Consider the following 57,671-nt stretch of genomic DNA (forward strand, 5'->3'; position numbering starts at 1 on the left):
GATCACCCGGTGTTCTGCACGCCCTGCGAAACACCGTTCACGCAGGCCACCAGCGCGCGCAACAGGTCCTCGTCTTCGCGCCCGCTGGCACGCCAGCGCTGCAGCAGGTCCACCTGCAGCACGCTGATCGGGTCCACGTAAGGGTTGCGCAGGCGGATCGACAGCGCCAGCCGTGCGTCATGGTCCAGCAGCGTCTGCTGGCCCATCAGCGCCAGCAGCCAATGCCGGGTCAGTTCCAGCTCGCGCTGCACCTGCGGGAAGAAGCGCGCGTGCAGGTCGCCGGACAGTTTCGAGAACTGCTCGGCAATGGTGATATCGCCCTTGGACAGCACCATCGCAATGTCGTCCAGGAAGGTGCGGAAGAACGGCCAGTCCCGCGCCATATCGCGCAGGGTCTGTTCGTGGCCGGCATCCACCGCCGCCTGCAGGCCACTGCCCACGCCGTACCAGCCGGGAATGACCGCGCGCGCCTGGCTCCAGGCAAATACCCAGGGAATCGCGCGCAGGTTGCCCAGCGCCGCATCCTGGCCCAGCCGTCGCGACGGTCGCGAGCCCAGCGTCATCCGTTCGATCACATCGATCGGCGTGGCGGTGCGGAAGTAGTCCATGAACTGCGGTTGGCCCACGAACGCACGATAGACTTCACTGCTCGCCGCTGCCACCTTGTCCATCACCGGCCGCCAGTCATCCTCGCGCGGCTCGGCCGCACGCGGGCGCAGGCTGGCGCGCAGCACCGCGCCGGCGGCCTGTTCCAGTGAACGCAGCGCCAGCGCACGGATGCCGTACTTGCGGTGGATCACCTCGCCCTGCTCGGTCACCCGCAGGCGTCCATCGATGCTGCCGCGCGGCGACGCATCGACCGCATGCGTGGTCTTGCCGCCGCCACGGCTGATCGAACCGCCACGGCCATGGAAGAACGTCAACCCGATGCCGGCCTCGGCCGCCACCTCCAGCAGTTCCACCTGCGCGCGTTGCAGGCCCCAACGTGATGCCGCAATGCCACCGTCCTTGCTGCTGTCCGAATAGCCGAGCATCACCATCTGCACATCGCCACGCGCACGCAGATGGGCGCGATACACCGGGTCGGCCAACAGGTCACGCAGGGTGGCGGTGCCGCGCTTGAGGTCGTCCACTGTTTCAAACAGCGGGGCAATGTCCAGCGGCACCGAACCGCCGTTTTCCACCAGGCCGCCGCGGCGTGCCAGCGCCAGCACCGCCAGCACATCGCTGCGGTCGTGCGCCATCGAAATGATGTAGCTGCCGAGTGCATCGCCACCATGTCGTGCGCGCGCATCGGCCAGTGCGGCGAACACCGCATCCAGGCGCACGTTGCCTTCATCGTTGCCGGCCGGCAGCGGTGCCTCACCGCTGGCATGCGGGCCCAGCAGCCGCGCACGGCCCAGCGCGTCCAGCGCCTGCCACGCCTCCTCGCCGCCCAGCACCGAGGCCAGTGCACGTGCATGCACGCTCGATTCCTGCCGCACATCCAGGCGTGCCAGATGGAAGCCGAAGGTCTTCACCCGCCACAGCAGGCGCTGCACGGCAAAGCCACCGGCATGCTCACCGCGGTGGGCGCGCAGGCTGTCCAGGATCAACTGCAGATCCTCGATCAGTTCATCAGGGCCTGCGTAGCCGCCTTCGCCGTCATCCAGCGTGGCCTGCAGGCGCGCCCGCATGCGGTCGTTGAGCAGGCGATACGGCATGTCGGCATGGCGCGGCCGCGACTGCACCTGCGGCAACAGCTGCTGGTAATGCGCCACGCGCGCCTGCAGCGCATCACTGACACCCACCCGCTCGGTGGACTGGCTGAGCAGGCTGGCCAGCTGCAGCAGTTCCTTCTGGTAGCGCCCCAGCACTGCCTGCCGCTGTGCATCCAGCGTGTTGCGGATGGTGTGGGCATCCACGTTCGGATTGCCGTCCATGTCACCGCCCACCCAGGTGCCAAAACGCAGCAGGCGCGGCAACGGCAGTTCTTCGCCATAGGTATCGCGCAGCGCCTGCTGCAGCGATTCGTACAGCACCGGAATCACCCGGTACAGCACCTGCACCAGGTAGAAACCCACGTGTTCGCGTTCGTCATCTACCGTGGGCCGCACCGGCGAGGAATCGGTGGTCTGCCACGAGGCGGTCAGCGCCATGCGGAAGCGCGCAGCATCGGCGGCAGCCTCGCCCGGCGTACGCTGGCCGTCGAGGTTGTCGACCAGACTGGCCACCATCAGCTGCTCTTTTTCCAGCAGCGCGCGGCGCACCGCTTCGGTCGGATGCGCGGTGAACACCGGTTCGATGTCGATGCGCGGCAACCACTGCGCCAGTTCATCCAGGCTCACGCCCTGCGCCTTGAGGTGCTGCAGGGCATCCTGCAGGCCATCGGGCTGCGGCGCGGCGGTGCCGGCGCGCTGGTAATCGCGGCGGCGCCGGATGCGGTGCACGCGCTCGGCGATGTTGACCACCTGGAAGTAGGTGCTGAACGCACGCACCATGGTTTCGGCCTGCTGCGGCGTGCGCCCGGCCAGGCCCTCGGCCAGCTCCGACAGCGGTGCCTGGTTCTCGCGGCGGGCGATGGCACGGGTACGTACCTCTTCCACATCGTCGAGGAAAGCGGCCGATACCTGTTCCACCAACAGGTCGCCGACCAGTGCGCCGAGCCGGCGCACATCATCGCGAAGCGGAAGATCGGGGGAAGCGAATTCGATGCTGCTGCGGTACTCGTTCATCGGCGACGCACGGGCCTCGGTCAACGGATCCTGAGCCCAAGCCTATCCCAGAACGGGCGTCGTGCTGCGATGCAAAAATGGTTTCATCTGCACGTATCACGGCGGACGCCGCCGAGCATGGGCTCGGCTCTACAAGTGTGTCATGGCGCGGGACACCGTGTAGCGCCCGAGCCCATGCTCGGGCGGCGGCGCAGCCGCACAGGCGGCTCCCGTTGCGGGGGCCGCCGTCATGCACGTCAGCGCTTCTTCTTCGCCTTGCCCTGCTCGGCCGGGCCGATGGTCTGCTCCAGCCAGCGCTCGCTTTCGGCCAGCATGGTCATGATCGATTCGCGTGCGCGGTAGGCATGCGATTCGTTGGGCAGCATCACCAGCCGCGCGGTGCCGCCCAGGCCCTTCACCGCAGCGAACATGCGCTCGCTCTGGATCGGGAACGTGCCGGAGTTGTTGTCGTCCACGCCATGGATGAACAGGATCGGGTCCTTGATCTTGTCGGCGTAGTTGAACGGCGCCATCTTCTGGTACACGTCCTGCGCCTGCCAGTAATTGCGTTCCTCAGCCTGGAAGCCGAACGGGGTAAGCGTGCGGTTGTAGGCGCCGCTGCGCGCGATGCCGGCCTTGAACAGGCGGGTGTGCGCCAGCAGGTTGGCGGTCATGAACGCACCGTAGGAATGGCCACCGATGGCGATGTGCTCGCGATCGGTCACGCCACGCCGCACCACTTCATCCACCGCCGCCTGTGCATTGGCCACCAGCTGTTCGATGTAGGTGTCGTTGGGCTCCTTGTCGCCCTCGCCGATGATCGGCATCGACGGACTGGCCAGCACCACGTAGCCCTTGGCCAGGAACGCCTGCGGCCCCCAGTAGCTGACCGCGTTGAAGCGGTACGGCGAATCGGTCACCTGGCTGGCCGCCGCCGCGCTCTTGAACTCGCCCGGGTAGGCCCACATCAGCAGCGGACGCGGACCATCGCGCTTCGGGTCGTAGCCCGGCGGCAGCAGCAGGGTTGCGGTCAGATCGACGCCGTCCTTGCGCTTGTAGCGGATCTGCTCCTTCTGCACGCCCTTCAGCTGCGGCAGCGGGTGGGCGAAGTGGGTCAGCGCGCGCGGTGCGGCGCTGGCATCGGCCAGCGACTGCACGTAGAAGTTGGCCGGCTCATCCGGGCTCTCGCGGCTCAGCAGCAGCGAACTGCCCTGCGCGTCCAGCAGCGCCACTGGCGCGGCGTAGCTGGGCGCCTGCGAGTGGAACAGGCGGGTGGCCTTGCCCGTGGCGATGTCGAAGCGGTCCACGAACGGACGATCACCTTCCGGCGAAGCACCGGCACCGGCCAGGTACAGGCTGCCGCCATCGGCGCTGGTCTGCAGCAGCGAGCGGCCACGCTCATCGCTGGCCAGCAGCGGGCGGCCCGGGTCTGCATAGCGGTCCTGCGCATCCCGGTCCCACAGCAGGCGCGGTTCGGCGCTGGCGTTGTCCGGGGCGATCAGCCAGGTCTTGGTCCTGCGCGTTTTCCACCACGATTCACCCAGCAGGGCCAGGTCACCCCGGCCCCAGCTGATGCCGGCGAAACGGCTGCCGAGCTGTGCCAGGGTCACCGGCGGCGTGTCGAACGGCGCGGCCTGCATCAGCACTGCATCGCGCACCTTGGCTTCGCGGTTCGGATCACCGCCATCCTGTGCTTCGGCCCAGACCAGGGTGGCATCGGCATCGCCGCGCCAGCTGATGTCACGCACGCCGGTCACCTCGGCGTCATTGCCGGTCGGCAGGCCTTCCACCAGCGGCCGCACCGCCACGGTGTGCACCAGTTTGCCGCTGGTACGGTCGATCACTTCGATGCGGCGCGGGAAACTGCTCACCGGCACCACGTAGGAGTACGGGCGCTGCACCGGCTGGCGCAGCACGAAGCGGCCATCGGGCGACACCGCAAAGCCCATGAAGATGCCCGGCGCGCCGATCGCGCGGGTGCTGCCATCCAGGCCGACTTCCATCGGCTGGGTGGTGGCGTAGTAATCGAACTGGCGCGCGTCGGCCTCGTTCTTCAGCAGGTCCTGGTAGGTGCGGATCGACACCACGCCGCCGCCCTGGCTGGTCTGCTGCACCGCAGGTCCGGTCGGGATGCCATCGGTGGCCGGTGCGGCCCCGAGGTTGGCCGGGCGGGTGAACACCACCAGCCCACGGCTGTCCGGCAGCCACTGGTAACCGCTGCCGATCACTGTGTTCAGGCCCGCCACCAGGCGCCGGGCGCTGCCGCCGGCCACATCCACCAGCCACAGTTCATTGGCGCCGCTGGCCGCGTCGACCTGGTTGAAGGCCAGCCACTTCTGGTCCGGCGACCACATCAGGCTGGCGATCGACAGCGTGGCCGGCAGGCCGCTGATCTGCCGCTCCTTGCCATCGGCCACGTTCATCAGCCACAGCTTCTCGCCGAAGCTGAAGCGGCTGTCGGAGAACGTGCGCGGGTTGATGCGCAGGCCGGCCAGCTTCAGCTCCGGCTGCGCCACCACCTGGATCGACGGCAGCGACGGCATCTGCATCAGCGCGGCCACGTCGCGGCGCGGCGACAGGAACAGCGAGGGCGCGCGCGGGGCGTCGACCACCGCCTGCAGCGCGGCCGAAGGCAGCTCGTAGCCGTTGACGCCCTGCGCCTGCGTCGTGGCGGCCTGCGGTGCCGCCGCCCAGGCCAGCGGGGCCACCGCCAGCAGTCCCATCGACAGGACCAGGCCGGTCCAGCGCCGCGTACGGCGCGCGTGCGTGCTCATCGTTCCACCTGTGTGATGCGTGAAAACCCCGACCTTAACAGGCCGTGCACGCCGGCCCACCTGCCGATGGTTGGGTCATCCCGATCTCATGCCGGGGCCGCGATATAATGGGGGTTCTCCCCTGCCGAGGGGCGCTGCGACCGGATCCCACGAGGCCCGGCCAGGCTCGGTAAGGTGGCTTTGTAACAACGGCGCCCGGCTAGATGCGAGCACCCGCTCGCCCACAACCGGAGCTACTGCATGAACGCTGTTGCCAAGACCTTCTCCACCGAAGGCGACTACAAGATCCGCGACATCACCCTGGCCGACTGGGGCCGCAAGGAACTGGACATCGCCGAGCATGAAATGCCGGGCCTGATGTCGATCCGCCGCAAGTACCAGGCCGAGCTGCCGCTGAAGGGCGTGCGCGTGACCGGCTCGCTGCACATGACCATCCAGACCGCGGTGCTGATCGAGACCCTGAAGGACATCGGCGCCGACGTGCGCTGGGCCTCGTGCAACATCTTCTCCACCCAGGACCACGCCGCTGCGGCCATCGCCGCCACCGGCACCCCGGTGTTCGCCTGGAAGGGCGAGACCCTGGAAGAGTACTGGGACTGCACCCTGGACGCGCTGACCTTCACCCTGGCCGACGGTACCCTGACCGGCCCGGAGCTGGTGGTCGACGACGGCGGTGACGTGACCCTGCTGATCCACAAGGGCTACGAGCTGGAAAACGGCAGCGACTGGGTCAACACCGCCTCGTCCTCGCACGAAGAACAGGTCATCAAGAACCTGCTCAAGCGCGTGGCCAAGGAGCGCCCGGGTTACTGGGGCCGCGTGGTCAAGGACTGGAAGGGCGTCTCCGAAGAGACCACCACCGGCGTGCACCGCCTGTACCAGCTGGCCCAGGCCGGCACCCTGCTGATCCCGGCGATCAACGTCAACGACTCGGTCACCAAGAGCAAGTTCGACAACCTGTACGGCTGCCGCGAGTCGCTGGCCGATGGCCTGAAGCGCGCGATGGACGTGATGCTGGCCGGCAAGGTGGCCGTGGTCTGCGGTTACGGCGACGTCGGCAAGGGCTGCGCCGCCTCGCTGCGTGCCTACGGTGCACGCGTGATCGTCACCGAGATCGACCCGATCTGCGCCCTGCAGGCGGCGATGGAAGGCTATGAAGTCAACACCATCGAATCGACCCTGGGCCGTGCCGACCTGTACGTCACCACCACCGGCAACAAGGACATCATCCGCATCGAACACCTGAGCGCGATGAAGGACCAGGCCATCGTCTGCAACATCGGCCACTTCGACAACGAGATCCAGGTCGATGCACTGGTGTCGTTCGCCGGCATCAAGCACGTCAACATCAAGCCGCAGGTGGACAAGTACGTCTTCCCGAACGGCAACGCGATCTTCCTGCTGGCCGAAGGCCGCCTGGTGAACCTGGGCTGCGCCACCGGCCACCCGAGCTTCGTCATGTCCAACTCGTTCGCCAACCAGACCCTGGCCCAGATCGACCTGTGGGCGAACAAGGACAGCTACGAGAAGAAGGTCTACCTGCTGCCGAAGAAGCTGGACGAAGAAGTGGCACGCCTGCACCTGGAGAAGATCGGCGTGAAGCTGACCACCCTGAGCCAGGAACAGGCCGACTACATCGGCGTGCCGGTGGAAGGCCCGTTCAAGCCGGACCACTACCGCTACTGATGCCGTGCGCGGTGCCGGCCAGCGGCCGGCACTACCCGCATGACCGGGGTCGGATCCCTTTCCGCAGGAAAGGGCTCTGACCCAGCAACGGTTCGGACAGAACGGGCGCCTTCGGGCGCCCGTTCTGCGTTTACGTGTGGCCATACATCACGCATCCACGCATGGCGTGGATGCTCCACCCGCAATAGCCTCGGTCAAGGCAACACATTCCGCACGCGCTACGATGCTCCCATGACCCCGGCCATCAGCCTGCTCAAGCGCGAGAGCATCGCCCACACCGTGCGCAGCTACGTGCACGACGCCCATGCCGAATCCTATGGCGGCGAAGCCGTCGACAAGCTCGGCCTGGACCCGGCCCAGGTGTTCAAGACCCTGCTGGCCAGCACTGAAACCCACGAGCTGCTGGTGGCGATCGTGCCGGTTGCCGGTCAACTCGACCTGAAGGCGCTGGCCGCGGCCGCCGGCTGCAGGAAGTGCGAGATGGCCGCCGCCGATGCCGCGCAGCGCGCGACCGGCTACCTGGTCGGTGGCATCAGCCCGCTCGGGCAGAAGAAGCGCCTGCGCACGTTCCTGGATGCCAGCGCACAGGCACTGTCCAGCCTGCACGTCAGCGCCGGACGCCGTGGCCTGGAAGTGGAACTCGCCCCGGCCGACCTGCTGCGGCTGACCGCCGGCCACTACGCCGCCATCGGCAAGGCGCGCTGATGCGCTGGCCGTGGTCTGCAGTGCCGCCGCCACGGCTTGAGGATGCACAGGCCGATGTGTTGCTGCAGGATCTGCTGTCGCGCGATGGCCGGCGCGTCACGGATGCCGCGCGCACGGTCGCACGGCTGTTCACCACGTCCTCGCTGGATGCATTGGCCGCGCATGCAGACCTGATCGAACAGCGCTGCCAGGGCATCGCGCTCGGCGGTATGCTGATCAGCAACCAGGCCCACCTCCAGGCGGCACTGCGACGACTGCGCTATTGGCAGGCGCGCGAGGGTTGCCTGTGCGCGCTCAACCCCACCTACCCGTTCTTCGATCCGCGTCGTCTGATCGAACAAGGGCAGATGCAGCTGCTCTCGTTGCAGGAGGCCGAGGATGGCTGGGGCGATTGCCACACGGTCGTCTGTGCACACTGCGGCCAGCACTGGCAGGCAATCGACCGCGAATACCATTATCCGTGGTGGGAATGGAAAACCGCCTGACCGGATGCATCCACGCATGGCGTGGCTCTACTGCAACCCGGCACATCCACGCCATGCGTGGATGCCGATCATTCCACAAACTCATACCGCATCGGCACGCGCACGATGGTCAGCGCCGGCGCCCGGCTTCCGGTATCGACACGCACGAATCGCCAACCGCGCAGCTCTTCCACCGCCGCCTCGTCCAGCACCGCATGGCCACTGGAGGTCTCCACGACCACCGCAGCCACGTCGCCGTGCCCGTCGATCAGCGCCTTGAGCAGGCTGCGCCCGGAAAGCCCCTGCTCCATGGCTTCGCGCGGATAGCGCGGCAGCTTGCCACGCGGCTGCATCCAGGGCACACCTTCGCCACCGAACAGGTCCTGGCTGCTGCGCGCGGCACATCGCTTCGGTGTGCGCAGCAGCAGTGATGGCCGCAGGCTGTCTACCGTCACCTCCGCAGGTGCGGCGCAAGCATGCTGCACCAGCACCTCCAGCATCTGTCGCTGCCGAAGCAACCCCTTGCCGTCGCTCGCCGTCACCTCGACCACGCAGCGACCGTCCCGGGGCTGCATCGACAGCGCAGTCACGTTCGCATCGCGAAGTCCGGGAACCGTGGCCAGCGGCGCACACGCGGTGTCAGCAGCGGGCTTCGCCGCCAACACCGTGGCCGCGGGCAACAGGCCTGCCAGCACCACCGGAATCATCCTCATCCAGATATCCATGCCCCATCCCTGGTCGGTTTGCGTGGCCCCGATCATAGCGGGCGCATGGGGTCGGATGATCGGGTCGGAGCCCTGCAGTGCGGGGGTCCGACCCGGGCCGCCTACGGCCGCCAGTTGGCGTTGTTCTCCCAGAACGCCACTGCACGCTGGTAGGCCTCGCGGTCCAGCGGAACACCGGAACCGCCCTCCTCCACACCCAGCGCATTGCGCATCATGGTGATCGGCGCCATCGGCACCTCTTCCGGTTCGGCGGTATAGATGCAGCCGACGATGCCCCAGTCGGCCTCGATCGGTGAGCCTTCCCTGGCCAGCTGCTCAGCGCTGTACAGGATCACCACCAGGTAGTTCGCACGCGGCGATTCCACGCCTTCGAACCAGCGCACCAGTACCGGCAACTCTTCACGATTGCGCGCCTCGTAACCGCTGCGCAGCAGGTGGCGGTTGGCCTCGGTGATCGGCACGGTCAGGCAGCGCGTGCTGGTCCAGTTCTCATAGACGAACAGCTTGCAGAACGGCGCGTAGCCATCGAGCACCTTCAGCGGCGCATGCGCATTGAGGTGGGCCTCGAACTGCTCGGCAGTGCAGTCCTGGATGGCGTTGCCGCGCGGCACGCGCGGGAACAGGCGGGGGCGGGCGAAATCGGTGAGGACGATGGACATGGCATGGCGCAATCAGGAATTCCGTTGCACAGGGTACCTGCCCACGCGGCATGGCGGGCGGAATGCCGATGGTCACTGGCATCGGCACCCGTGTTGCCGCACCCTGCGGGCGACCCCATGCAAGGATCGCCGGCTCATGGATGCAGCACGCGCGTTACCCCGCTCCGCCCGCCGTCGCCGCTGGCCGCGCGTGCTGGCCGTGCTTCTGCTGGCACCGCCTCTGCTGTTCACCGCCGCCCTGCTCTGGCCACTGTCGGCACCACCGCTGCCCGACCCCGGCAACAGCCATGTGATCGTCAACGCACGCGTGCTGGACATCGCCCGCGGCCAGGCCAGCGAACCCACCACGGTGACCGTCCGCAACGGCACCATCACCGCCATCGGTGAAGACCCGCGCGAGACCACGTTGCCGGTTCTCGATGCCGGTGGCCGCTGGCTGCTGCCCGGCTTCTGGGACATGCACACCCACGCACTGCAGCTGTCACCGCAGTTGCAGTTCCCACTGATGCTGGCCAACGGCATCACCGGCACCCGCGACATGATGGACTGCCCGCAGGCCACCGATCCGCTGATCGCCTGCGTGGCCGACAAGCGTCGCTGGACCGCACAGGCCATCGCCGGGCAACAGGTCGCACCGCGCTTCGTGCAGATCGCCAGCTTCTATTTCGAGGACCCGGCGCTGACGCCGGATGCAGCGGCGGCACGTGCACACGCGTACCGCGCACGCGGCGTCGATGCGTTCAAGGTCTACAACCGCCTTCGTGCCGAGACCTACCAGCGGCTGGCCAGCGAAGCGCGGCAGCTGCATCGGCCCCTGGTTGGCCACCTGCCCAGGGCGGTACCCCTGGAAGCCGCATTGCACGCCGGCCAGCGCAGCTTCGAGCACGCCCATCTGTTCGTGCGCCATTGCGTGGACAACGCTGCCGCCTGGCGCGAAGGCTCGCTCGACGGCGAGATCCCGACCACGCTCGCCGAAGCCATGGTGAGTGGATACCGGCCGGCGCTCTGCAACGAAGCGTTCGGCCTGATGCAGGCCAGCGGCGCGGCGTTCGTACCGACCCATGTCACCCGCGAAGAGGATGCACGCGCACGCGATCCCTCGTTCATCGACGACCCGCGTCTGGCCTATCTGGATCCGCTCTCACGCTGGGCGTGGCGCGACGATCTGAACGCCACCGTGGCGCGCTATCCGGGCCTGCGCGGCGAACAGGCGCTGAAGGCGTACTTCACCCATGGCCTGGCGCTCACCGGCGCCGCGCATCGGGCCGGCGTGACCGTCCTGGTCGGCACCGATACCGGGCTGGGTGGACTGCGCTACCACGACGAACTGCAGTGGTTGCGGCAGGCCGGGCTGAGCCAGGCCGACGTGCTGCAAGCGGCCACGCTGCAGGCCGCGCGTCATCTGCAACTGCAGGCATCACATGGCAGCGTCGAGGTCGGCCGGGCCGCCGACCTGGTGCTGCTCGATGGCGATCCGCTGCTGGACACCGGCAACACCCGCCGCATCCACGCCGTGCTGCTGGCCGGCCACCTGTACGACCGCCCGCGCCTGGACGCACTGCGTGCGTATGCCCGTGCGCAGGCACGCTCGCCGGCGGTGATGGCGCGCCTGCTCTGGGGCTTCATCACCAGCCCGGTCAGCGCCGAGCTGTAGCCGCCTTTCCCGCGCGGACGCCGGCCAGCGGCCGCGCCCTCACATCCTCGTTGCACATCCATCTTGATGAAGCGATATACTGATGCACATCCGCCGCCGCCGCCCGCGCCATGACCGCCATCAGCTTCGAGTTCTATCCGCCCAAGACCGATGAACAGCGCAGCCAGCTCGACCGTGCCGCGACCCGGCTGAAGGACTACGCCCCCGACTACGTGTCGTGCACCTTCGGCGCCGGTGGTTCGACCCTGAGCTACACCTCCGAGACCGTGCGCCACCTCAACCAGCACCACGGTTTCGATGCCGCACCGCACCTGTCCTGCGTCGGCGGCACCCGCCAGGAAATCCGCGAACTGCTCAAGCTGTACCGCGCCATCGGCTGCCGGCGCCTGGTCGCGCTGCGCGGTGACCTGCCCTCGGGCATGGGCTTTCCCGGTGACATGCGCTATGCCGCCGAGCTGATCGCCTTCATCCGCGCCGAGCACGGCGACGCCTTCCACATCGAAGTGGGCGCGTATCCGGAGACCCACCCACAGGCGAGCGATGCGCTGGCCGACCTGAAGCACTTCAAGGCCAAGATCGATGCCGGCGCCGACGCGGCGATCACCCAGTATTTCTTCAACCCGGATGCCTACTTCCATTTCGTCGATGAAGTGCGCCGGCTCGGCGTGCAGGTACCGATCACACCGGGCATCATGCCGATCGCCAACTTCAGCCAGCTGCGCCGCTTCTCCGAGCAGTGCGGGGCGGAAATTCCGCGCTGGATCAGCCGCAAGATGCAGGCTTACGGCGATGACGCCGAATCGGTGCGCGCCTTCGGCACCGAGGTGGTGGCCCGTCTGTGCCAGCGCCTGATCGAGGGCGGCGCGCCTGGCCTGCACTTCTACACCCTGAACCTGGCCAAGCCGACCACCTCAGTGCTGAAACTGCTGCAGGGCTGAAAGCACGCCGCGCAGCCACGATCGGCGCTACCCTGCGTCGATGATCCGGATGTCCTTCCCGCTGGTGCTGGTGCTGCTGTCATCGATGGCCCCTGTTGCCCATGCGCAGTCCTCGCGCCTGAACCGCTGCACAGATGCGCAGGGGCAGAGCGTCTACACCGACCGGCCCTGTGACAGCGTGGGTGCACGGTCACGGCTGCCGCCGCCGGCATCCAGCGGCAACACCGCCGCACCCGACACCCTGGGTGCGCGCTGCCCACGGCGCCTGAGCGAACTGGTGTACGCACTGCGCACCGGTATCGTCAGCAACGATGTGAACCGGCTGTCCTCGCTGTACCTGTGGAGCGCGGTGTCCGACGCCGGCGCGCAGCGCATCCTGGGCCAGCTGGAATCGCTGGCGCGGCGGCCGCTGGTGGACGTGGTGCCGGTGTATCCGCAGCAGGACGTGGACCAGCCGGTGGTCGAGGGTCAGAGCCCTGCTGCGCCGGGATCCGACCCTGGGACGTCGGTGCCACGGCATCCGATCGGCCTGCGCCTGGAACAGACCCTGCCGGGCAGCGCGGCGCGCGCGGCCACGGTGCTGGGGCTGCGGCGGCAGTACGGGTGTTTCTGGATCACGTTGTAAGGCCTCATCCACGCATGGCGTGGATCTACTGCGAGCCGCCGTCCGGTAGCGCCGGGCCATGCCCGGCGGAAGGCATGGCTCAGGTCGGCCACAGGCCGCGGATCGCGGCGATGCCCTGGCCGCCGTGGCGACGGGCCTGGCTGACGTGACCGGCATCGAGCCCGCCCAGCGCATAGATCGGCAATGACACCTGCGCCCGCAACGCGGCGAACGCTTCCCAGCCCAGTGGCGTGGCATCAGGATGGCTGGCCGTGGCCTGCACTGGGCCGAGCACCGCAAAGTCACAGCCCAGCCGCTGCGCCGCCCGCAGCTGCGCCAGGTCATGGCAGGAGGCGGCCACCCACTGCCCGGCCGGCAGCGGGCGCTCCTGCAGCGCCAGCACCTGCTCGCTGCCCAGGTGCACGCCGACGCCCAGCGCACGGGCCAGGTCGATATCGCGGTTGAGCAGCCACTGCATGCCCTGCCGATGGGCCTGCAGCGCCTGTTCGATCATCACCTGCCGCTGCGGATGGGTGGCCGGCAGGCGCAGCTGGATGCGCTGCTGGCCCGTCGCCACCGCCTGCTGCAGCTGCTCCTGCCAGCGCCGCACAGCGGCCTCGCCCTCTTCCGGCACCGGGGTGATCAGGTAGCGGTCGGGCTGGCGCAGGGCAGCCACCACCGGCAGGTCAGCCGGGGGCATCGAATAGCGGCCCAGTTTGTCCGGCGCCACCCAGGTGATGGCCTGGCCCTCGCGCCCGCGCGGGGCGCCATTCCAGCTGCGGATATGCCGCACTTCCAGGGTCAGGTGCTTGTCCGGGTAGTGCTGCGGCACGTCCATGATCCACTCGCCGATCTCGACCTCGATGCCAAGCTCCTCGCGTAGTTCACGCACCAGGGCCTGCTCGGAACTCTCCCCGGCCTCGCGCTTGCCGCCGGGGAATTCCCACAGGCCGGCCATGTCGCGGTTCTCGGTGCGGCGGTTGAGCAGGATGCGGCCACGGGCGTCGGTGATGACACCAGCCACGACATGAATTGTTCGTTTCGGGGAAGGCATGGGGGCAGGATGACTAATCGAACGCCCTCAAATCAACTCCCGTCTCCGACATTTGCTAGCAAAGCGCTCGACCCAACGAACATGTCGGTCGAAGCTATCGGGAAACCACCCTCAGGAGCCAGAGATGTTCCACCGACCCACCCTGTCTGAAGTAGTCGAGGCCTTGGACAAGCTGCGAGATATTGATCGCCCGTATGGGGACAACGAGGGCGATTCGATGAACGGCCCCACGATCTACCCTTTCCTGAGCAAAGCCCAGCAAGAACAAGTAGACACGGCCGAGGAGCTTTGCCTCGACTACACCCGCCGCCACAGCGACGAAATCGATCGCCGGGCGATCAATAACCTCATCAGAAAGGGGTTCGATGTTCAGCTTGGTCCTGCCCAGTACGAGGCCAACCGGCTGGTAGGAAGCATCGACTTCGGCGACATGACCCTCGATATCTCCGATTCCGGGCCCTTGGTGGAAGAATACTAGAAGTCCGGAATGCGGACCTCCTCGCCGTTAGGCAACCTTATGAACAGGCTGGGCGGGAATCCAGCCTGTTCATCCTTGAACCACTGCCTGCAAAGCCCTTCCAACGTCCGCTCCGTGATGCCCTTGGGTTCTCCTTCGGACAGGCATAACTCCCTCCAGATGTTCTCCACCGCGTCCTTTGGACTCGCCCACAAAGGGAGTGGCGATGCACTTCCTCGCAGTGAGAAGTAGAGATCGTGCGCGCGTGCTTGAGCCTGTCGCTTCTTCTCTCGACTGCGCTCCGAATTACGGGTGGCTTGCCGACTCCGACTGACACTGTCAATCATGGATCCGGCATAAGCAGCGCCCTGGTGCAATCCGAGCATGTGGGCAGCGTCAATCAGGTACGAGGCAGCTCTCTGCTCCTCTCCCGCCCCAATCGACAGCTTTGCCTTTTCCAAGAAACCAAAAATCGCGTGAAATGCGGCGGGGAGCTGGGGAGGTGTCTTCCCAGAGCTGGCGATGAGCTTAATGACTTTTTCTCTATCGCCGCCGATCATGAGTGCCAGGACATATGCACCAAGAGATTCACTTCCCACTTCACGTGCACCGAGCAATGGAATGATCAATTTCTCCAGTTCATGCTCGCTTGCCTGCCTGAGCCCATCCATGCTCATGCGCTGTACAAGCTCTTCGCCGAACAAATCAGCAATCGCTTCGCGATGAAGGTCGATGTACAGGTGAATTGCTTCTTCGTAGATGCGGTTCAGTTCATTGGAGAGCGATCTGTCGGTTCGCGGCAGAAAAAGATAGCCGATCTCCGACGACAGCTGCGGGCGCATCTCAGCGTGGACCAATTCAATTATCTCGTCCATTGCGCGAGCGTGTGCAGCACTCCGCCCCTCTAGACTCAGCTTCTGCCTGACCGCCAAAGCACGGAGCAGAATGTCCTGAATCTGACTCATGCCCGCATCTTCTTTGCTCATGTTGGTAGTTCTCCAAAAAAGAATCCCCGCGCAGGGCGGGGATCTCAGTGTGATAACGCTCTCTGATTCCTGGGCTCAGCTCAGCTGGCCGTGGCAGTGCTTGTACTTCTTGCCACTGCCGCACGGGCACGGGTCGTTGCGGCCGATCTTGGGTTCGTCGCGCTGCATCTGCGCCACACCCTGCTGCGCGGCCTGCACCTGCGCGGCTTCCTCGTCGGCGCTGTAGCCACCGGCATCCTGGTGCTGGAACTGCGACTGGCTCAGGCGCGCTTCGACCTGCTGGCGCTCGGCCGCTTCCAGCGCCTGCACTTCCTCGTCGCTGCGGATCCGCACGCGGGCCAGCAGGGTCACCACTTCGCGCTTGACGTTCTCCAGCATGTCCGAGAACAGCTCGAAGGCTTCCTTCTTGTACTCCTGCTTCGGCTGCTTCTGTGCGTAGCCACGCAGGTAGATGCCCTGGCGCAGGTAATCCATGCGGGCCAGGTGCTCCTTCCAGCTCTGGTCCAGCACGGTCAGCATCACGTGCTTCTCCAGCGCGCGCATGGTCTCTTCGCCCAGCCCGGCTTCCTTCTCGGCGAAGTGCTGGTTGACGCGCTCCTGCACCTTCACCGCGATGGCTTCGGCGTCCAGCTCCTCGTGCGACTTGACCAGGTCGGTCAGCGACATCTGCAGGCCGAAGTCCGACTCCAGGGTCGCCTCCAGGCCGCGCAGGTCCCACTGCTCGTCGATCGAGTTGGGCGGTACGAAGCGAGCCACGATGTCGAAGATCACGTCGTCGCGGATGCCATCGACGTTGTCCTTCACCGATTCGGCGTCCAGCAGTTCGTCACGCTGGGCGTAGATCACCTTGCGCTGGTCGTTGTTGACGTCGTCGAAGTCCAGCAGGTTCTTGCGGATGTCGAAGTTGTGCGCTTCCACCTTGCGCTGCGCCTTTTCGATCTGGCGGCTGACCAGGCGGTCCTCGATGACGTCGTCTTCCTTCATGCCCATCATGCGCATGGCCTTCTGCACCCAGTCGGAGGCGAAGATGCGCATCAGGTTGTCTTCCAGCGACAGGTAGAAGCGGGACGAACCCGGGTCACCCTGGCGGCCGGAACGACCACGCAGCTGGTTGTCGATACGGCGCGATTCGTGGCGTTCGGTACCGACGATGTGCAGGCCGCCGGCGGCCTTCACTGCATCGTGGCGCTTCTGCCATTCGGCCTTGATCGCCGCCTTCTGCTCGTCGGTCGCGCCTTCGCCCAGCTCGTGGATTTCCGCTTCCAGCGAACCACCCAGCACGATGTCGGTACCACGGCCGGCCATGTTGGTGGCGATGGTCACCGCCGCCGGACGGCCGGCGTTGGCCACGATGGTCGCTTCGCGGTCATGCTGCTTGGCGTTGAGCACTTCGTGCTTCACACCGGCCTTGCGCAGGTGCTCGGACAGCATTTCCGAGGTTTCGATCGAGGTGGTACCCACCAGCACCGGCTGGCCGCGCTTGGCGCACTCTTCGATGTCGGCCAGCACCGCATTGAACTTGCCCTTGCGGTTGAGGAACACCTGGTCCGGGCTGTCCTTGCGGATGGTCGGGCGGTTGGTCGGGATCACCACCACTTCCAGGCCGTAGATGCTCTGGAATTCGAACGCTTCGGTATCGGCCGTACCGGTCATGCCGGACAGCTTCTTGTACATGCGGAACAGGTTCTGGAAGGTGATGCTGGCCAGCGTCTGGTTCTCGCGCTGCACCGGCACGCCTTCCTTCGCTTCCACCGCCTGGTGCAGGCCGTCGGACCAGCGACGACCCGACAGGGTGCGGCCGGTGAACTCATCGACGATGACCACTTCGCCGTCGCGCACGATGTAGTCCACATCACGCTGGTAGATGGCGTGCGCGCGCAGTGCGGCATTCAGGTGGTGGACCACGGTCAGGTTCTGTGCCGCGTACAGGCCCTCGGTCTCGCCGTTGAGGATGCCGGCCTCGACCAGCAGACGCTCGGCGTGCTCCATGCCCGCTTCGGACAGGTGCACCTGCTTGCCCTTCTCGTCGACCCAGAAATCGCCCTCGCCGTCTTCGGCTTCCTGCTTGACCAGGTTCGGCACGACACGGTTGACGCGGATGTACAGCTCCGGGGAATCGTCGGCCGGGCCGGAGATGATCAGTGGGGTACGCGCTTCGTCGATCAGGATGGAGTCGACTTCGTCGACGATGGCGTAGTGCAGGCCGCGCTGGTAGCGGTCGGCCTTGGACAGCGCCATGTTGTCGCGCAGGTAGTCGAAACCGAATTCGTTGTTGGTGCCGTAGGTAATGTCGGCGGCGTAGGCTTCGCGCTTGTCGCTGTGCGGCATGCCCGGGTACACCACGCCCACGCTCAGGCCCAGCCAGTTGTACAGCTTGCCCATCTGCGCGGCGTCGCGGCGGGCCAGGTAGTCGTTCACGGTGACCACGTGCACGCCCTTGCCTTCCAGCGCGTTGAGGTACACCGGCAGGGTTGCCACCAGGGTCTTGCCTTCACCGGTGCGCATTTCTGCGATCTTGCCCAGGTGAAGCACCATGCCGCCGATCAGCTGCACGTCGTAGTGGCGCATGCCCAGCACGCGGCGGCCGGCTTCGCGGCAGACCGCGAACGCTTCCGGCAGCACCTTGTCCAGGGCTTCACCGCCAGCGATGCGCTGCTTGAACTCCGGCGTCTTGGCCTGAAGCTGCTCGTCGGAAAGCTTCTCGATCTCCGGCTCCAGCGCATTGATCTTGGCGACGATGCGGTTGAGCTGGCGCAGCTGTCGTTCGTTACGACTGCCAAATACGCGGGTAAGCAGGCTGTTGATCATTGAAGGAACCGGGTTGGATGGACACGACGCCCGGCCTCCCCCTTGGGATCCGTCCGCCGCAAACGAAACAGGGCGCCTGGCGCCCTGTCGATGGCAACACCCATTGTAGCTTGGGACGGGCGGCTGAGGTTTCAACCCCGCTTTGGGTAGTGCCGGCCGCTGGCCGGCAATCCGCGATGCTGCCGAAGATCATGAGGTTGCCGGCCAGCGGCCGGCACTACCCCAAGCCGGTGTTCAGCCGCGGCTGATGCGCCCGACCGGCGTGTTGCCGCCGTCGCCGAGGAACTTGCGCGGGTTGACCACGTTGCCGTTTTCCCACACCTCGAAGTGCACGTGGGCGCCGGTCGAACGGCCGGTGGAACCGGCCTTGGCCACTTCCTGGCCGGCACGGACCAGATCGCCGACCTTCACCACCAGGCGCGAATTGTGCGCGTAGCGGGTGACATAGCCATTGCCGTGGTCGACGTCGACCACGTTGCCGTAGCCACCCTTCACGCCGGCGAAGCTGACCACGCCTTCGGCCACGGCCATCACCGGGTCACCGACCCTGGCGTGGAAGTCCATGCCCTTGTGGGTGGCGGCACCGCGGCCGAACGGGTCGGCACGGGTGCCGAAACCGGAGGTCACATAGCTGTTGCGGATCGGCATGCGCGAGGGCACGGCGTTCTGCTGCAGCTGGTGGTCGAACATCAGCGATTCCATCACCGACAGCTGGCGGCCTGAAGCAGCGAAGCGCTGCTCCAGCACCTGTAAGTCGGCGTTGACGTCCTTCACCGGGATGTCGGCGGTCGGGCCGCCGGCATCGCCGTCACCGAGGCCGGGGGTCTCGTTGAAGTCGAATTCGCCGTCTTCCAGCTTGCCCATCTGGGTCAGCCGTTCGCCCAGGGCGTTGAGGCGGGTGGCCTGGGCCTGCAGCTCGCCGAGGCGGGCCGCCAATGCGTTGACCTGGGTCTGCGCATCGCGCTTGACCTTGGCCAGCTCCGCATCCTGGCGCTCGACCTTGGCCTGCAGGCGCGAATCATTCAGCGCGCTGGCGCCAATGCCGCCGGCAAGGCCGATAATGCAGCCTACCCCGAGCACGCTGCCCAGCAGGGCGCGGGGGCGGTCCTCGAAATAGAACCGCAAACGCGTGATCGGCGACGCCTTGGCCTGTCCTTCACGCGTTTTGATTACGATCTTTTTGAATGCCATCAGTGAGTTTTCATGTCTGAGCCGAAATCCAGCGTTCGCCCCGCGTCAGTGCCGAAACCGGCGCTGGATGCGGTGATGGCGGACAAAAGCGGGAACCCGCTGCGGCGTGCCTTGTGGCTCGACGCGCTGGACCGTCAGTTGCGCCCCCAGTTGCCGCCACCTCTGCGCAGCCGTTGCCGGCTGGCCAATGTGGACGGGGAACACCTCGTTTTTCTCGTCGAATCCCCGGTCTGGCATGCCAAGTTGCGGCTTGCCGAGGCCCAGTTGCTCGACGCGGCCCGTTCCATCGGGCTGAAGGCCACCAGGGTGACCATCAAGACTGCGTCCACCACTCCCTCACGCTCCCCAGCGATCGACAACCGGAATGGCCCCCACGCAGTTTCAGCCGCCACGCACAAAGGGCTACGCGACGCCTTGGCTTGCCTGCAGGACATTCCTTCGAAGCCGAAGAAGCGATCCTGAGGGCAACGGAGCATCCGGCTCCGCTCCCCGTCGCACGTGTCACCACGGCGTGAAACATTTCGGGGGCCGGGTCGCATCCTATCTGCCATCCGGGGCCCTGTCGTTAGATTGTTGTTAAAACAACGTTAAATTCAGGCTTCCGATCCAACAGGTTCACAAAATCGTGACCTCGAACCCGGCTTGACGATCGCCAAGCACGCTGAATGCGGCAACGGCCCCGGAAACGACAACGCCGCCCTGTCAGGCGGCGTTTTTATTTTCAATTCAATTACTTACGAAGATCAGGCGTAGGCCGGCGTGGCGTACTCAACCGGATCCGGCGTGGCCGGCGACTCGAAGGTGACCCATTCCCAGGCCGTGGCGTCGGCCATCAGCGCCCGCACCAGCTTGTTGTTGAGCGCGTGGCCCGACTTGAAACCTTCATAGGCGCCCAGCACCTGGCCACCGGCCAGATAGAGGTCACCGATCGCGTCGAGGATCTTGTGGCGCACGAATTCGTCGGCGTAGCGCAGGCCGTCTTCGTTGAGCACGCGGAACTCGTCCAGCACGATCGCGTTGTCCATCGAACCGCCCAGGCCCAGGTTGCGCTCGCGCATGTACTCCAGGTCGCGCATGAAACCGAAGGTGCGCGCGCGGGAGATTTCCTTGGTGTAGGCCAGCGTGGAGAACTCGATTTCCTGGCGCGACTGCTTGGCCGGGATCATCGGGTGATCGAACTGGATGGTGAAGCCCAGCTTGTAGCCCTCGTAGGGGGTGAAGCGGGCCACCTTGTCGCCCTCGGTCACTTCCACGGTCTTGAGCACGCGGATGAAGCGCTTGGGCGCATCCTGTTCCACGATGCCGGCCGACTGCAGCAGGAACACGAACGGGCCGGACGAACCGTCCATGATCGGCAGCTCGGCCGAGGACAGTTCGACGATGATGTTGTCCACACCCAGGCCGGCCAGCGCCGACATCAGGTGTTCGACGGTCTGGATCTTGGCGTCGTTGCAGGTCAGGCCGGTGCACAGGGTCACTTCGGTGACCAGCTCGGCCTTGGCCGGCACTTCCACCACCGGGTCCAGATCGACGCGGCGGAACACGATGCCATGGTTGGCCGGTGCCGGGCGCAGGGTCATGTAGACCTTGTCGCCGCTGTGCAGGCCAACGCCGGTGGCGCGGATCGTGTTCTTGAGGGTGCGTTGCTGGATCATGGGGGATGGCCGGAAGTGACACATTAGATTAACACGCGCGGTCCCCTACCCTGACTGAAAGGCAGGCAGGACACACCGGCGCGCCGATGGGACGCGCGTCAAGCAGGGCGGCCGGGCCCATCCTGGCCCGGCGCCCGCGTTTTCAGGACATGGTGGCGCAACCCGGGGAGGACAAGCCCCGGGCCACTCCGCTCAGTCCGCCTGGCGGCGCAGGAACGCCGGGATGTCCAGGTAGTCGTTGGGCAGTTCCGCTGCGGCCGGGGCCGAGGAGGCCGGCGCCGACGGGGTCGAAGCGGCCGCGGTATCGCTGCTGGCACGGCGCAGGCCCAGGCCCATGCCGCCCACCGCCTTGGACACGGCGTCGCCGCCGTTGTCGAAGTCACCGAACTCCGGCTGGCCGGTGGTGGCGTTGCGGACCAGCTTGATCGGCGCACGCTCGCCCGGACGCTGGGTCTTGCTGGCCGAGACGCGGTTCAGGCCGGTGGCGACCACGGTCACGCGCACTTCGTCCTGCATGTCCGGATCCAGCACGGTACCAACCACCACGGTGGCGTCTTCGGAAGCGAAGCCATCGATGGTGCGGCCGATCTCGTCGAACTCGGCCATGGTGAAGTCGGCGCCGGCGGTGATGTTGACCAGGATGCCGTTGGCACCGGCCAGGTTCACATCGTCCAGCAGCGGGTTCTGGATCGCGGCTTCGGCGGCGGCCTGGGCGCGGTCATCGCCACGGGCGGTGCCGGTACCCATCATCGCCAGGCCCATTTCGGACATGACGGTGCGCACGTCGGCGAAGTCGACGTTGATCAGGCCCGGACGCACGATCAGGTCGGCGATGCCCTGCACGGCGCCCTGCAGCACGTCGTTGGCGGCACGGAAGGCCTGGATCATGGTCGCGTTGCGGCCCAGCACGGTGATCAGCTTCTCGTTCGGGATGGTGATCAGCGAGTCGCAGTGCTGGCTCAGCTCCTCGATGCCCTTCAGCGCCACCTGCATGCGGCGACGGCCTTCGAACGGGAACGGCTTGGTGACCACGGCCACGGTCAGGATGCCCATTTCCTTGGCCAGCTGGGCCACCACCGGCGCAGCGCCGGTGCCGGTGCCGCCGCCCATGCCGGCGGTGATGAACACCATGTCCGCGCCCTGCAGCGCGTCCATGATGCGCTCACGGTCTTCCAGCGCGGCCTGGCGGCCGACTTCCGGGTTCGCGCCTGCGCCCAGGCCCTTGGTCACGTTGGTACCCAGCTGCAGCTGCAGCTTGGCACCGCAATTCTTGATGGCCTGCGAGTCGGTGTTGGCGGTGATGAATTCCACCCCATCCACCGCCGAGTTGACCATGTGCGCCACGGCATTGCCGCCGCCGCCGCCCACGCCAACCACCTTGATCACCGCATTGGGTGCCATCTTTTCGATCAGTTCAAAATGCGCCATGTCCGTGTCCTCGTTGTATCCGCTTTGGCTGGCATGGGCATTCGGGCGTCCTGCCGTCCTGCTGCATGCCGACGTTGCGGCTGTGTGGGTTGTGTGTTGCCGGTGTTGCGTCGTGTTGCCGGTGTTGCTGCCGGGGGTCACCCGGGTGGGGCCGGTGCCGCGTCAGAACTCGCCGCGGAACCAGGTCTTCAATTTCTTGAACATGCTGCCGGCGCGCCCGGTGGGCAGCGACGGGCGACGCGGGTGCTCGATCTGGCTGCCCATCAGCAGCAGGCCCACGCCGGTGGCGTGCACCGGGTTGCCGACCACTTCGCCCAGGCCGGTCACGTGCTGCGGGATGCCCACGCGCACCGGCATCTGCAGCATTTCCTCGGCCAGCTCGACCACGCCTTCCATCTTCGAAGCACCGCCGGTCAGCACCATGCCGGCGCGCACCAGTTCCTCGAAACCGGAGCGGCGCAGTTCGGCCTGCACCATTTCGAAGATCTCCTCGTAACGGCCCTGCACCGCCTGCGCCAGCGAATGGCGCGGCATGCGGCGCGGCGGGCGGTCACCCACCGACGGCACCTGGATGCTCTCCTCGGCGGTGGCCAGCTGGGCCAGCGCGCAGGCGTAGCGCACCTTGATCTGCTCGGCTTCCGGCGTGGGCGTGCGCAGCATGTGCGCGATGTCGTTGGTCACGTGGTCGCCGGCAATCGGCAACGAGGCGGTGTGGCAGATCGCACCCTGCACGAACACAGCGATGTCGGTGGTGCCGGCACCCATGTCGACCAGCACCACGCCCAGTTCGCGCTCGTCGGCGGTCAGCACCGCCACGCTGGAAGCCAGCGAGGACAGCACCAGATCGTCCACCTGCAGGCCGCAGCGCTGCACGCACTTGCTGATGTTGGCCGCGGCCGACTGCGCGCACACCACCAGGTGTGCGTGCACTTCCAGGCGCACGCCGGTCATGCCGACCGGGTTGCGGATGCCTTCCTGCGAATCGTCCAGCACGTACTCGCGCGGAATGGCGTGCAGGATCTTCTGGTCGGCCGGAATCGCCACCGCCTTGGCCGCGTCCAGCACGCGATCCAGATCGCCCCAGGTCACTTCGCCGTCGCGGATCGGCACGATGCCGGGCGAGTTCTTGCACTGCACGTGGTTGCCGGAGATCGAGGCGTACACCGAGCGGATCTCGCAGCCGGCCATCAGCTCGGCTTCTTCCACCGCGCGCTGGATCGACTGCACGGTCGATTCGATATCCACCACCACACCGCGCTTCAGGCCGCGCGATTCGTGCGAGCCGATACCGATCACTTCGATCGGGTTGCCCGGCGAATACTCGCCCACCAACGCCACCACCTTGGAGGTGCCGATGTCCAGGCCAACGATCAGCGATTTGTCACCCTTGCGATTCATGTCCTTTCCTGCGTCCTGCTGGCCGGGGTCGCCGGCGTTTTCGCCGGCGTGGCCGGGGTACCCCAGCTCAGCGTGAAACCATTGGTGTAACGGAGGTCGGCGCGCTCGATCGGCGCGTCCTGGCGGTTGAGCTGTGGCAGCACCTTGACGAAGCGCTGCAGGCGCGAGCGCGCGTCGTCACGGCCGACCACCACCTCGGTGCCGTTGCTCAGCACCAGCGACCAGCTGCCGCGCGCGTCCATCGTCACCCGCCGCACGTCCACACCGGCCGGTGCGAACAATGCACGCGAGTCGCTGTACAGCTTCATCACTTCTTCGGTCTGGCTGTCCGGGCCGTCCAGCTCGGGCAGTGCCAGGTCGGACAACTTCTTCGGCGTGGGGAACAGCTTGCCCTGCTCGGAGACCAGGCGATCGTTGCCCCAGCGCGCGAACGGCTTGTGCTCGACCAGGGTCACTTCCAGCACGTCCGGCCACTGCTTGCGCACCCGCGCACTCTCCACCCACGGCAGGTTTTCCAGCGCATCCTGGGCATCCTGCAGCTTGACCGCGAAGAAGCCGGCGCGCGCGTACGGCAGCAGCACCTTCTGCAGCTGCTCGGCCGGTACCCGCTTGAACTCGCCGTGCACGCGCAGCTTCGCCAGCGGCCAGCGCTCGGCGCCGACCCAGCCATTGACCACGGCCACCACCGGCAGTGCAACTACCGACAGCGCCAACAGCCAGACGAAGATGCGCAGCAGCGCGTTCATGCGTGCCTGGCCTCCAGGGTCTGCTCCAGCACGCGCCACACCAGTTCCTCGAAACCGATGCCGGCCTGGCGTGCGGCCTTGGGCACCAGCGAATGGCTGGTCATGCCCGGCGCGGTGTTCACTTCCAGCAGGAAGAAACGGCCGCTGCTGCGGTCGCGCATCACGTCCACGCGGCCCCAGCCACGGCAGCCGGCAGCGCGGAACGCGGCCAGCGCGATGCGCCGGATCTCTTCTTCGGCGTCACCGTCCAGGCCCGGGCACAGGTATTGGGTGTCTTCGGCGATGTACTTGGCGTTGTAGTCGTACCACTGGCCCTTGGGCACGATGCGGATCGACGGCAGCGCGACATCGCCGAGGATGGCCACGGTCAGCTCATCGCCGACCACCATCTGTTCCATCAGCAGCTGGCCGTCGTAGCGTGCAGCCAGCGCCACCGCCTCATCCAGGCCGGCCTCGTCGGTGACCCGGCTGATGCCCACGCTGGAACCTTCATTGGCCGGCTTCACCACCACCGGCAGGCCCAGTTCTGCGGCCAGCGCATGCACGTTGGAGGCATCGACCTTCCGGTACTGCGGGCTCGGCAGGTCCAGCGACAGCCACACCTGCTTGGTGCGGATCTTGTCCATGCTCAGCGCCGAGCCCAGCACGTCCGAACCGGTGTACGGCACACTGAAGGCGTCCATCAGGCCCTGCACGATGCCATCTTCACCGCCACCGTTGTGGCCGTGCAGGATGTTGAACACGCGGTCGATGCCACCGGCGGCCAGCGCCTTGGCCAGCGCCGGGATGCCATCCACCGCGAACGCATCGACGCCGCGCGACTGCAGCGCTTCAAGCACGTTGCGGCCCGAATCCAGCGACACCTCGCGTTCGCTGGAGCTGCCGCCGAGCAGCACGGCAACACGGCCGAACACGGCCGGGTCGGTCACGCGCAGCGGCGGGAAGGTCAGCGTGCTCACGCCTCGCCCTCCGCCTTGAAGCCTTCCACCGCGATCTGGGTGGCCACAGCGCCGATGTCGCCTGCACCCATCATCAGCAACAGGTCGCCGTCCTGCAGGACGTCCGGCAGCACGCTGGCCAGTTCGGCAGCCTTGCCCACCACCACCGGCTCGCTGCGGCCGCGCGCACGGATGGCGCGGGCCAGCGCATGCGAATCGGCACCGGCGATCGGTTCCTCACCAGCCGGGTAGACCTCGCTCAGCACCAGCGCATCGACGCTGGACAGCACTGCGGCGAACTTGTCGAACTGGTCGCGGGTACGGCTGTATCGGTGCGGCTGGAAGGCCACCACCAGGCGCTTGTCGGCCCAACCACCGCGGGCGGCGGCGAACACCGCCTCCAGCTCGCTCGGATGATGGCCGTAGTCGTCGATGATGCGGACCTTGGCACCGCTGGCGGTGGTCACTTCGCCCAGATCGTTGAAGCGACGGCCAACGCCGGCGAAGCTTTCCAGCGCACGCGCGATCGCGTCCGGGGCCACGCCCAGCTGCCAACCCACGGCCGCAGCGGCCAGTGCGTTCAGCACGTTGTGCTTGCCCGGCAGCGCCAGTACCACTTCCTGGCTGGTGCCCTGCGGCAGGCGCAGGGTGAAGCGCATGCGCGAACCTTCCTGCACCACATTCTCGGCGCGCACGTCGGCCTGCGGGCTCATGCCGTAGCTCATCACGTGGCGCGGGGTCCTGGCGGCCAGCGCGGCCACTTCCGGGTCATCGATGCACAGCACGGCCAGGCCGTAGAACGGCAGGCGCTGCAGGAACTCAGCGAACGCCGCCTGCACGCGGGCGAAATCGTTGCCGTAGTTCTCCAGGTGGTCGGCATCAATGTTGGTGATGATCGACATCAGCGGATTCAGGCGCAGGAAGCTGCCATCGCTTTCGTCGGCCTCGGCCACCAGCCACTGGCCACCGCCCAGCTTGGCGTTGGCACCGGCGGCCAGCAGCTGGCCACCGATCACGAAGGTCGGGTCCAGGCCACCTTCGCTCAGCACCGCAGCGGTCAGGCTGGTAGTGGTGGTCTTGCCGTGCGTACCGGCCACCGCGATGCCGCGGCGGAAGCGCATCAGCTCGGCCAGCATTGCCGCACGCGGCATGATCGGAATGCGCTGGCTGCGCGCTTCCATCAGTTCCGGGTTGTCTTCGCGGATCGCGCTGGACACCACCACGCAGTCGGTGCCCAGCACGTTGGCCGCCGAATGGCCGCGCATGATGCGCGCACCCAGGCTGGCCAGGCGGCGGGTGGCGCCGTTGTCAGCGTTGTCCGAGCCGGACACTTCATAGCCCAGCGTCAGCATCACTTCGGCGATACCGCTCATGCCGGTGCCGCCGATACCGACGAAGTGCACGCGCGGGAACGCGCGCACCAGGTCGTTGGTGTCGTGCAGGCGACGGATCATGCGCGGCCTCGCGCAGGGCAGGCGCGGTGGCATGCCTTCTTCATACAGCTTCCTCAAGAATGATATCGGCGATGCGCTCGGCGGCATCGACCTTGGCCAGGGCACGCGCGGCTTGCGCCATCTGCATGCGGCGGGCGGGATTTTCGGACAGATCGCGCAGCAGTGCGGCAATGCCGTCGGCCAGCGTTCCGTCCTGCTTCAGCAACACCGCCGCGTCGCGCTCGACCAGGTACTCCGCATTGCGGGTCTGGTGGTCATCAACAGCGGCGGGGAATGGCACCAGCACGCTGCCGACACCGACCGCGCACAGCTCGGCCAGGGTCGACGCGCCAGCACGGCATACCACCAGGTCGGCCCAGGCGAAGGCCTCGGCCATGTTGGCGATGAACGGCGTGATTTCAGCCTGCACGCCGGCCTTGGCATAGGCCTCGACCGCTTCGGCATGCAGCTTCTCGCCGCTCTGGTGGCGCACCTGCACCGGCACGTCCGCGCCCAGCGCCGCGATGGCCTGCGGCACGCCGGTGTTGAGCGCACGCGCACCCTGGCTGCCACCGACCACCAGCACGCGAAGTGGACCGTGGCGGTCGGCAAAGCGCTGCTCGGGCGGTGCGATGGCGGCGATTTCCGCGCGCACCGGGTTGCCGACGAACTCTTCGCCCTTGGCGAAGGTGCCCGGGAAACCGGTCAGCAGGCGGCGCGCGTAGCGCGACAGGATGCGGTTGGTCAGGCCCGGCGCACGGTTCTGCTCATGCACGATCAGCGGCAGGCCATGCAGACGCGTGGCCATGCCACCGGGGCCGGAGGCAAAGCCGCCGAAGGCCACCACCGCGCGCGGCTGGCGCTTGCGGATGATCATGCCGGCCGCACGCAGCGCGCGCATCAGCCGCCACGGTGCACCCAGCAGGGCCAGCTTGCCCTTGCCGCGCAGACCGGTGATGGCCAGCGTGTCGATGGCGATGTCCTGCTGCGGCACCAGGCGGGTTTCCATCGCGCCCTCGGCGCCCATCCAGGTGACCGGCACGCCGCGCTCGCGCAGCACGCGGGCCACGGCCAGGCCGGGGAAGATGTGGCCGCCGGTACCACCGGCCAGGATCATCACCGGGCGGGCGTTGGAGGTGCTGCTCATGACAGCCTCCCGAACGTCGGTTCGATGCGCGACTGCAGGCGGCTGGTGCCACGCGCGGCATTCGGCGCGGTGGTGGCCGCCGGTTCGGCGCTCGTCGGTACGCTGGCCGCCGCAGGTGCAGCAGGTTCGTCCATCGGCTCGGCAACGGCATCTTCGGCGCCACCACCGATACGCACGGCCTGGCGGCGCTCGGCGCGCTTGAGTTCATAGGACACGCGCAGCAGCAGGCCCATCGCCACGCAGGTCATCAGCACCGACGAACCGCCGGAGGAGATCAGCGGCAGGGTCAGGCCCTTGGTCGGCAGGATGCCCAGGTTCACGCCGATCGAAACAAAGGTCTGCATGCTGATCCACAGGCCGATGCCGAAGGCGATGTAGCCGGAGAAGTGGCGCTTCATTTCCACGCAGCGCATGCCCAGCCAGAAGGTGCGGCCCACCAGCAGCGCGTACAGGGCCACGATCACGCAGGTGCCCAGGAAGCCGAATTCCTCGGCGGTGACCGAGAAGATGAAGTCAGTATGCGCCTCGGGCAGGTAGTACAGCTTCTGCACCGAATTGCCCAGGCCAACCCCGGTCCATTCGCCACGGCCCACCGCCATCAGCGCATTGGACAGCTGGTAGCCGTCGCCCTGCTGGTCGGCCCACGGGTCCAGGAACGAGGTGATGCGGCGCATGCGGTACGGCTCGATGATCGCCAGCGCGCTCATGCCAACCAGGCCGATGATCACCGGCATCGACATGCGCGGCATGTTCACCCCGCCCAGCACCAGCATGCCGGCGGTGATCGCCAGCAGCAGGGTGGACGAACCGAAGTCCGGCTGCAGCAGCAGCAGCACCACCAGCGCACCGGCCACGCCCAGCGGCTTGAGCATGGCCGGCCAGGTCGCGTTCACTTCATCGCGGAAGCGCACCAGGTAGCTGGACAGCCAAACGATGTAGAGCACCTTCACCGCTTCCACGGTCTGGAACTTGGAGATGCCCAGGTTGATCCAGCGGCGCGCACCGTTGACGGTGCTGCCCAGGCCCGGCGCGAACACCGCCAGCAGCAGCACGAAGCAGCCCAGCAGCAGCATCTGGTTGTACTGCTCGATGGACTTCAGCTCGGTACGCGCGGCCACCACCGCCAGCACGATGCCGACCGCCAGGAAGATCAGGTGGCGGTTGAGGTAGTAGAACGGGCTGCTCATCAAGGCGATCGAGCTGGACGCCACCATCACCACGCCGACACCGGTGAGCGCGATGATCGCGCCCAGCAGCCACTTGTCGTAGCTGCCTTCGATGGCTTCAAGGCGTGTTGCCTGGCGGGACAGGTCGTTCATCTCAGCGCACCTTCAACGTGGCCAGGCCGATCAGCACGAGCACGACGGAGATGATCCAGAAGCGCACGATCACGCGCGGTTCGGGCCAGCCCTTCAGTTCGAAATGGTGGTGGATCGGCGCCATGCGGAACACGCGCTTGCCGGTCAGCTTGAACGAGGCGACCTGGATCATCACCGACAGCGTTTCGATGACGAACACGCCACCCATGATCACCAGCACCAGCTCCTGACGGGTGATCACCGCGATCGTGCCCAGCACCGCGCCCAGCGACAGCGCGCCGATGTCGCCCATGAAGACCATGGCCGGATAGGTGTTGAACCAGAGGAAGCCCAGGCCGGCACCGGCAATGGCCGCGCAGATGATCACCAGCTCGCCGGCTCCCGGAATCTGCGGGATCTGCAGGTAATTGGCGAACACCACGTTGCCCGAGGCATAGGCGAACACGCCCAGCGCGCAGGCCACCAGCACGGTCGGCATGATGGCCAGGCCGTCCAGGCCATCGGTCAGGTTCACCGCGTTGGAGAAACCGACGATCCAGAAGTAGGCGATGGCCACAAAGCCGATGCCGGCCAGCGGCAGCGCCACCGACTTGAACATCGGGATATAGAAGGTCAGCGCCGCCGGTACGTCGGCGGTCTGGAACAGGAAGATGCCCGCGGCCAGGCCGAAGATCGACTGCAGCAGGTACTTCCAGCGCGACTTCAGGCCGTTCGGGTCGCGACGGACAATCTTGATCCAGTCGTCATACCAGCCGATGGCGCCGAAGCACAGCATCACCGCCAGCACCAGCCACACGTAGCGATTGCGCAGGTCGGCCCACATCAGCACCGACAGGGTGACGGTAAGCAGGATCAGCGAGCCGCCCATGGTCGGCGTGCCGGCCTTGGAGAAGTGGGTCTGCGGGCCGTCGCTGCGGATCGGCTGGCCGCCCTTGAACTGGGCAAGCTTGCGGATCATCGCCGGGCCCAGCCACAGCGACAGGAACAGCGCCGTCAGCGCGGCAAGGATGGCGCGGAACGTCTGGTAGTTGAACAGCCCGAACAGGCTCTCCAACTGCTGCAACCATCGAGCCAGTTCATACAACATGCGGGGATTCCTCTCCTTGCGCCAGCAGCGCTTTGACGATCAGGTCCATGGCACTGCCACGGGAACCCTTGACCAGGCAGCGCACACCAGCGTGCAACTCGTCCTGCAGCGCCTGTGACAGCGCATCATGGGTGGCGAAATGGCGGCCACCTTCACCGAAGGCGGCCGCAGCAGCGGCAGTGAGCGGACCCAGCGCGTACAGCCGCTTGAGACCGGCCGCGCGGGCGCGCAGACCGGCCTGGGCATGCAGCGCCTCGGCATCCGGGCCCAGCTCACGCATGTCGCCCAGCACCAGCCAGCCCTCTTCCGGCGCAGCGGCCAGGGCGTCGATGGCCGCGGCCAGCGAACCCGGGTTGGCGTTGTAGCTGTCATCCACCAGCACCGCACCGTTGTGCAGCTGATGGGCGATCTGGCGGCCCGGCACCGGCTGTGCCTCGGCAAGCCCGGCCGCAATCAGCGCCAGATCGATACCGGCGGCCAGCGCCAGGCTGGCGGCGGCCAGCGCGTTGCTGACGTTGTGGCGGCCCGGCAGCCCCAGCACCACGCGAGCCTCTCCCGTCGGCGCGACCAGCACGAACTGGCTGCCCTGTGCACCGCCACGGATATCACGCGCGGTGACCTCGGCGGTGTGCTCCAGGCCGTAGCGCAGCACGCGGCAGCGCGGCGGGGTGCCGACGAAATGCTGCTCGAACCAGCGCCCGTAGGCATCGTCCACGTTGATCACCGCCACGCCATCGGCCGGCAGTGCCGCGTAGATCGCGCCCTTGGTGACCGCCACGCCGAGCAGGCTGCCCATGCGCTCCAGGTGCGCCGGGGCGATGTTGTTGACCAGCGCATAGCGCGGGCGGGCGATGTCGGTGAGGTAAGCGATGTCACCCGGCTTGCCGGCACCCATCTCGTAGACGGCGTAGTCGGCATCTTCCGGCGCGTCGATCACCGCCAGCGGCAGGCCGATCTCGTTGTTGCGGTTGCCCGGGTTGGCGTAGACCACCCGGTGCGCCTCGCGCGCCACCTGCTGCAGGATCGACAGCAGCAGGCTCTTCACGCTGGTCTTGCCATTGCTGCCGGTGATCGCGAACACCTCGGTGCCGCGGTCGCGCTGCATGCCGGTGGCGATCTTGGCAAGCGCCAGCTCGCTGTCGGCCACCAGCACCTGCGGCACGTCCAGCGGCAGCAGGCGTTCGACCAGCAGCGCGCTGGCACCGCGTGCCAGTGCGTCGGCGGCGAAGTCATGGCCATCGAAGCGCTCGCCACGCAGCGCCACGTACAGGCTGCCCGGGCCGAGGCTGCGGGTGTCGTTGCTTACAGCGTCGATGGCCACGTCATCGCCGTGGATCTCACCGCCGGCCCAGTGCGCGATCAGCGAAAGCAGGGTGCGCTTCATGCGGCGCCCTCCCCGGCCTGTGCCTGCAGAACACCGGCCTTGGCCGCCAGCGCAGCCGCCGCCACTTCGGTGTCGTCGAAGTCATGGCGCACGCCGTTCACTTCCTGGTACGGCTCGTGGCCCTTGCCGGCAATCAGGATGATGTCGCCGGCACCGGCGCGCTTCACCGCCAGGCCAATCGCACGCGCGCGGCTGCGCTGCACGGTCACCGCCCCGGCGTTCTGGAAGCCGGCCAGGATGTCGGCCACGATCACGTCGCCATCCTCGCCACGCGGGTTGTCGTCGGTGACGATGACCTGGTTGGCCAGGCGCTCGGCAATGGCGGCCATCTGCGGGCGCTTGCCTGTATCGCGTTCGCCACCGCAACCGAACACGCAGAACAGCGCGCCGTGCAGGTGGCCGTGCAGGCTGTCCAGCGCCTGTTCCAGCGCGTCCGGGGTATGTGCGTAATCAACCACCACGGTCGGCAGACCGTCTTCGCCACCGAGGCGGTTCATGCGGCCACGGATCGGCTGCAGCGCCGACAGCACCTCGGCGATGCGCGGCAGCGGCTGGCCCTGCGCATGCAGGGTGCCGGCCACGGCCAGCAGGTTGTCCACGTTGAAGCGGCCCAGCAGCGGCGACTGCACCGCGGCGCGCTGGCCGTCGATGACCAGTTCAAAGGCGATGCCACGGCCATCCAGCTGCAGCGCTTCGGCGCGCACGCCGGCCTCGCTGGCACCGCGCGAGCTCAGGCCGATCGGCTGCACGCCCGCCGGCAGGCCGGCGAACAGCTGGCGACCGAAGGCGTCGTCCAGGTTGATCACCGCCGCCTTCAGGCCCGGGCGATGGAACAGCCGCGCCTTGGCCGCGCCATAGCTGGCCATGTCGCCGTGGTAGTCCAGATGGTCGCGGGTGAGGTTGGTGAACACCGCCACGTCGTAGTGCACGGCATCCACGCGGCCCTGGTCCAGCGCGTGCGAGCTGACTTCCATCGCCACCGCACGCGCACCGGCGTCGCGCAGCTGCGCCAGCAGCGCATGCATCTGCAGCACCAGCGGGGTGGTGAAGCCGGTCGGTTCAACCGCACCATAAAGTCCGGCGCCGAGCGTGCCGATACTGCCACTGGGCGTACCGAGCAGGTGCCAGGCCTGGGCCAGCAGCTGCACGGTGGAGGTCTTGCCGTTGGTGCCGGTCACGCCAACCATCGCCATCGCCCGCGACGGCGCACCATGGAACTGGTCGGCCATCGCGCCCATGCGCGCGCGCAGACCCGGCACCGCGATCGCATCGGCCGGGGCCGGCAGCTCGGCAGGCGCCGGCGGTTCGAACAGGATGACGCCAGCACCGGCCGCACGGGCCTGCTCGACAAAGCCCAGGCCATGCGCGCCGAAACCGGCGATGGCGACGAAGGCATTGCCGGGGCGCACGGCGCGGCTGTCCAGCACCAGGCCGGTCAGAACGGGATCATGGCCCGCCAGGGCCACGTCCGGAAGCAACTGCGAAAGCAACATCGAAGGACTCATTGCGTGCCTCCCGTAGCGGGCGGCGTCTGGGCGTGCGCGCTGGGCAGCGCAGCATCGAATTCGGCGGCGGCATCAGCCGGCAGCGCGGCTTCGGCCGGCGGCGCAGGCAGGATCGAAGCCGAGTGGCCGACCTTGCCGGACTGCTGTGCGGCCAGCCACGACTGCAGGTCGTCCAGCGGCACGTCCATCAGGCGCAGGGTGCCTTCCATCACGTTGTGATAGACCGGCGCCGACACCAGGCCGCCGTAGAACTTGCCGGCCTGCGGGTCATTGATGACGATGACGGTGGCAAAGCGCGGGTTGGTGGCCGGCACCACACCGGCGAACAACGCGTTGTAATGACCACGCTCGTAACCGCCGGGGCCGGCCTTGCGCGCGGTACCGGTCTTGCCGGCCACGCGGTAGCCCAGCACCGCCGCCTGCTTGGCGCCGCCCTGGGTCACCACCGTTTCCATCATCGCCACCACCTGCTTGGCGACGTTCTCGTCGATGATCTGCTGGCCTTCATTGCGCTGGCCCTTGACGAAGGTCGGCGCGATCAGACGACCGCCGTTGGCCAGTGCCGAATAGGCAGTGGCAATCTGCAGCGGGGTGACGTTCAGGCCGTAGCCGTAGGACATCGTGGTCTTGGTGGTACCCGACCAGCGCGCCGGGCGCAGCACCACACCACCGGATTCACCCGGGAAACCACTGTGCGGCACCGAGCCATAGCCGAAGCGGCGCACGCCGTCGTAGAACACCTGGTCCGGCATCTTCGCCGCAACCTTGGCCGCGCCCACGTTCGAGCTGCGGGTGATCACGCCGGTCACGTTCAGCACGCCGTTGTTGCGCGGCACGTCGCGGATGGTGAAGCGGCCCAGGGTCATGTAACCCGGGTTGGTGTCGATGATGGTGTCCTTGGTCACCGCACCGGCCTGCAGCGCGGTGGCAATGGTCAGCGGCTTCATCGTCGAACCCGGCTCGACCAGATCGGTCACCGCACGGTTGCGGCGCGCATCGGGCAGCGCGCCGGTCAGCGAATTCGGGTTGTAGGTCGGCAGGTTGACCATGGCCAGGATCTCGCCGGTGGTCACATCCATGATCACCATCGAACCGCCGGCCGCCTTGTTGGCCACCAGCGCGTTGCGCAGTTCCTTGAACGCCAGGTACTGGATGCGGCGGTCGATGCTGAGGGTCAGGTCCTTGCCCGGTTCGGCGGCGCGCAGCAGATCGCTTTCGACGGTCTCGCCCTTGCGGTTGCGGATCACCCGCTTGGCACCGGCCTTGCCGCGCAGCCATTCGTCGAACGCCAGCTCCAGGCCTTCCTGGCCGCGGTCGTCGATGTTGGTGAAGCCCAGCACGTGCGCCATCGCCTCACCCTGCGGGTAGAAGCGGCGGAACTCGCGCTGTGCAGCCACGCCCGGAATCTTCAGCGCCACCACCTTCTCTGCCTCGTCCGGATTGATCCGGCGACGCAGGTACATGAATTCCTTGTCCGACTTCTGCGACAGGCGGCTGCTCAGCTCGTCCACCGACATGCCGACCGCCTGCGCCAGTTCCGGGATGCGCTCGGGCGAGCGCAGCAGGTCCTGCGGGTTGACCCAGATCGAGGCGACCGGCGTGGACACCGCCAGCGGCTCACCGTTGCGGTCGGTGATCATGCCGCGCGAGGTCTTGATCGGCAGCTCACGCAGGTAACGGGCTTCGCCCTGGCGCTGGTAGAAATCGCTGTTGATGATCTGCACGTAGGCGGCACGACCGACCAGCGACACCGAGCACAGGCCAAGCGCCAGCGCGACCCAGCGCAGGCGCTGGCGCAGGTTGAAGGCGTTGCGCGGGCGGTTGCGGCCGGTCTTGCTCATGGCCGCACCACCACGATGTCGGCGGCCTCGGGGAACTTCATGCCGAGCTTCTCGCGGGCGATGCGATCAACACGGTTGGCTTCGGCCAGCGTGGCCTGTTCCAGCTGCAGGCGGCCGAATTCCAGATTGATGTCATCGCGCGTGCGCTCGGCGCGCGACAGCTCGATGAACGTCTGCCGATGACGGTGACGCACGAACACGACGCCGATCGCCGAGGCCACGGTCGAGGCCAACAGGATGATCAGCAGCAGCCGGCTCATGCGCTGGCCTCCCGCTTCTGCGCCACACGCAGCACGGCGCTGCGCGCACGCGGGTTGGCGGCCAGCTCTTCGTCGGTGGCCTTGATGGCACCACCGATCAGGTCCAGCGTCGGCACGAACGCCACCGCCTCGGGCAGGCGACGGTTGGCCGGCGGCGCCTTGGCCAGGCGGTTCATGTACTGCTTGACGATGCGGTCTTCCAGCGAGTGGAAGCTGATCACCGCCAGCCGGCCACCGGGCTTGAGCCGTTGCACCGCCGCATCCAGGCCGGCTTCCAGATCGGCCAGCTCGCGGTTGATGTGGATGCGGATGGCCTGGAAGCTGCGCGTGGCCGGGTGGATCTTGTCTTTCCCACGCGGCATCACCGAAGCGATCAGCTCGGCCAGTTCGGCGGTGCGGGAGAACGGCTGCTTCTCGCGGCGGGCCACGATGGCGCGGGCGATGCGGCGGCTCTGGCGCTCTTCGCCGTAGGTCCACAGCACGTCGGCAATCTCGCGCTCTTCCACGCGGTTGATCCACTGCGCGGCGCTTTCGCCGCTGTCCGGGTCCATGCGCATGTCCAGCGGGCCGTCCTTGCCGAAGCTGAAGCCACGTTCGGCCACGTCCAGCTGCGGCGACGACACGCCCAGGTCGAACAGCACACCGTCCAGGCCTTCAGCCGTCGCATCCCACTGCAGCAGCTGGGCGAAGCTGCCACGGAAGATGGACACGCGCGCATCCGGCGCGAAATCGCGCTCGGCAACGGCGATGGCTTCCGGATCCTTGTCCATGACCAGCAGGCGCCCCTCGGGACCGAGCTGGGTGAGCACGCCACGTGCATGACCGCCACGACCGAACGTGCCATCCAGATAACGTCCGTTTTCGATCACCCTCAGGCCTTCGATGACCTGGGTGTACAGGACCGGCAGGTGCACCGCCGGCGACTGCGACACCGGAAGGTGACCGGTCTGCGCTTCTGGGCGCATCCGGGCACCCCGGCTCACAACTTCAGGTCGAGCAACCCATCACCCAGATCCTCGTCAGACAACGTCTGCTGGATCAGGGCCCGATGCGCCTGCTCGCTCCACAATTCGAACTTGTCGCCCATACCGAGCAATACCGCCTTCTTCTCAATGCCCACCGCACCGCGGTGGCTGGCGGGGATGCTGATGCGACCGTTGCCGTCCAGCTCCAGATGGGCGGCCGAGCCGACCAGCTTCTGCTGCAACAGGCGCACGACGCGCTGGGTGTTGGGCTTGGACATGACGTCGTCGCGGACCCGCTCCCATTCCGACTCTGCATACAGCCACAGGCAGCCGGCTTCGAACGGGTTGTAGGTCAGCACGAGACGGTTGTTGCTGGCGCGCGCGACGAGGTCGCGGTAAGCGGTGGGAACCGCCATGCGCCCTTTATCGTCAACTGTGATGGCCGTCTCGCCCTGGAACACGACGCGTGCACCTATCCTTCGCCCGGTGAAACATTGAACCACGAAAACCCACAAAACACCCGGATTTCCCTCTGATGCCCACCTTAGCAGCGGCCAAAGGGTTGTCAACAACTTTTCAGCGGGGAAATCGCCAGCCGCATCAATGGCTTGCAACAACCTTTAGAGAATTGTTCAAGGCTTATCCACAAGTTGCTGATCCGTCTCAATTTTTGAGATTGAACGGAAGTTCAGGGGTGTGGACAGGGCGTGAAACATCGGCCGCGCATTCATCCGCAGCGGGTCGAAAACGGCGTCAGACTGCGCAAACGGTGCACAATGAGGCCATGTGCCTGCTCGCTCTTGGCTGGATGCACCACCCGCGCTGGCGGCTGGTGATGATCGGCAACCGTGATGAGTTCCACGCCCGCCCGACCGCGGCGCTGGCCCCCTGGCAAGATGAGACCTCCGTCATCGGTGGGCGCGACCTGCGCTCCGGCGGTGGCTGGGCCGGCGTCGGTGCCGGCGGCCGGATGGCAGTGGTCACCAATGTCCGCGATCCGCTGGCCGCACAGACCGGCCCGTCGCGCGGCGCGCTGGTGGCCGACTTCCTGCGTGGCCGCGACCCGGCCGCGGTCCATATCGAGCGTTTGGCGACCGTGTCCGGCGCCTATGCCCCGTTCAACCTCCTACTGGCCGATAACGACAGCCTGGAGTTCCTGGGCAACCACCCCGCCGAACGCCAACACCTGGCCCCCGGCGTGCACGGCATGTCCAATGGCGCGCTGGACGCCCCCTGGCCGAAGACCCGTCGGCTGATGGCCGCGCTTTCCGCCTGGCTGAAGGAAGACGGGGTCAGATCCCGTTCCCAAGGGGAAAGGGATCTGACCCCGCTCTGGCAGGCCCTCGCCGACGAACACCGCCCCGCCGACAGCGACCTGCCCGACACCGGCATCGGCCTGGAGCGCGAACGCTGGCTGAGCCCGGCTTTCATCCGCGGCGACGACTACGGCACCCGCGCCAGCACCGTGCTGCTGATCGGCGCCGATGGCCACGGCCAGATCCACGAGCGCCGCTTCGGCCCACAGGGTGTCGCCCTTGGCCAGAGCCAGGTCGATTTCTGACCCTGTACCTGTTTTCTGTGTCTATAAATGTCTGCCTGCACGCCACACGATGACCGGGCGCGATCCTGCCGCGCGCCCCACCGATCCACAGGGAGTCATCGATGCGCCGTGTTCTCGTACTTGCCGCCACCCACCTGCTCACGCTCGGCCTCGGCTTCGGCCTGGGCGTGTACCTGCTGCCGATCCTGATCGCCCCGGATGATCCGCCGGTCGCCCAGGTGCAGGCCGCCATGGGCGACGCCCGCTACCACACCACCTTCCGCCGCGACCTCAAGGGCAGCGACGCGGTGCACTGGGCCGACGGCAAGGTCAGCGTCAGCGCGCGCCAGGTCGCGTTCGACGGCAAGATGGGCCCGGGGCCGGACTACAAGGTCTACCTGGTGCGCGACTTCGTCGACAACAAGGCCGACTTCCTGAAGATCAAGGCGCAGGCCCAGCGCATCGGCGAAGTGAAGACCTTCAACCGCTTCCTGGTCGACGTGCCTGAAAGCGTCAACGTGGACGACTACACCACCGTGGTGGTGTGGTGCGAACGCTTCGAGCAGTTCATTTCCGCAGGCCAGTACCGCATGCCGGGTTGAACAACATCCCGAGCATCTGAACGGAGAGCAGCCGAGCATGGCTCGGCTCTACTGTAGAGCCGAGCCATGCTCGGCTTACCGTAAGAAAGAGGCGGAGCCGGCCGATAAGCCGGGTTCTGTCGTGGACAGTCATTCCTCTAGGCGTTACGTCACCGCAACGCTCAAGCAACCTACCCGGATCCAACGCGGGCCGCGCCAAAGGATCCCTATTTGGTCTTGCTCCAGGTGGGGTTTGCCGTGCCGGTCTGTTGCCAGACTCGCGGTGCGCTCTTACCGCACCATTTCACCCTTACCGGCCTTCCGAAGAAGACGTAGGCGGTATCTTTCTGTTGCACTTTCCGTCGGCTTGCGCCGCCCAGGCGTTACCTGGCACCTTGCCCTATGGAGCCCGGACTTTCCTCGGCACCCCCTAAGGGATGACGCGACTGTCTGGCCGGCTCCGCCAGCGCGCATTCTAGCGCACGCGGGGGGTTTCTGCCCGGCGCTACCGGCCGTACAACGCCTTGCGCGGTGCGCCGGTCAACTCGGCGGCGAGCTTGGCGGCGGTCGACGGCGGCAGATGTTCACTCAATTTGGCGTACACCCGGCGGCCATGCGCCAGCTGCGCTTCCTCGTCATCGCCGGCGCCCTGCACCATCACCACGAACTCGCCCTTGCGCTGGTTCTCGTCGGCCTCGACCTGGGCCAGCAGGCCGGCCAGATCGCCATCGAGCACGGTTTCGAACAGCTTGGTCAGCTCGCGCGCCAGCACCGCCGGGCGCTCCCCGCCGAAGATCGCCGCCATGTCGGCCAGCGATTCGGCGATGCGATGCGAGGATTCGTAGAACACCATCGTGCGCACTTCACCGGCCAGCGCCTGCAGGCGGTCGCGGCGGCCGCTGGCCTTGGCCGGCAGGAAGCCTTCGAAGCTGAAACGGTCGCTGGGCAGGCCGGCCACGCTCAGCGCGGCGATGGCGGCACAGGCACCGGGAATCGGGCTGACCTTGATGCCGGCCGCACGGGCAGCACGCACCAGGCGGAAGCCGGGGTCGCTGACCAGCGGGGTGCCGGCATCGCTGACCAGCGCCAGCGATTCGCCGGCCTGCAGGCGCGAGACCAGGCGCTGCGCGAGGGCCTCCTCATTGTGTTCGTGCAGGGCCACCAGCGGCTGCTGGATGCCGAAATGGGACAGCAGCTGGCCGCTGCGGCGGGTGTCCTCGGCACAGATGGCGGCCACCGAACGCAGCACCTCCTGCGCGCGCGGGCTCAGATCGGCCAGGTTGCCGATCGGGGTGGCGACGACGTACAGGGTTGGCACACTCATTTCAGCGGTACTCACGGGGCAAGGGTAGAATCGTAGCGTGTACCCGGCCAAGGCCGCTGCCCTCATCGCATGGACCCGATCATGAACAAGCCCGCCGCACGGATCTCCGCCCTGTCGTTGTCGCTGCTGCTGATGGCTGGCTGTGCCACCACCAGCCTGACCAGCGCGCCCGAATCGCCGGGCCAGAGCCAGGCGCTGGCGCTGATCGACCAGGGCAAGCCGCGCGACGCCGCACTGCAGCTGGAAGGCCTGGCCGCCACCCTGCGCGGCGGTGCCCGCGCCAACGCCCTGGCCGATGCCGCCTGGGCCTGGAACCTGGCCGGCGACAGCGCCCGCGCACGCAGCCTGCTGGGCCAGCTCACCGCCCGCCAGCTGTCCGGTGCCAGCCTGCAGCGCTACCAGCTGACCGGCGCCGAGCTGGCACTGGCCGACAAGCAGCCGGCGCAGGCGCTGGCGCTGCTGAAGGACAGCGGCGACAACGTGCTGCCGGCGCTGCGCACGCGCTGGTACCTGGCCCGCGCCGCCGCCCTGCAGGGGACCGGTGACAGCTTCGGCGCAGCTGCCGAACGTGCCCGCGCGCATGCCGGCCTGACCGGCACCGCCCGCAACGAGAACCAGGCCGCCATCGCCGGCCTGCTCGGCACCCTCGACGACACCACCCTGCGCAGCCGCGCCGCCGCGCTGCCAGCCAACGACCCGCTGTACAACTTCGCCGGACGCGCACTGATCGCGCGTGGCCTGCAGCTGCCGCGCCCGTTCGACCGTGATGGCGCGGCCCAGTTCGATACCAGCAAGCGCCCACCGGCACTGAGCGACGGGTACCGCCCGCCGGTCAAGCTGGCCGTGCTGCTGCCGCTCAGTGGCCGCCTGGCCACCGCCGCGCAGCCGGTGCGCGATGGCCTGCTGGCGGCCTACTACGGCGAGACCCGCCGCCGCCCGGACATCAATTTCATCGACACCGCCGGCACTCCGGCCGGTGCGCTGGCCGCCTATGACAAGGCCGTCGCCTCCGGCGCCGACTTCGTGGTCGGCCCGCTCGGCCGCGACGAAGTGGATGCCGTGTACGGCCGCCAGCAGCTGAAAGTGCCGGTGCTGGCGCTGAACCGTGGCAAGGACGCACCGCCGGCCGGCAGTGCCGGTTTCTCGCTGGCACCGGAAGACGACGGTATCGTCGCCGCCGAATACCTGCGTGGCCGCGAGCGCGGCAAGGCGCTGGTGATCAACAGCGCCGACGACACCGGCCGCCGTGCTGCCGCCGCCTTCGCCCAGCGCTTCGCCCAGCGTGGCGGCCAGGTGGTGGCCACGATCGGCGTCAGTGACGCGGTCGGCGATGTCGGTGCGCAGGTGCGCAATGCCGGCCAGGTCGATGCCGTGTTCCTGGCTGTGCGCGCGCCGCAGGCCCGCCTGCTGGCTCCGCAGCTGGCGCTGGCCGGTGCCGGTGGCGCCACCCGCGTCGGCACCTCGCAGCTGACCGTCGGTAGCGGCAAGGTGGAAGAAGACGTGGCGCTGGACGGCATCGTCTACCCGAACGAAGCCTGGAACGTGCGCAGCGTGTCTGGCCTGCCCTCGGCCAGCCAGGTCGCCAGCACCCTGCCCAGCGCACGCGGTGCCGCCGGCCGCCTGTTCGCCTTCGGTGCCGATGCCTGGAAGATCACCGCCTACCTGGACAAGCTGTCCAACGAAGGCGGCCTGGACGGTGCCACCGGCACCCTGTTCCTGGACAGCAACGGCAACATCCTGCGCCAGCCGGCCTGGTCCACCTTCAATGGCGGCCGGCCGATGCCGATCGTCGGTGGTCGCTGAGCGCAGCCAACGGGGCTCGGCGGTGGAAGCCGCCGCCGAGCAGCACCTGCAGCAGGCCGGTTTGTTGCCACGCGCGCGCAACGTGCGTTATCGCGGCGGTGAACTGGACCTGGTGATGGACGACGCCGGCACCGTGGTGTTCGTGGAAGTGCGTTACCGCGCGCGATCTGATTTCGGTGGCGGTGCGGCCTCGGTGGATGTACGCAAATGCCGACGTGTGGCGCATGCCGCGTTGTTGTACCTGCAGGACCATCCGGCGCTGGCCGATGCGCCTTGCCGCTTTGATGTGGTGGAAGCCACGGGTGAACCGCCGCAGCTGCATTGGCTGCGCGATGCGTTCCGGTTGGATGATTGCTGATGCCTTCGATCATCACCCATGCCGCTGTGCCGCTGGCGCTGTGGTGCGCCGCCGATCGTGGCCGCATTCCGGCGTGGCTGCTGGCTGCGGGTGTGGTCGCGGCCATGCTGCCCGATGCCGATGTGCTGGCGTTCGCGCTGCACATTCCCTATGCCGATGCGTTCGGCCATCGGGGTGCCAGCCATTCGTTGTTGTTTGCCGGCGTGCTGGCGGCGTTGGCCGCGGTGTTGGCGTTCTTTGGTAGCGGCCGACCTTGGTCGGCGGTTTCGTGCCAACCAAGGGTGGCACCTACCACGGCGCGGCCAACGGTGGCGTCCACCGTACAGGCGGCGGTATTCGTCTTCATCTGCGCCGCCAGCCATCCCCTGCTCGACGCGATGACCTCCGGCGGCCTCGGCGTTGCCCTGGCCTGGCCGTGGAGCGAACAACGCTTCTTCGCCCCGTGGCGGCCGATCCGCGTTTCACCGTTTGCCCCGCAGTTCTTCAGCGCACGCGGCATCGCCACGCTGCTCTCTGAACTACGCTGGGTGTGGCTGCCGCTGGCCGGCGCCGTTGTTGCCTGGAAACTGATCCAACCCGCTCCTGCTGCCCCACGAGATCCGTCATGAGTACTGCCCTGCCCGCCGCATTGATTGCCGAACTGTCTGCCCTGCTGGGCGCGGAGGGCTGGCGCATGGATGACAACGCGCTGGAGGCGAACGCGCAGGACAACTCGTGGCGCCACCAGCGCCCTGCCGCCGTCGCGCTGCCCGCCAGCATCGAACAGGTGCAGGCACTGGTGCGTGCCTGTCGCGTGCACGGCGTAGCGCTGGTCGCACGCGGCGCAGGTACAGGTACCACCGGCGCAGCGGTACCAGTGCCGGGCAGCATCGTGCTGTCGTTCACCCGCATGGACCGCATCGTCGAGATCCGCGCCGGCGACCGCTGCGCCGTGGTGCAACCGGGTGTGTTGAATGGCACGCTACAGCAGGCGCTGGCGCCGCATGGCCTGTTCTGGGCACCGGACCCGTCCAGCGCGGAGATCTGCAGCGTGGGCGGCAACCTGGCCTGCAATGCCGGCGGCCCGCGCGCGGTGAAGTACGGCACCAGCCGCGACAACGTGCTCGGCCTGGTGGCGGTGACCGGTACCGGCGAGGTGATCCGCTGCGGAGGCGCCTACACCAAGGATGCCACCGGCTACGACCTCACCCACCTGCTGGTGGGCAGCGAAGGCACGCTGGCGCTGATCGTGGAAGCCACCCTCAAGCTCACCCCGCTGCCGGTCAGCCAGGCCGGCCTGCGCGTGCTGTATCGCGATGCCGATGCTGCCGCTGCTGCGGTGTCACGCCTGATGTCGCAGCCGGTGGTGCCGACGCGTCTGGAATTCATGGACGCACGCAGCCTGCAGCTGCTGCGCCTCAACGGCGCCGAGGTGCCGGAAGCTGGCGCGATGCTGCTGGTCGAAGCCGATGGTGATCTCGACACCCTGCCCTACCTGCTGCAGGCGCTGGCAACTGCCGCCGAAGGCGACGGCATGATCGAACTGGACGTGGCGATGGAAGGCCGCGCGCGCGACCAGCTGTGGGCGGCGCGCAAGGCGCTGTCGCCGGCACTGCGCAGTGTGGCACCGGGCAAGATCAACGAAGACGTGGTGGTGCCTGTATCGCGCATTCCCGATCTGGTGGCGGGCGTGCAGGCCCTGGCGCGCGAGTATGTGCTGACCATCGTCACCTTCGGCCATGCCGGCAACGGCAACCTGCACGTCAACATCCTCTATCACCCGGATGACGCCGACGAAAACGCACGTGCGCATGCCGCGCTGCCGAAGATCTTCGAACTGACGTTGGCGCTGGGCGGAACGCTGTCCGGCGAACATGGCATCGGCCTGGCCAAGCGCGATTTCATGGCGCAGGCGTTCACCCCGGCAACACTGGCAACGATGCGCGCGATCAAGGCCGCCCTGGATCCGGACGGCATCCTCAACCCGGGCAAGGTGCTGCCGCCTGGGTGATGCAGGCCGATGCATCCACCGCACTGTAGAGCCGAGCCCATGCTCGGCTGCCGTCCGCTCAGGTCACGATGACCCCGCGCTTCGCGCGGTGAGCCGAGCGTGGGCTCGGCTCTACATCGGGCTGCAATGGCGGTACATGCGCATTCACGGTTGGACTCACGGCGCCGAATCGAACACCACGGTTACATCGCCCTGCCAGCGTGACTCCGGAGCTTTCAGCATCTCCGCCACAGCGGGGCCGGTGGCGGCAAAACGCAGCCGCGAGTGCCGGTTCTGCAGGTACGACTGCGGCGTGAAGCGCGGTGCCACCTGCCCGCTACGCTCACTCACCAACGGCGTATTCCGAGCGAACGCGCCACTACGCATCTCGCGCATGCCCGGCATGGTGACATCCACATTGATCGGCACCACCTCGCGCGTTGCGGCGTTGGCAACATCGCACTGGCCACCCAGGTCATGCTCGCAGCGCATCTTGACGCTGAACCCGTTGGAGCTGGTCAACAGGAACGGCAGTTCCTGCCGCAGTCGTGCCGGCGGCTTGCCATGCCGCGTCCACTGGCTCCAGCCGCCAACCGGCGCCAGGCTGACCTTCGGGCTCGGCTCGGTGAAGGTGGCCTGGAACTCATGGGACACGGTCGGGGTGAAGCTGACGATCAGCTCCGTATCGGACAGACGGGCATTGGTGCCGAAATCAAAATCGCCGCCCGGGCCCAGCGTTGTGTGCAACCACCCGGTGTACTCCCCCGATTCCACCGCCAGCGGATTCGGGGACTGCACCAGATAGCCGATGCTTACTTCGCCCAGCATCATCGCGGATTCGAATGCGAAGTTGGTGCGCTTGACACTCACGCTGCGGTTGTGGAGCAGAGCCCGTGCTCGGTTCTGACGCGGGACGAGAACGGCAGCCGAGCAAGGCTCGGCCCTACAGGAGACGAAGCAGGCGAAGGTGGTCCGGACCGCCCCATGGTGTTGGGATGAGCAGTACCTGAAGCGTCCTACCGTTCCCCATGTGCTTTACAACAATTTGTATGGGACGGCTGCGGGCGGGGGATGAGACTACGCCCAAAAATGGCATCCAGTTTCGCTCTCAGCCCACCAGATCACATTGCTTTCACGAGGAATGGATGCAAGCCCAGGCTCGTCCATCGCAGTCGAGCCGCCCCGCTCCACGACAAGGAATCCCGATGACCCTCGCCCATACCGCACGCCCGCATGGCATGCCCCTGCAACGCCCACTGCTGCGCAGCCTCCTGCTTGCGCTGGCGGCTGGCCCTCTTGGCACAGCGATGGCCGGTGAGCTCGATGGCCAGACAGCTGAAGTTGTCGCCGGTGATCCGGTCGAGGCATGGCGTCTCATCAATGGCTCCCATCTGACCGTGCGTGGCGGCCAAACCGAGCAGATCCAGGCAGAGGATACGTCGCAGGTCATTCTCGACCGTGCCCAGGTGAGCCGCAGCGGCAATCAGATTGCCGCCATCCAGCTATGGGAGCGATCCTCATTGATCGCCGACTCGTCGAGGATCAACGGCGAGGTGGAACTCAGAGGCGGCAGCACTTCGCTGACAGTCAAGGACAGCAGCATCCGCGTGTCGGCAGCGGATCTCAGCCCCAACGCCGCAAAGTCGGTAGGCGTAGGACTGTCACAGGGGCTCGACGTCAGCACCCGCGATGCGCCTTATGCCCTGATCGATGGCACGTCGATCCACGTGGACGATCTCGCCTCACCCACTCGTCCCTATAACAGTGGCCTCGGCGTGCGCATGCTGGTCGGCCAGATGGACATCGTCAATCGCTCCCGCATTGTCGCCGCCAACGTGGGCGCCATGCTGTGGGGCGAGCGCAACGGTGACGGCATGCTGCGCCTGCATATCAATGACTCCACGCTGCAGTCGGGACGTGGCGCGGCCATCCATGTGATGCCGATGTTCGACAACACCTACGACATCACCGTCGCCAACGGTGCACAGCTGATCGCAGGCGACGGCACGCTGTTGCGTGTCGCGCGCGAGGGCAGCGTTCTTGCCGCGCGGACCGACGTTGACTTCACGGTGGACGATGCCCGTCTCATCGGCGACGTCACCTTCGACCCCTCTTCCGTCACCAACGGCACACTGGATGTGATCCTGCGCAACAACGCGCAGATCGACGGGCGCTTCCTCAACGTCACCACCGCCAGCATCGACGGCGGCAGCACCTGGCTGATGACCGGCGACAGCACTGTCGGCCACCTCACCCTGGGCAGCACCGGCACGGTGGCACTGGGCAACGCCAGCACCTTCAACACGCTCAACGTGGACCAGTTCACCGGCAACGGCGGCACCCTGCTGTTCAATACGGTGCTGGGTGACGATGCCTCGCTGACCGACAAACTGGTGATTGCCGGTGATGCCAACGGACAGGCCAACGTGCGCGTGCTCAATGCCGGCGGTGCCGGAGCGAAGACCGAACGTGGCATCGAACTGATCGATATCGGCGGTGCCTCCAACGCGCAGTTCGACCTGGTCGGCCGCGCCGTGGGCGGCCAGTACGAGTACTTCCTGGTGAAGGACGCCAATGGCAACTGGTACCTGCGTTCGCAGACCGGCGCCGGCCCGGACCCGTGCCTGCTGGACCCCACTCTGCGCGAGTGCAAGCCGATTGACCCGGTGGACCCGGTCGACCCGATCGACCCGGTGGACCCGCCACCGCCCGTGCTGCGCCCGGAAACCGGTGCCTATCTGGCCAACCAGTTCGCACTGGACCAGATGCTGCGCCACAGCTATCGCGACCGCCAGAGCGGCGCCACCGCCAACGACGGTGTGCGCGGCTGGGCGCGCGTGGACACCACGCAGAGCAAGCTGGGCGCGGTGGATGACCAGCTGGACCTGCGCGTGGACCGTTCGCGCCTGCAGCTGGGTGCCGACGTGGGCGCGTTCGATGAGGGCCGTGGTCGCGTGGGCCTGATGGGCACGCTGGCGCAGTCGCGTTCGACCTCACGTTCGGACATTACCGGCTACAGCGCACGCGGCACGCTGGACGGTGGCGCACTGGGCGTCTATGGCAATTGGTCCAACGATGCGCTGTACGTGGATGCCAGCGTTCAGCGCGGCCAGTTCCGCAACCGCGTGCAGGGCGAAGGCCTGGCCGAAGAGCGCTATGACTCGGACCTGTGGCAGTCGTCGCTGGAAGCCGGCTACCGCATCGGCATCGGGCAGATCGGCGGCACCGCACTGAGCCTGCAGCCGGAGCTGCAGCTGGTCTACACCGGCGCAAAGACCGACGTGCACACCGAAGCCAATGGCACGGTGGTACGTGCACTCAGCCACAGCGGCCTGTCCGGCCGCGCCGGCCTGCGCCTGCAGGGTGAATCACGCTCGGCAGTGGGTGCCTCGGTCAGCCCGTACCTGGCGGCCAACTGGTACCGCGATGGGGCCGGCAACGGCATCGCCTTCGATGATGAGGTTTTGAAAGCGGGCATTCCGCGCAACCGCTATGAACTCAGTGCAGGTGCACAGATTCAGTTCCGTTCCGGGCTCAGTGCGCGGGGTGGCTTCGGCGTGATGCACGGTGACAGCGGCTACCGTGAAGCCGGCGGCAGCTTGAGCGTCGCGTACCGCTGGTAAGCGCGGAAAAGCAGCGCGTACTGCACGTTGTAGAGCCGAGCCATGCTCGGCTCTACAGGACGCAAGAGGTCATGGGCATCTTCCGCTCCAGGAACCTCCTCACTTCCGTGGCTGACCTATGAAGCTCACATCGAAACCCCGACACCACCGTCTTTCCACGGCGCGCCCCGGCTTTCTCGCCTGCTACCTGCTCACCGGGCTTGCCAGCACTACTTTCAATACGCAGGCGCGCGAACTGGTGGATGATGCCGCGCAGGTACTCCCAGGCCATCCAGCACAGTCCTGGCGACTGCTGCAAGGCTCGCACCTGCAGGTCAACGGTGGCGAAACACTTGGCATCAAAGTGTTCGATGGTTCCTCTGTGGTCCTGTTGAATGCAGTGGCACGACTGCCTGATCACTCCGGGCAGTACACCACGATTCAGCTGGAAGGCACGGCATCGCTGGCAGCACACGACTCTTCGATCCTCGGCAGAGGGCTGGCGCTGGCGGACGCGGCCTCGGCGCAACTGTTCGGCAGCAACGTGCAGGTCACCCGCGCGGCTGGCCTGGGCGCTTTCGACAGTACCTCGGTCGGAATCGACCTGACCCACAACACCGGCGCGGTATCAGGGGCGCGAGTGGAGCTTGACGCCACCCACGTCCGCGTTGAACAGACTCAATTTCAGATCCCGGGCAACACCGGTGTCGGCCTGCGCATGGCTCAAGGCCACGTTGTAGTGCGCAAGGGTTCCCACATCGATGCAGATCATATCGGCATGGTCCTTTACAGCGCCGGTGATGATCTGACCAGCAGCATTGTGATCGATGACTCGACCGTCATGGGCCGCACCGGTGCGGCAATCCGCGTCGCCACCATTCGGAGAGCCCCTGCATTCGACATCACGGTCTCCAACGGCTCCCGGCTCTGGGGCGGCGATGGCCATCTGCTGCAAGTGGGCCCGTTTATTGGCGTGCCTGGCGCTTCCAGGGTTCGCTTCAGCGTGGACAACGCACGGCTGGCAGGCGACGTTGCCAGTGACGAAGCCAGCGCACGACAGGGCACACTGGATGTGATCCTGCGCAACAAGGCACAGATCGACGGGCGCTTCATCAACGTCACCAGCGCCAGCATCGACAGCGGCAGCACCTGGCTGATGACCGGCGACAGCAACGTCGGCCACCTCACCCTGGGTGCGGGCGGTACCGTGGCGCTGGGCAATGGCAGCACCTTCAACACGCTCAACCTGGACCAGTTCACCGGCAACGGCGGCACCCTGCTGTTCAACACCGTGCTGGCTGACGACACCTCGCCGACCGACACGCTGGTCATTGCCGGCGATGCCAATGGCCACGCCAACGTGCGCGTGCTCAATGCCGGCGGTGCCGGTGCGAAGACCGAGCGTGGCATCGAACTGATCGATATCGGCGGTGCCTCCAACGCGCAGTTCGACCTGGTCGGCCGCGCCGTGGGCGGCCAGTACGAGTACTTCCTGGTGAAGGACGCCAATGGCAACTGGTACCTGCGTTCGCAGACCGGCGCCGGCCCGGACCCGTGCCTGGTGGACCCGGTGGACCCGGTGGACCCGCCGCCGCCGGTACTGCGCCCGGAAACCGGTGCCTATCTGGCCAACCACTTCGCACTGGAGCAGCTGCTGCGCCATACCTATCGCGACCGCCAGAGCGGCGGCGCCGCCAGCGATGGTGTGCGTGGCTGGGCGCGCGTGGATGCCACCCACAGCTCGCTGGGTGCGGTGGACAACCAGCTGGACCTGCGCGTGGACCGTTCGCGCCTGCAGCTGGGTGCGGACATCGGCGTGTTCGACGAAGGCCGTGGCCGCATCGGTGTGATGGGCACCGCCGCACGCAGCAGCGCCACCTCGCGTTCGGACATTACCGGCTACAGCGCACGCGGCAAGGTGGATGGTGGCGCGCTGGGCGTCTACAGCAACTGGGCCAACGACGCGCTGTATGTGGATGCCAGCGTGCAGCGCGGCCAGTTCCGCAACCGCGTGCAGGGCGAAGGCTTGGCCGAGGAACGCTACGACTCGGACCTGTGGCAGTCGTCGCTGGAAGCCGGCTACCGCATCGGCATCGGGCAGATCGGCAGCACCGCACTGAGCCTGCAGCCGGAACTGCAGCTGGTCTACACCGATGCGAAGATCGACGTGCATATCGAAACCAACGGCACCGTGGTGCGTGCAGCCGGCAGCAGTGGCCTGTCCGGCCGTGCGGGCCTGCGCCTGCAGGGCGAATCACGCTCGGCAGTGGGTGCCTCGGTCAGCCCGTACCTGGCGGCCAACTGGTATCGCGACGGCGTCGGCAAGGGCATCGCGTTCGATGATGAAGTGCTGAAGGCCGGCATTCCGCGCAACCGCTATGAACTCAGTGCCGGTGCGCAGATTCAGTTCCGTTCCGGGTTCAGCGCGTGGGGCGGGTTCGGCGTGACGCGCGGTGACCGCGGTTACCGTGAAGCCACCGGCAACCTGTCCGTGGCGTACCGCTGGTAATGAATAGAGAACAGCGCCGTTTCTACGCCGAGCATGGGCTCGGCTCTACAGGACTCCGCAGCGGATGCGCTTCGACGCACGATGTCGCAATCGGCGCGGCGTGGTCGCTGATGGCGGCGGCACGCGAACACCGCAACTTTTTCGACTTTCAAACTTTTCTCATTGGTACGGCGGCACCCTTGTGCACATCATGGCGCGCCACCGACAACGGGTGGCACGGGCTTCCAATCCCGTTTGATTAACGTCGTATACGCTTGCCTGCCGGCGTCGCTCTTTCCTTGTTGGGCGGCGTCGGCAGGCATTCTGCCCGCGCTTCCATGGCGGGCGGTGCGTGGGGGCCTCGGCCCGCCGGCGTTTCTACGGCGTTAGTCACCGGTATTGGAACCACGCACCGTCCGCCGCCCTCGCTGTCAAGCAGGGCGGCCCCTTGCTTCGCACTCAAGGACGCCGCCATGACCTCATCCAAGTACCCGCACCTGTTCGCCACGCTCGGTGAAGCCGCCACGCGCCTGCCTGACGATCTGGCACGCACGCTGGAAAGCACCTTCGCCTCACTGCAGGAAGGCGAATCGCCCGGCACCATTACCCTGCTGGCCTGCCTGCAGCACATCCGCCAGGGCGATGCTGCCGATGGCCAACCGTGGCCCGGCAACGGCCGCACGCCGGGGCAGCGGCTGGCGCTGGCGCGCATCGACCGCGCCAATGCCGGGTTGACCTTCCTGCTGGAGTTGCTGCACGCCACCGAACGCGTGCGCGTGGATGGAGAGGTTGCCCAGGAGATGGGCGATGGCGCGCGCGAAGGCTTGCTGCTGGCCTGCCGTGGGCTCTCTGAATATGTGGATGTGCAGTTGCGGGTGGCGTAGAGCCGTGCCGATGACCCGTCAGCGGTAATCCAGTGTCAGCACCGCCTGACCTGCAAGGGTTCCCCCCAACAGCGCCGCCCCCTGGCGCGCATACCGCGCCTGCAGGGAAATTTCCTGCGCGCCAACTGATGATGTTCCATGGCGCCACGCCTGTTGCAGTACCACCGGGCTGCCACCGCGCAACAGTTCAATACGCACGCCCTGGGCGGTGCTGTCCGCGGTCGGAGCCAGCGTACTGCCGGTATTGCCCGGCAGGGTTGCATCGGTCAGGGTGAGGGTCAACGGGATACCGGCGGACGTGCAGTCCATGCGCACCTTGAATGCCGTCAGGTGCGCATGGCTGCCGGCCGCCGCCAGATCCTGCGCATCCACGTCGGGCAGCGCCACCGGCACATCGCGCATGGCGCAGGACTCCACCGGCATGGTCACCGAAACGGACAGCGCCGACTCGGCCCGCATGCCCAGCATGGGGTACTCCAGCACGTATTTTCCCAGCACCGTCGGTGGCGTATTGATCATGCCGGCACGCGCAACCACACCAACATAGGGCTCGGCGATCAACTGGCCGCCGCTGGTCGTTCTGGCCACCAACGGTTGCGCCTTGCCATCCTCCAAAGCGAAGCGGGGTCGTCCACCAGAATTTTGCGAACGCACGTGGAAGAAGTACAGCGGCGAGGTCGGGCTGGTTTCGTAGGTGGTATAGGTGGCGCCTTCGAACACCACCGTGGATATCGGGGTCAGCCGCTGCCCTTCCAGGCGGACGGTCAGCGTGTGCACGTCACTCTGGTCGCAGCCCGGTGATCCTGAACTCCGGCCCGGCGGGCGAAAGCAGGGCCGTGCCGGGGAAGCTGACAGCCTGTTGAAAATGCGGGGCATGGGCGCTGTCGACGACGGCGGTGCAGGCCCAGGCTGTGCCGCAGACGCCCAGTAGACAGGCTGCCAGCAGCCCACACAGGACAAGCCGCCCAGACACCGCTCGCGGTGCGGCGGAAGATCGCTCGCACATGGAGACTCCTGAGGGTAGTGCTACATGCAGCTGTCAGCGGTAGCTGGCGGTCAAAACGGCTTGGCCTTCCACCACGCCGGGGCGAAGGGCCCCCGTGGTCCGCACATAGCGGGCTTGCAGATCAATGCGCTGGCTGCCGGCTGCAGACAGGCCATGATCCCATTGCCGTTGCAGCACCACCGGCACCCCGGCACGCAGCAGCTGCACGCGCACCGCCTGCGCCGTTGCGTTGGCCGTAGGCACCAGGTCGCTACCGCGGTTGGCAGCATCGTTGGCGTCGCTCAGGCTCAGCTTCACCGGCACCCCTGCGTGCGGACATTGCAGCGGCACCTGCACATCAACGGTACCGGCGGTGGCGCCCACGATGGCAAGGTCCGCCGGCGATACATCATTCAGCGCGGTGGTCACATCGCTCAGTACGCAGGTGGAATTCTTTACCCGCACCGTGATGCTGGCCGGGTGCTGCATCACCAGTGAGGGGAAATTGCGCAGCCATGTGGTGGCGGTCCCCACGTTGGTGGAGGCGCCCTGCATCGCGCCTCCACGCGACACCACGGCCACGTTGAACGTGGAATTGATGGTGTTGTTCGCGCCCAGCCGCAGCGATTCGATGGTGGCGCGACTGCCAACGGTGACCGGCGTGTAATGAAGCCCAGAGCCGCCGGTGCCGCCCCCGGGGTAGCCCACGTGCCGGAAGATCAGCAAGGGGGAGTTCGCGGCGAACTGATACGTCACATACTGCTGTCCCTGATGGTCCACCGTACCCACCGGGCTCAGCCCGGTGAACGATGGGTTGATCTCCATGGGCAGGCTATCGCGCGTGCAGCCGAGGACCTGGGCGATGTTGACTGAGGCGAAGCCGAGCCAACCGGTCAGGACGATACCTGGGCGGTGGTCGTTGACCACCTCCTGGTCCACCACCAGGTTGGCGGTCTGGCCAAAGCTCGAACACGCCACGGCCTGCGCAGCGGGTACACCCAGCGCAAGGGCCAGCATGATCGGGAACAGGCGTCGTGCACTAGGTGCGAGGTTGCGCGATGGGGTCATGATGTGGCGACTCGAAAGGGCGGGCAATGGCTGCGGGGCGGTCAGCTGCAGGGCGCGGTAAGAGGGGATGAGGTCGAAGCGGCTGCTGGCGTGGGCGTTGGGTAGCCTGCCTCGAGGAACTCAAACCTGACCCCGCTGCCGGGGAGGGACGTGTTCACGTGCCTGGGAAAGAAGAACAGCGGAGAGGTTGGCCCCAGCTCGTAGGTGGTGTAGGTGCAGCCTGTGCCGCAGACGCCCAGTAGACAGGCTGCCAGCAGGCAGCGATGCAATGGCAGAGGGTGCAGTCTGCGGGCAGGGTTCGGAGCATTGGCGGCAAGGGAAGCCATGGTGATATCCGGAAAGAGACTATGTGGGTGCAGAAACAGCAGGAAGCCGTGAATCGATTCGTGCCTGACAGCGGAGGCGTGCGCTGCAACGGCACCGACGGGCATTGGTGGAGGCCCACCTGGGCTGGCAAGCTTGAGCGGGCCCTGATCGGTGAAACAGCGTGGCAACCAAGGTTGGCACCTACCCGTGGCTGAGCCTGTGCAGACAGCTAGCGGTACGTCGCCTCGATCACCGCCTGCCCTTCCACCGCACCCGACAGGAACGTGCCCGCTTCGCGGTAATAGCGCGCCGACAGCGCGATGTTCTGGTTGCCTATCTGGCTCTGCGCGATGGACCAGGTCTGGCCCAGCACCACCGGGGCTCCCTCGCGCAGCAACTGCACGCGCACGCTGGCCGCCGTGGTGTTGGAGGTGGGCGTCAAGCGGCTGCCGGTGTTGCCGGCCGCGTTGGCATCGGTCAGCTTCATCGTCACCGGGAACTGGCCGTTGCAGTTCATCACCACGTTGAAGTCGCGGCTGCCTGCGGTACTGCCAGCGGCAGGCAGGACGGCGGCGGAGATGTCCTGCAGAGCGACCGGCGTATCGGCAATCGTGCAGGTGGGTACTTTCAGGTTGGCGGTGACGGTGAAGGTGTCGGTCTTGACGAAGGCGGGATACAACGGGGACATCCGCGAGATAGCGCCAAGATACGTCGACGGCACCGGCTCCATGATGCCACCGCGCGATACAGCCGCGACGCGTACTACTGAACCGCGGCCCGCGGAATCGAGCCCCCTCGATGGATAGTGAGTAGCATGCCGGATATCCAATGGCACAGCATCGTCTCTGATGTTGCCAGAACCTGTCCAGATCTGATGTGAGAAAATCAGCAGCGGTGAGCGTGGATAGGCAGTAAAGCCAAATGCCGGGTATGTACTCCCGTCAATTGTGACGTTGCGAACAAACTCCAGCCCGGCCAGCGATGGAGTCACGTCCATCGGCACAACGGACATGGGCGTACACCCCAGAAGGAACTGCGCATTCGCGCCCGCTCCGAATTGCCACTGTGCAATCAGCTTGTCCTGCTCGGCGTCATCCCAGGCATCGATCAGCAGATTCACCGGAGCGCCCGCGTTGTGCTGGCTGGTGCAGGCCATCGCTGTTGCGGAAACCAACAGGCCCAGCGCCGCCATCATCGGCACGAGCAACTGTCGGCGCATATGTTTGGTGTGTGTCGTCATGCCCGAATCCCAATTGCCATGCGTCAGCGCGAACACGCTGTTTAACGGTAAACCGCGGTCACAGTGATCTGCGCACTGACGTTACCGGCCTTCAGCAGCGTGCCGGTCTTTCGGTAGTAGCCGGTGCGCATGTCCAGCTTGCCGGCAGCCGCGCCATTGATGGAAATCGTCTTGGTGTTGCCCTTCTTCAGGAACGTGTTGCCGCTGGTACCATCCAGCAGTACCACGGCTACACCGGTGGCACCGCCCGTTGCCTGGTTCTGCCAATGGCCATCCTGCGCAGCATCGTCGGCGCCGTCGAAGGTCAGGGTCAGACCGGTTACGCCCACGCAGCCGGTGAAGTTCAGCACAGCGGGCTTGATGCCATTGTCATGGCCGGCCTTCAGATCGGCCGCGTCAATGTCATCCAGCGCCACTGGCACGTCGGCCATGGTGCAGGTGCCAGGCAGCACTTTACCGGTAACGGTGATGGTGGCCGTATCGGCGTAGGCGTGGAAGGTGGCGCCGAGCAACAGCGCGGCGCAAACGGCATGCAGAGATTTCATTGGGATACTCCTTGGGTTGAAAGCACCGGCTCGTCGGCCAGCAGGTGGGGCGGCGATGCCACGCAACGCGCCTTGGCCCAGTATTGGCCGTGGGCATCGGCGGCTTCGGGCATCGCGTAGTGCACGCGGCAGGCAATACCGTCTTCGGTCTGCACATGCACCACGCCGCTGGCTTCCAGGCCACGCAGGGCCATCACGCCACCCTGCCCCACCTGGCCCAGTACGCGCCCGTCGGGGTGGGTAATCTGCGCGCCATAGGCCAGTGGGTTGCCGTCGGCATCGCTGGTATCGATCAGCCACAGCCGCTCGTTGCGCGACTGGAAGCTGATCTTGACGATGCTGCCCGCGGTGGGTGCCACGCGTTGCGAGTTGCCAAGCACTTCCACATCCAGCGGCAGATGCGCGGTATCCAGCTGGATCTGGTTCCAGCGGTACGGGCTGGTATAGGGCAGCACCGCGTAGCCATTGCCTGCTACGGTAACGTTGCGGCCACCCACCACCTTCGCGCCCTGCGCACCCTGCGCGTCCACCAGCGCGAAGCTCTCGCCCAGCGCCGGTCCGAGATTGAGGCCACCGTGGTGCAGCACCACGCTGCCTGTAGCACCGGCATTGAGGCTGCTGCGGCCATCGGCATGGCTGTAGCCGGCGCTGAGGTCGGCACGGCTGCCCTGGTAGCTGGCGTAGGCGTTGTAGCCACTGCTGCCCTGGCCGCGATTACCGGACAGGCTGTAGGACAGCGGGTAGTCGTGCCCCAGGTTGCCGTTGACGCCCAGCTGCTGCTGGCTGCCCTGGCGGCTGTGGGTATAGGTTGCGGTGGACCGCGGCGCCACGGCACTGCGGCCCAGCGGCACGCTCAGCATGAGTGACAGGCGTGTATCGGGCCGGCCGTTGGCCGTGCGGTAGCGGGTGGCCGAGACAGTGTAGTTGGCGCGGCGGTAGCTGCTGTGGAAGCCAAGCTGCAGATCGTTGTGCCTGCCGGGGCGGTTCCAGTACGCCACATGGCCACCACTGAGGTACAACTGGCCGCGCTGGCCGATGCGCTGCGAGAAGTTCAGCTGGAAGCGCTCGCGGGTACGCATGACGAATTCATCGGCCGCCTGCGGCCGATCGAACGTCAGCTGCGATACATCGGTAAGGGTCAGGAAGCCATCGGTGCTGTAGCGGTACGCGGCCAGACCCAGATTGGTACCGGTGCTCGGCACGCTGCGCTGGTAGTTCAGGCGGTAGCTTTGGCCCGACGACGTGGGCAGCCCCGGCACGCTGGCGCGGGCGTGGGTGACATCGGCACCAATGGCGCCGAGGGGCGTATTGAACGCTGCGCCCACCAGGCCGGCCTGGTAGTGTTCGGTCAGCTGCACCCCGCCCAGAAGGGTCATGTGGTTGCTGACGCCGCGCGCATAGGTGGCTTCGGTGAAGCGCAGTGCCTGCTGGTGCCGCCCCGTATCGCGCAGTGCGCCGGCGGTAACGCTGAACCGCTGGCTGCCCTCGCGCAGCGCTTGCGGCACTGCCGAGAATGAAACGGTGAAGCGCTCCTCGCGGCCATCCGCCTCGGTAACGGTCACGTCCAGATCGCCGCTGCCGGCGTTGGGGTACAGATCGTCGATGGCGAACGGACCCGGCGCCACGGTGGTTTCGTGCAGTACCGCGCCGTTCTGGCGGATGGTGACGCGTGCATTGCTCTGTGCCACGCCGCGCACCACCGGTGCATAACCACGCAGCGAATCGGGCAGCATGCGCTCGTCGGTCGCAACGCGTACGCCGGTAAAACCCACGCTGTCGAACAGTTCGCCACCGGTGCTGGCCTGACCCAGTGTCAGCTGGCTGTCCCAGCGTGACAGATCGCGCTGCAGCGTGCTGTTGAGCGTGCTGTAGTGCGAGCCGTGCCGGCCGTGGGTGAGCGAACTACGGTGGCGCAGCCGCCAGGCGCCCAGGTTCATGCCGGTGGTCAGGCCGGCGTAGGTATTCTGCTGGCCCTGCGTGCGGTAATGGTTGATGGTGTACCCGAGGAAAGCCGCGGCAATGCCGTGATCACGCAGGGCCGGGTCGACGAAGCCACGCGCCTGGCGCTGCAACGCCACCTGCGGCAGCGAGATGTCCAGCCGCAGCTGGCTGTCGTCGTAACGCACCGTCGCGCCTTCAACCACCAACGGCAGATCGATGCAGTGCGGTGAGGCGGCCGCTTCCACCGCGCTGCGCGCCGCATCGCTCAGCCCCAGCGCCAGCAACAGCGATGCCGGCACGCAGGGCTGTGCAACATGGGGCACATCGGAGGCTACCAGCTCGATGTCGGTGCGGCTGACAAACGTCCCGTTCAGATGCACATCAACGTTGTACACCCCCGGTTCCACCGGATTACCCACGCTGAAACGCGCCAGGTCTTCGCCAACGAAACCAGTGGCGAAGCCATCACTGAATTCCACCTCACCGCCGGTGCGTGCGTGCGCCGGTACCACCGCCGCAAACACCATCGTCGT

General features: G+C 66.8%; 46 protein-coding genes, 1 other RNA gene, 1 pseudogene and 1 riboswitch (1 of these 49 running past the window's edge). Of the genes and pseudogenes, 17 read left to right on the top strand and 31 right to left on the bottom strand.

Annotated elements, in window-relative coordinates; translation table 11 throughout:
- Positions 1-2: 2 nt before the first annotated feature.
- Positions 3-2,714: a phosphoenolpyruvate carboxylase gene (ppc, locus tag AC5YGJ_RS14725; protein ID WP_496187050.1), complete on the bottom strand. Its 2,712-nt coding sequence runs from the start codon at positions 2,712-2,714 to the stop codon at positions 3-5.
- Between the two features lie 236 nt (positions 2,715-2,950).
- Positions 2,951-5,467, bottom strand: coding sequence for a S9 family peptidase (locus AC5YGJ_RS14730; RefSeq protein ID WP_496186966.1), 2,517 nt, complete (start codon positions 5,465-5,467; stop codon positions 2,951-2,953).
- A gap of 120 nt (positions 5,468-5,587) precedes the next feature.
- Positions 5,588-5,671: riboswitch (S-adenosyl-L-homocysteine riboswitch) on the top strand.
- Between the two features lie 36 nt (positions 5,672-5,707).
- On the opposite strand from AC5YGJ_RS14730, the gene ahcY reads away from it, so the two are divergent.
- The 3 genes from ahcY to AC5YGJ_RS14745 all read left to right on the top strand — a co-directional run bounded on the left by ahcY (position 5,708) and on the right by AC5YGJ_RS14745 (position 8,343).
- Positions 5,708-7,153, top strand: coding sequence for an adenosylhomocysteinase (ahcY, locus tag AC5YGJ_RS14735; protein WP_107229874.1), 1,446 nt, complete (start codon positions 5,708-5,710; stop codon positions 7,151-7,153).
- A gap of 231 nt (positions 7,154-7,384) precedes the next feature.
- On the top strand, positions 7,385-7,858 hold the full coding sequence (gene ybaK / locus AC5YGJ_RS14740) for a Cys-tRNA(Pro) deacylase (protein ID WP_496186967.1): 474 nt from the start codon (positions 7,385-7,387) through the stop codon (positions 7,856-7,858).
- Positions 7,858-8,343 carry a hypothetical protein gene (locus AC5YGJ_RS14745; RefSeq protein ID WP_496186968.1) on the top strand — a complete coding sequence of 162 codons (486 nt, stop codon included), beginning with the start codon at positions 7,858-7,860 and terminating at the stop codon, positions 8,341-8,343. The genes ybaK and AC5YGJ_RS14745 overlap by 1 nt, the downstream gene beginning before the upstream one ends.
- 68 nt (positions 8,344-8,411) lie before the next feature.
- Here the strand turns inward: AC5YGJ_RS14745 and AC5YGJ_RS14750 are convergent, their stop codons facing one another.
- On the bottom strand, positions 8,412-9,083 hold the full coding sequence (locus tag AC5YGJ_RS14750; protein ID WP_496186969.1) for an energy transducer TonB: 672 nt from the start codon (positions 9,081-9,083) through the stop codon (positions 8,412-8,414).
- Between the two features lie 65 nt (positions 9,084-9,148).
- Complete coding sequence (locus AC5YGJ_RS14755) at positions 9,149-9,706, bottom strand: DUF3228 family protein (RefSeq protein ID WP_496186970.1); 558 nt, start codon at positions 9,704-9,706, stop codon at positions 9,149-9,151.
- A gap of 136 nt (positions 9,707-9,842) precedes the next feature.
- On the opposite strand from AC5YGJ_RS14755, the gene AC5YGJ_RS14760 reads away from it, so the two are divergent.
- From AC5YGJ_RS14760 to AC5YGJ_RS14770, 3 genes are all read left to right on the top strand, one after another.
- Positions 9,843-11,360 carry an amidohydrolase family protein gene (locus tag AC5YGJ_RS14760; protein ID WP_496186971.1) on the top strand — a complete coding sequence of 506 codons (1,518 nt, stop codon included), beginning with the start codon at positions 9,843-9,845 and terminating at the stop codon, positions 11,358-11,360.
- Between the two features lie 110 nt (positions 11,361-11,470).
- A complete protein-coding gene (gene metF / locus AC5YGJ_RS14765; protein ID WP_496186972.1) occupies positions 11,471-12,298 on the top strand; it encodes a methylenetetrahydrofolate reductase [NAD(P)H] in 828 nt (275 codons plus the stop codon).
- A 40-nt stretch (positions 12,299-12,338) separates the two neighbouring features.
- Positions 12,339-12,923, top strand: coding sequence for a DUF4124 domain-containing protein (locus AC5YGJ_RS14770; RefSeq protein WP_496186973.1), 585 nt, complete (start codon positions 12,339-12,341; stop codon positions 12,921-12,923).
- Between the two features lie 79 nt (positions 12,924-13,002).
- Here the strand turns inward: AC5YGJ_RS14770 and AC5YGJ_RS14775 are convergent, their stop codons facing one another.
- Entirely contained in the window at positions 13,003-13,956 is a 954-nt protein-coding gene (locus AC5YGJ_RS14775) for a Nudix family hydrolase (RefSeq protein WP_496186974.1), read from the bottom strand.
- A gap of 124 nt (positions 13,957-14,080) precedes the next feature.
- Here AC5YGJ_RS14775 and AC5YGJ_RS14780 point away from each other — a divergent pair, with 124 nt between their 5' ends.
- Positions 14,081-14,434 (top strand): hypothetical protein, encoded by a 354-nt coding sequence (locus AC5YGJ_RS14780; protein WP_496186975.1) that lies wholly within the window; start codon positions 14,081-14,083, stop codon positions 14,432-14,434.
- On the opposite strand, the gene AC5YGJ_RS14785 is transcribed toward AC5YGJ_RS14780, so the two are convergent.
- The 3 genes from AC5YGJ_RS14785 to AC5YGJ_RS14795 all read right to left on the bottom strand — a co-directional run bounded on the left by AC5YGJ_RS14785 (position 14,431) and on the right by AC5YGJ_RS14795 (position 19,398).
- Positions 14,431-15,399, bottom strand: a complete 969-nt coding sequence (locus tag AC5YGJ_RS14785) for a hypothetical protein (RefSeq protein ID WP_496186976.1) — start codon at positions 15,397-15,399, stop codon at positions 14,431-14,433. The two genes, AC5YGJ_RS14780 and AC5YGJ_RS14785, sit on opposite strands and share 4 nt — an antisense overlap.
- Positions 15,400-15,474: 75 nt before the next feature.
- Positions 15,475-18,207 (bottom strand): preprotein translocase subunit SecA, encoded by a 2,733-nt coding sequence (gene secA, locus AC5YGJ_RS14790; RefSeq protein ID WP_249841908.1) that lies wholly within the window; start codon positions 18,205-18,207, stop codon positions 15,475-15,477.
- A gap of 234 nt (positions 18,208-18,441) precedes the next feature.
- Positions 18,442-19,398, bottom strand: coding sequence for a M23 family metallopeptidase (locus tag AC5YGJ_RS14795; RefSeq protein ID WP_107229860.1), 957 nt, complete (start codon positions 19,396-19,398; stop codon positions 18,442-18,444).
- A gap of 12 nt (positions 19,399-19,410) precedes the next feature.
- Here AC5YGJ_RS14795 and AC5YGJ_RS14800 point away from each other — a divergent pair, with 12 nt between their 5' ends.
- A complete protein-coding gene (locus tag AC5YGJ_RS14800; RefSeq protein WP_014035989.1) occupies positions 19,411-19,860 on the top strand; it encodes a DciA family protein in 450 nt (149 codons plus the stop codon).
- A 281-nt stretch (positions 19,861-20,141) separates the two neighbouring features.
- On the opposite strand, the gene lpxC is transcribed toward AC5YGJ_RS14800, so the two are convergent.
- From lpxC to mraZ, 15 genes and pseudogenes are all read right to left on the bottom strand, one after another.
- Positions 20,142-21,053 carry a UDP-3-O-acyl-N-acetylglucosamine deacetylase gene (gene lpxC / locus AC5YGJ_RS14805; protein WP_249841910.1) on the bottom strand — a complete coding sequence of 304 codons (912 nt, stop codon included), beginning with the start codon at positions 21,051-21,053 and terminating at the stop codon, positions 20,142-20,144.
- A 192-nt stretch (positions 21,054-21,245) separates the two neighbouring features.
- Complete coding sequence (gene ftsZ, locus AC5YGJ_RS14810) at positions 21,246-22,481, bottom strand: cell division protein FtsZ (RefSeq protein WP_107229858.1); 1,236 nt, start codon at positions 22,479-22,481, stop codon at positions 21,246-21,248.
- 162 nt (positions 22,482-22,643) lie between these two features.
- Entirely contained in the window at positions 22,644-23,879 is a 1,236-nt protein-coding gene (gene ftsA, locus AC5YGJ_RS14815; RefSeq protein WP_005408083.1) for a cell division protein FtsA, read from the bottom strand.
- Positions 23,880-23,947: 68 nt separating this feature from the next.
- Positions 23,948-24,625, bottom strand: a pseudogene (locus tag AC5YGJ_RS14820) (cell division protein FtsQ/DivIB); the annotation flags it as partial.
- On the bottom strand, positions 24,622-25,584 hold the full coding sequence (locus AC5YGJ_RS14825; RefSeq protein ID WP_496186977.1) for a D-alanine--D-alanine ligase: 963 nt from the start codon (positions 25,582-25,584) through the stop codon (positions 24,622-24,624). The gene AC5YGJ_RS14825 and the pseudogene AC5YGJ_RS14820, both read right to left, overlap by 4 nt.
- Complete coding sequence (gene murC, locus AC5YGJ_RS14830) at positions 25,581-27,017, bottom strand: UDP-N-acetylmuramate--L-alanine ligase (protein WP_249841912.1); 1,437 nt, start codon at positions 27,015-27,017, stop codon at positions 25,581-25,583. The genes AC5YGJ_RS14825 and murC overlap by 4 nt, the downstream gene beginning before the upstream one ends.
- A 40-nt stretch (positions 27,018-27,057) precedes the next feature.
- Positions 27,058-28,143, bottom strand: coding sequence for an undecaprenyldiphospho-muramoylpentapeptide beta-N-acetylglucosaminyltransferase (murG, locus tag AC5YGJ_RS14835; RefSeq protein ID WP_309333287.1), 1,086 nt, complete (start codon positions 28,141-28,143; stop codon positions 27,058-27,060).
- Positions 28,140-29,462 carry a putative lipid II flippase FtsW gene (ftsW, locus tag AC5YGJ_RS14840; protein WP_496186978.1) on the bottom strand — a complete coding sequence of 441 codons (1,323 nt, stop codon included), beginning with the start codon at positions 29,460-29,462 and terminating at the stop codon, positions 28,140-28,142. The genes murG and ftsW overlap by 4 nt, the downstream gene beginning before the upstream one ends.
- 1 nt (position 29,463) lies before the next feature.
- Entirely contained in the window at positions 29,464-30,549 is a 1,086-nt protein-coding gene (mraY, locus tag AC5YGJ_RS14845; RefSeq protein WP_057498482.1) for a phospho-N-acetylmuramoyl-pentapeptide-transferase, read from the bottom strand.
- Positions 30,539-31,933 carry a UDP-N-acetylmuramoyl-tripeptide--D-alanyl-D-alanine ligase gene (locus AC5YGJ_RS14850; RefSeq protein WP_496186979.1) on the bottom strand — a complete coding sequence of 465 codons (1,395 nt, stop codon included), beginning with the start codon at positions 31,931-31,933 and terminating at the stop codon, positions 30,539-30,541. Before AC5YGJ_RS14850 ends, mraY begins: the two co-directional genes overlap by 11 nt.
- Positions 31,930-33,438, bottom strand: coding sequence for a UDP-N-acetylmuramoyl-L-alanyl-D-glutamate--2,6-diaminopimelate ligase (locus AC5YGJ_RS14855; protein WP_496186980.1), 1,509 nt, complete (start codon positions 33,436-33,438; stop codon positions 31,930-31,932). The genes AC5YGJ_RS14850 and AC5YGJ_RS14855 overlap by 4 nt, the downstream gene beginning before the upstream one ends.
- Complete coding sequence (locus AC5YGJ_RS14860; RefSeq protein ID WP_107229851.1) at positions 33,435-35,279, bottom strand: peptidoglycan D,D-transpeptidase FtsI family protein; 1,845 nt, start codon at positions 35,277-35,279, stop codon at positions 33,435-33,437. Before AC5YGJ_RS14860 ends, AC5YGJ_RS14855 begins: the two co-directional genes overlap by 4 nt.
- On the bottom strand, positions 35,276-35,539 hold the full coding sequence (gene ftsL, locus AC5YGJ_RS14865; protein WP_087921528.1) for a cell division protein FtsL: 264 nt from the start codon (positions 35,537-35,539) through the stop codon (positions 35,276-35,278). Before ftsL ends, AC5YGJ_RS14860 begins: the two co-directional genes overlap by 4 nt.
- Complete coding sequence (gene rsmH / locus AC5YGJ_RS14870) at positions 35,536-36,504, bottom strand: 16S rRNA (cytosine(1402)-N(4))-methyltransferase RsmH (RefSeq protein WP_496186981.1); 969 nt, start codon at positions 36,502-36,504, stop codon at positions 35,536-35,538. Before rsmH ends, ftsL begins: the two co-directional genes overlap by 4 nt.
- Before the next feature lie 14 nt (positions 36,505-36,518).
- Complete coding sequence (gene mraZ, locus AC5YGJ_RS14875; protein WP_004143635.1) at positions 36,519-36,965, bottom strand: division/cell wall cluster transcriptional repressor MraZ; 447 nt, start codon at positions 36,963-36,965, stop codon at positions 36,519-36,521.
- Between the two features lie 323 nt (positions 36,966-37,288).
- Between mraZ and AC5YGJ_RS14880 the strand changes: the two genes are divergently transcribed.
- Together AC5YGJ_RS14880 and AC5YGJ_RS14885 are read left to right on the top strand one after the other, a co-directional pair.
- The gene (locus AC5YGJ_RS14880; RefSeq protein WP_496186982.1) at positions 37,289-38,065 is read left to right on the top strand and encodes an NRDE family protein; all 777 of its coding nucleotides are present in this window, start codon (positions 37,289-37,291) and stop codon (positions 38,063-38,065) included.
- 101 nt (positions 38,066-38,166) lie between these two features.
- On the top strand, positions 38,167-38,646 hold the full coding sequence (locus tag AC5YGJ_RS14885) for a DM13 domain-containing protein (protein ID WP_496186983.1): 480 nt from the start codon (positions 38,167-38,169) through the stop codon (positions 38,644-38,646).
- Positions 38,647-38,735: 89 nt separating this feature from the next.
- Here AC5YGJ_RS14885 and rnpB read toward each other — a convergent pair.
- Positions 38,736-39,087, bottom strand: an RNA gene (gene rnpB / locus AC5YGJ_RS14890) — RNase P RNA component class A.
- A 43-nt stretch (positions 39,088-39,130) separates the two neighbouring features.
- The gene (gene rsmI, locus AC5YGJ_RS14895) at positions 39,131-39,949 is read right to left on the bottom strand and encodes a 16S rRNA (cytidine(1402)-2'-O)-methyltransferase (protein ID WP_249841919.1); all 819 of its coding nucleotides are present in this window, start codon (positions 39,947-39,949) and stop codon (positions 39,131-39,133) included.
- Positions 39,950-40,030: 81 nt separating this feature from the next.
- Between rsmI and AC5YGJ_RS14900 the strand changes: the two genes are divergently transcribed.
- Genes AC5YGJ_RS14900 through AC5YGJ_RS14915 form a run of 4 tightly spaced genes read left to right on the top strand, consistent with a single transcriptional unit; the run spans position 40,031 to position 44,100 of the window.
- On the top strand, positions 40,031-41,752 hold the full coding sequence (locus AC5YGJ_RS14900) for a penicillin-binding protein activator (protein ID WP_496186984.1): 1,722 nt from the start codon (positions 40,031-40,033) through the stop codon (positions 41,750-41,752).
- Positions 41,742-42,110, top strand: coding sequence for a YraN family protein (locus AC5YGJ_RS14905; protein ID WP_249841921.1), 369 nt, complete (start codon positions 41,742-41,744; stop codon positions 42,108-42,110). Before AC5YGJ_RS14900 ends, AC5YGJ_RS14905 begins: the two co-directional genes overlap by 11 nt.
- Positions 42,110-42,718: a metal-dependent hydrolase gene (locus tag AC5YGJ_RS14910; protein ID WP_496186985.1), complete on the top strand. Its 609-nt coding sequence runs from the start codon at positions 42,110-42,112 to the stop codon at positions 42,716-42,718. The genes AC5YGJ_RS14905 and AC5YGJ_RS14910 overlap by 1 nt, the downstream gene beginning before the upstream one ends.
- On the top strand, positions 42,715-44,100 hold the full coding sequence (locus tag AC5YGJ_RS14915) for an FAD-binding oxidoreductase (protein WP_496186986.1): 1,386 nt from the start codon (positions 42,715-42,717) through the stop codon (positions 44,098-44,100). The genes AC5YGJ_RS14910 and AC5YGJ_RS14915 overlap by 4 nt, the downstream gene beginning before the upstream one ends.
- Before the next feature lie 156 nt (positions 44,101-44,256).
- On the opposite strand, the gene AC5YGJ_RS14920 is transcribed toward AC5YGJ_RS14915, so the two are convergent.
- Positions 44,257-44,949: a hypothetical protein gene (locus tag AC5YGJ_RS14920; RefSeq protein WP_496186987.1), complete on the bottom strand. Its 693-nt coding sequence runs from the start codon at positions 44,947-44,949 to the stop codon at positions 44,257-44,259.
- Positions 44,950-45,284: 335 nt separating this feature from the next.
- On the opposite strand from AC5YGJ_RS14920, the gene AC5YGJ_RS14925 reads away from it, so the two are divergent.
- From AC5YGJ_RS14925 to AC5YGJ_RS14935, 3 genes are all read left to right on the top strand, one after another.
- The gene (locus tag AC5YGJ_RS14925; RefSeq protein WP_496186988.1) at positions 45,285-47,702 is read left to right on the top strand and encodes an autotransporter family protein; all 2,418 of its coding nucleotides are present in this window, start codon (positions 45,285-45,287) and stop codon (positions 47,700-47,702) included.
- Between the two features lie 118 nt (positions 47,703-47,820).
- Positions 47,821-50,190: an autotransporter family protein gene (locus tag AC5YGJ_RS14930; protein WP_496186989.1), complete on the top strand. Its 2,370-nt coding sequence runs from the start codon at positions 47,821-47,823 to the stop codon at positions 50,188-50,190.
- A gap of 452 nt (positions 50,191-50,642) precedes the next feature.
- Positions 50,643-51,053 carry a hypothetical protein gene (locus AC5YGJ_RS14935; RefSeq protein ID WP_496186990.1) on the top strand — a complete coding sequence of 137 codons (411 nt, stop codon included), beginning with the start codon at positions 50,643-50,645 and terminating at the stop codon, positions 51,051-51,053.
- Positions 51,054-51,071: 18 nt separating this feature from the next.
- Here AC5YGJ_RS14935 and AC5YGJ_RS14940 read toward each other — a convergent pair whose 3' ends face one another.
- The 5 genes from AC5YGJ_RS14940 to AC5YGJ_RS14960 form a co-directional block, all read right to left on the bottom strand.
- Entirely contained in the window at positions 51,072-51,830 is a 759-nt protein-coding gene (locus AC5YGJ_RS14940; RefSeq protein WP_496186991.1) for a fimbrial protein, read from the bottom strand.
- Between the two features lie 262 nt (positions 51,831-52,092).
- Positions 52,093-53,106, bottom strand: a complete 1,014-nt coding sequence (locus AC5YGJ_RS14945) for a fimbrial protein (protein WP_496186992.1) — start codon at positions 53,104-53,106, stop codon at positions 52,093-52,095.
- A gap of 535 nt (positions 53,107-53,641) precedes the next feature.
- The gene (locus AC5YGJ_RS14950; RefSeq protein ID WP_496186993.1) at positions 53,642-54,688 is read right to left on the bottom strand and encodes a fimbrial protein; all 1,047 of its coding nucleotides are present in this window, start codon (positions 54,686-54,688) and stop codon (positions 53,642-53,644) included.
- A 5-nt stretch (positions 54,689-54,693) separates the two neighbouring features.
- A complete protein-coding gene (locus AC5YGJ_RS14955; protein ID WP_496186994.1) occupies positions 54,694-55,197 on the bottom strand; it encodes a fimbrial protein in 504 nt (167 codons plus the stop codon).
- Positions 55,194-57,671, bottom strand: partial view of a fimbria/pilus outer membrane usher protein gene (locus AC5YGJ_RS14960; protein ID WP_496186995.1) — the 3' portion only. The gene runs 72 nt beyond the window's last position; only the last 2,478 of its 2,550 coding nucleotides appear in the window; its start codon lies off the right edge, out of view; the stop codon is at positions 55,194-55,196. Before AC5YGJ_RS14960 ends, AC5YGJ_RS14955 begins: the two co-directional genes overlap by 4 nt.

Source organism: Stenotrophomonas sp. CS3K5, assembly GCF_059515225.1.

Bases quoted from the DNA above. Each gene is read 5' to 3' on its own strand.
- ppc (WP_496187050.1), bottom strand. From the start codon at position 2,714: ATGAACGAGTACCGCAGCAGCATCGAATTCGCTTCCCCCGATCTTCCG.
- AC5YGJ_RS14730 (WP_496186966.1), bottom strand. From the start codon at position 5,467: ATGAGCACGCACGCGCGCCGTACGCGGCGCTGGACCGGCCTGGTCCTG.
- ahcY (WP_107229874.1), top strand. From the start codon at position 5,708: ATGAACGCTGTTGCCAAGACCTTCTCCACCGAAGGCGACTACAAGATC.
- ybaK (WP_496186967.1), top strand. From the start codon at position 7,385: ATGACCCCGGCCATCAGCCTGCTCAAGCGCGAGAGCATCGCCCACACC.
- AC5YGJ_RS14745 (WP_496186968.1), top strand. From the start codon at position 7,858: ATGCGCTGGCCGTGGTCTGCAGTGCCGCCGCCACGGCTTGAGGATGCA.
- AC5YGJ_RS14750 (WP_496186969.1), bottom strand. From the start codon at position 9,083: ATGATCGGGGCCACGCAAACCGACCAGGGATGGGGCATGGATATCTGG.
- AC5YGJ_RS14755 (WP_496186970.1), bottom strand. From the start codon at position 9,706: ATGTCCATCGTCCTCACCGATTTCGCCCGCCCCCGCCTGTTCCCGCGC.
- AC5YGJ_RS14760 (WP_496186971.1), top strand. From the start codon at position 9,843: ATGGATGCAGCACGCGCGTTACCCCGCTCCGCCCGCCGTCGCCGCTGG.
- metF (WP_496186972.1), top strand. From the start codon at position 11,471: ATGACCGCCATCAGCTTCGAGTTCTATCCGCCCAAGACCGATGAACAG.
- AC5YGJ_RS14770 (WP_496186973.1), top strand. From the start codon at position 12,339: ATGATCCGGATGTCCTTCCCGCTGGTGCTGGTGCTGCTGTCATCGATG.
- AC5YGJ_RS14775 (WP_496186974.1), bottom strand. From the start codon at position 13,956: ATGCCTTCCCCGAAACGAACAATTCATGTCGTGGCTGGTGTCATCACC.
- AC5YGJ_RS14780 (WP_496186975.1), top strand. From the start codon at position 14,081: ATGTTCCACCGACCCACCCTGTCTGAAGTAGTCGAGGCCTTGGACAAG.
- AC5YGJ_RS14785 (WP_496186976.1), bottom strand. From the start codon at position 15,399: ATGAGCAAAGAAGATGCGGGCATGAGTCAGATTCAGGACATTCTGCTC.
- secA (WP_249841908.1), bottom strand. From the start codon at position 18,207: ATGATCAACAGCCTGCTTACCCGCGTATTTGGCAGTCGTAACGAACGA.
- AC5YGJ_RS14795 (WP_107229860.1), bottom strand. From the start codon at position 19,398: ATGGCATTCAAAAAGATCGTAATCAAAACGCGTGAAGGACAGGCCAAG.
- AC5YGJ_RS14800 (WP_014035989.1), top strand. From the start codon at position 19,411: ATGTCTGAGCCGAAATCCAGCGTTCGCCCCGCGTCAGTGCCGAAACCG.
- lpxC (WP_249841910.1), bottom strand. From the start codon at position 21,053: ATGATCCAGCAACGCACCCTCAAGAACACGATCCGCGCCACCGGCGTT.
- ftsZ (WP_107229858.1), bottom strand. From the start codon at position 22,481: ATGGCGCATTTTGAACTGATCGAAAAGATGGCACCCAATGCGGTGATC.
- ftsA (WP_005408083.1), bottom strand. From the start codon at position 23,879: ATGAATCGCAAGGGTGACAAATCGCTGATCGTTGGCCTGGACATCGGC.
- murC (WP_249841912.1), bottom strand. From the start codon at position 27,017: ATGATCCGTCGCCTGCACGACACCAACGACCTGGTGCGCGCGTTCCCG.
- murG (WP_309333287.1), bottom strand. From the start codon at position 28,143: ATGAGCAGCACCTCCAACGCCCGCCCGGTGATGATCCTGGCCGGTGGT.
- ftsW (WP_496186978.1), bottom strand. From the start codon at position 29,462: ATGAACGACCTGTCCCGCCAGGCAACACGCCTTGAAGCCATCGAAGGC.
- mraY (WP_057498482.1), bottom strand. From the start codon at position 30,549: ATGTTGTATGAACTGGCTCGATGGTTGCAGCAGTTGGAGAGCCTGTTC.
- AC5YGJ_RS14850 (WP_496186979.1), bottom strand. From the start codon at position 31,933: ATGAAGCGCACCCTGCTTTCGCTGATCGCGCACTGGGCCGGCGGTGAG.
- AC5YGJ_RS14855 (WP_496186980.1), bottom strand. From the start codon at position 33,438: ATGAGTCCTTCGATGTTGCTTTCGCAGTTGCTTCCGGACGTGGCCCTG.
- AC5YGJ_RS14860 (WP_107229851.1), bottom strand. From the start codon at position 35,279: ATGAGCAAGACCGGCCGCAACCGCCCGCGCAACGCCTTCAACCTGCGC.
- ftsL (WP_087921528.1), bottom strand. From the start codon at position 35,539: ATGAGCCGGCTGCTGCTGATCATCCTGTTGGCCTCGACCGTGGCCTCG.
- rsmH (WP_496186981.1), bottom strand. From the start codon at position 36,504: ATGCGCCCAGAAGCGCAGACCGGTCACCTTCCGGTGTCGCAGTCGCCG.
- AC5YGJ_RS14880 (WP_496186982.1), top strand. From the start codon at position 37,289: ATGTGCCTGCTCGCTCTTGGCTGGATGCACCACCCGCGCTGGCGGCTG.
- AC5YGJ_RS14885 (WP_496186983.1), top strand. From the start codon at position 38,167: ATGCGCCGTGTTCTCGTACTTGCCGCCACCCACCTGCTCACGCTCGGC.
- rsmI (WP_249841919.1), bottom strand. From the start codon at position 39,949: ATGAGTGTGCCAACCCTGTACGTCGTCGCCACCCCGATCGGCAACCTG.
- AC5YGJ_RS14900 (WP_496186984.1), top strand. From the start codon at position 40,031: ATGAACAAGCCCGCCGCACGGATCTCCGCCCTGTCGTTGTCGCTGCTG.
- AC5YGJ_RS14910 (WP_496186985.1), top strand. From the start codon at position 42,110: ATGCCTTCGATCATCACCCATGCCGCTGTGCCGCTGGCGCTGTGGTGC.
- AC5YGJ_RS14915 (WP_496186986.1), top strand. From the start codon at position 42,715: ATGAGTACTGCCCTGCCCGCCGCATTGATTGCCGAACTGTCTGCCCTG.
- AC5YGJ_RS14925 (WP_496186988.1), top strand. From the start codon at position 45,285: ATGACCCTCGCCCATACCGCACGCCCGCATGGCATGCCCCTGCAACGC.
- AC5YGJ_RS14930 (WP_496186989.1), top strand. From the start codon at position 47,821: ATGAAGCTCACATCGAAACCCCGACACCACCGTCTTTCCACGGCGCGC.
- AC5YGJ_RS14935 (WP_496186990.1), top strand. From the start codon at position 50,643: ATGACCTCATCCAAGTACCCGCACCTGTTCGCCACGCTCGGTGAAGCC.
- AC5YGJ_RS14945 (WP_496186992.1), bottom strand. From the start codon at position 53,106: ATGACCCCATCGCGCAACCTCGCACCTAGTGCACGACGCCTGTTCCCG.
- AC5YGJ_RS14955 (WP_496186994.1), bottom strand. From the start codon at position 55,197: ATGAAATCTCTGCATGCCGTTTGCGCCGCGCTGTTGCTCGGCGCCACC.